The following is a 57,671-nucleotide window of genomic DNA, read 5'->3' as shown; positions in this document are numbered from 1 at the left end:
TAGTGTGTTTTATTTATTAAATGACTGTTTTACAGTTTTTTGTTTATAAAAAGAGTTAGATGTGCCATAACATTTATGAGTATTGCGAGGCGGTGTTGAATTTTGGAAAGTAGTAAATAATAAGGTTGAGGAAAGTATAGGATGAAGAAACTATTGTATTAAGTATTTTCAGTACCGGACAAACTGTATAGTTATAAGTCGATAAGATCCAGTTAAATGCAGAAGGGGAAACCATTTTTGCCGAAAATACTCAACAAACTCGGATGCTTGATGATTATACCATTGACTTACTGTCATTCTAGCGAAGGATTTGCAGTAGCAAGAATGTGATCAGTTAATACAGCTCCTCTGTTATACCGGAATACTTAACGAAGGTTTTGAAAAAGGTTCGGCCAGACAACCCGTGAAATAATCGAAGAATCCGTTATTATAAATGCCAGGGATCTACTTCTCAATACAAATCTAAATATTGCAGAAATATCCGGTCAATTGAATTTCAGTTACAAGTATTTTAGGTAAACTCTTTAAAAATAAAATGAAAATTTATCGAAGAACTTTAGGGCTGATAACCTATAAATAAAAGTCCCTTCATTTGTCAGACTTTGATATCTCAAATGAAAGGACGTTTATAAATGGATAATAGACTGATTATATATTATTTATCATGTAAAATAATCTCTGCTGCTCTGGAAGCCATTGCCATCATCGGACCGTTTCCGTTGCCTGATACCATACTTGGAAGTATTGAGCAATCCATGATCCTGATTCCTTCAAAGCCTCTCAACCGAAGTTTTCCATCCACTGGATCGTGATCATTAGGCCCCATTTTACATGTAGAAATCGCATGGTATCCAGAGAAACCTTTGTCAACAACCAGATTGATAAGGTCCTCGGGAGAAACCATATCTACTCCTGGAAGAGTTTCATGATCAAGATATTCGGCAATCGGATTTGAAGCGAACAAGTTTCGAAGTCTCGAATAGAGATTGATAAGAATGTCTTTGTCATGCCCGGTTGCACAGTAGTTAGGATCAATATATAAATCAGAATGAACGTCTTTTCCTGTGATTTCCAGATATCCTTCTGAAGTGGGGCGCAAAGGATAACCTATTGATTGTACGCCTCCCCATTTTTCTATTGTTGGTGATTGACCTGGAGCATATTCGTTCACTGTAAAAGGCGACAATAGCATCTGCGCATCTACACGCCCCTTTTCCGGGGTTGATTTACAGAAACCCATTACCTGATAGGATGGCTTCGCCATAATACCCTGTCTTCCCGAGATGAAATATTTAAGTCCCGAAATGGCCTGGGCCAATGGATTATTGATATGCCTGTTCATTCCAATATTCTCCTTGAGCCTATATTTTAAAATAAGGTTTCTGTGTTCTACCAAATGTCGGCCGATATGCTGCTGATCGAGTCTTACCTCTACACCGGCTTTCTTCAATACCTCTGACGGACCTATGCCGGAGTTCATCAGTATTTTAGGCGATTTTATACCCCCTAATGAAAGTATAACCTCTTTTTCGGCAAATATTATTTCCGTTTTTCCTTTGCTAGTTACCTGTACACCAATCACCCTGCTGCCCTTGAAAATTAATTTTTCTGCCAGTGTTTCAGTAACAATAGTCAGATTTTCTCTATTTTGTATCGGTTCTAAAAAAGCATGGGCCGCGCTAACCCGTTGACCGTTTTTGATGTTGCAAATCGTATGCCCGATTCGCTCTTCATCAGATTCATTAACATCCACAAGCCTCTTTAGTCCAACTTTTGTTCCTGCCTCAATTACAGCTTCCATTAATGGGTCAGGATCCGAGAGCGGACCTACACCCAAAGGGCCACCTACTCCGCGGGTAGGGGACTCTCCGAGACGATTGTCTTCTATTTTCTTATAATGTTCAACTATATGTTTCCAGGCAAAGTCATCTGCACCTCCCGCTATGGCAAGTGCATCCCAGTCCGGCTGCGTTCCTCTGTTGTAAACCATTCCATTAATCGCGCTCGAACCGCCGAGCGTCTTACCTCGTGCCCATTCTTCATAAATGTTAGCTTTACCAAAAGTTTTTGTACGATAATGCCAGGCATATTTTTCACTACCTATAAGAACACCAAAACCCATGGGTATTTTAATGAACATCGAATTATCTTCGGGTCCCGCTTCAACCAGAAGTACCCTGTTGTTTTTATCCGCTGATAGTCGGTTTGCTAAGACACAGCCTGCAGAGCCAGCTCCCAAGACTATATAATCATATTTTTGATCCATATTATTAGATATATTAATAATCACCTTTTTATACAAAACTGGGAGTTATATATTAGATAGGAAAGGTCGTTTTGATGGCAAAATTGGTCTAAAACAGATGCGTTACCCACCAAAAACAGCTATTGATGTTCATAATGTAAATTGTAGCGCGGTTGACCTGAAGGAAAATGTTCCATCGTTTTGATAAAATATTTTTTAGAAATCATTCAAAAGACAAAATATAATTAAGTTTAGCGTAACCAACCATAAAGAAATAATTCTAAGTGTTGAAATTGAAGCTTGCTTGAATGCAGGACTTTTTCTTTTGATTGACTAACTTTATCCCATTTATTAATCGAATTCAGGTTATGAAGATTTTCGGTAAGAATCCATCCAAAGCGAGGCAGGCATTTTTTGCTGATAAAAGTTCTTATAAAATAGATAGGTTTCAAAACCAATTAGATGAACCCTTGATAAATGTTTCGACATTAGAAATCATAAAAGGGTATTTTAACAGGCCGAAAAATATCATTCCAAACGGCTTGGTGCCATCCCTAAAAACGAATCTTAAGACTATGACTTGCGATAAGCCCACGGTAGTCTGGTTTGGTCATTCATCTTATTTAATTAAACACAAGAATATAAGCGTTCTCGTAGATCCGGTATTTTGTGGCTATTCCTCTCCATTTTCATTCTATGCTAAAGCCTTCAAAGGTTCCAATAACTATCAGGTTAGAGATCTGCCTTTGATAGACTATCTTGTCATTTCACATGATCATTATGATCATCTTGATTATGAAACAATGGTGAAGCTGAAAGATTTGGTAAAACAGGTTATAACACCGTTGGGACTGGGTTCACATCTTGAATATTGGGGTTGGGAAACTTCCAAAATTATAGAATTGGACTGGGAGGAAAAATTTGTATCATCAGACAGTTCTGTAACTTTAATTGCTACTACCGCGATGCATTCATCCGGAAGGGGTTTGGCGACTTGTAAAACATTATGGACTTCATATGTTTTAGAGTTGGATGGAAACAAAATTTTTTTGGGAGGAGACAGTGGTTATGGCCCTCATTTTTCTGAAATTGGAGAAAAATATGGACCATTTGATTTGGCTATTCTGGAAAACGGGCAATATAATCTCATGTGGCATCATGTACACTTGCTTCCCCACGAATGCATAATGGCAGCTAAAGATTTAAAAGCCAGTATGTTGTTTCCAATTCACTGGGGGAAATTTTGTCTCGCCTATCATCCATGGAACGAGCCAATAAAAAAGATTTGGCAAGAAGCAAAAATCAATAAAATCCAATTGACATCACCGATGATTGGAGAACCATATACAATTGGAAGTGAGCCTAAAGATAAGATCTGGTGGGATTTTGATTAATATATGTTCATTACTAATGTTACCATTATGCAAAATTTAACTGACTAAGCCTCAGGAAAAAAACGTCATTAAGTTAACTTTTGAACGTTGAGGTATAATTGGATTAAAACTGTTCAAGTTGCGTATTGATTTGTTTTGGAACGCTTTTTAAATTAGCCAATTGATGAGGAGTTAACAGGATGCCACCTCTTCTAAGTGGGTTGTTTTACGAGGTGAGATAAATTTTTGGTTTTCCGCTTATTTGCTTATTATAGCACATAACTATTAGTGGCGTCACAAAGTTGAAATGGCAAAAGATAAATTTACCCCGGTCTATAAAATATCGGATTTTAACGCTGTTGACTTTCTCAACTTACCTGATGGCGCACTAGAGTTTGAGACCAAAATTGATCAAATCAATTATAGACATGATCTGTTTACCAAACATTATAAGTCAGATTTCTTTGTCGTATTTTTAGTTACAAAGGGAAAAGTTATTGTCGAAATTAATCTCAAGGAGTATTGTGTAGCAGAAAATAGCCTTGCCATATTTACCCCAAATGATTTGAGGCGAAACAACTTTTCTAATGATTCCGCACAATATTCAGCAGTGGTATTTACAACTAATTTCTTCGCGAAATCAGGTATGTTTGGCAGTGCCTCGGATTTAATTAACTACTTTTCGACGCAATTTTCTCCGATATGGGATCTAAAGCGCTCAGAAGCTAGGAGCATCCTCGGATTTATTAAACAACTTTCACGACGCAAAGAGACTTTAGAAGAACATCCTTTCGGTAAACAATTACTTTACAGCACTTTTCATACTTTCTTGTACGAATTAGCTGGACTGAGTAGAAAATATATGGCTCTTATCAATCCCGCTATCTCCAGAAAAGAGAATCTCGTCAGGGATTTCACTGAGCTGGTGCAGAAACATTTTGTCGATGACCGAAAGGTAAAAAATTATGCTAATAAGCTGAATATAACCCCAAAATATTTGAGTGAAACCGTAAGGGAGATTTCCGGAAAAACAGCTGGTGATATCATTGACCTCTATGTTATTCAAGAAGCGGTATTGCTGTTGAACAATAGTAAGCTCAGTATCTCTGAAATCTCTGACAGGCTGAATTTTAGCAACCAATCTTTTTTTGGGAAATTTTTTAAACGCCATACTGGCCTGTCCCCCAAAAAACAGCGGAACGCACATTGATCAATGATAAAAAAGATGCTCCTGATGAAAATATCATCAGGAACATCATCAATTAACCATTCAAGTTTTCGTTGAAGAAAAAGGTTAATTTATCAACAGCTGGCTCAACATAACAATCTATATCGTATAGGTCCAGGTGTGTTGAACCTTCTATGATAAACAATTCCTTGGGTTCATTAGCTGTTTGATATGCAAGCTCATTGGCTTTTCTGCTCGCCGCTTTACTTCCGGCTATAAAAAGGACCGGATTGGGAGAAATTAATTTAATGCTGTCTAGCGCAGAGAACGAGGCGAGCTTTTCGAATGACCACGCAAGGGTTTTGTTATCCCAATTAGGATTTGCGCCCCGTGCACTGTCAAAATAGTAATCCGGAGCCTGTTTTAATAATTCCATCACGTTAGGTGCGCCTGCTGGTGGAATCAATGGATAATATAAAGGCTCAGCCCCTTGTGAAAACGCCTGTCTTGCTTTTGACGAAGCTTCAAAAGCTGCTACCAGACCCTCAGTGCCGAACTGTTCTAAGATAGCTCCCTTGGGATCCGGCATTCCGCTGACTGTAGCGACCGCTTTTATTCTCCTGTCAGCTGCTGCGGCGGCAGGGCCATATCCACCACCCCCACATATTCCGATCAGTCCTATTGCATTTAAGTTAACTTCTAATCGATTAGTTAAGTAGCTAACTGCGTTCTTGATGTCTTCTATTTTATTATAAGGATCTTCATCAAACCGGGGAAAACCCTCACTTTCTCCGTATGAACGATGGTCGAAAGACATGGTTACGAAACCTTTTTTACAGAGTTCCATCGCATATCTACCAGAGGTCTGTTCTTTAACACCCCCTCCAGGAGCAACAACTAGTATGGCCGCTCTTTTCTCATTTGTCTTATAATTCCGGGGAATATACAAATGTCCGGCTAGCGTTAGATTACCACTCCTAAAATGAACATTTAAGGGAGTATGCGGAGAGTCTGGTGATATCTCATCTTGAGAGGCTTCTTTTGAAGTAATGCCATTTTCAGTAGTGAAGTGCTGAATATTTTCCATAATTGTAATTGTTTAATAAGCTGTAAAATTAAATCATGCCGAAGTTTTAAAAAGGTCTTTACTACCGTAAGATTGGTCTAAAACACTTATTTCAGATCAATTAGATTAGCATACTGAACTTAAAGGGGTATAGACTATAAGTATGTCATTGCCCTCGATAAATGGTATAATTTTAACATTTCAACTCAAATCAACAATACGCTCGGGGAGTAAAAACGGTTGGGCTAAATAAAATTCCCAGAAAGAGAGAAAAGAAGGATTTACAATTTTGCTATGAATTATCTCCATTGGGCAGGAACCTATTTAGATAATGGGCGTTTCAAATGAATACATGGATAGAGTTGTTAAAGTATGGATTATCAACAATAATGACCTCTTCAATCGAAAAAAATATCGCTACATTTAGCTTCAATAATTTAAAGCATTCAGAAAATTTAGCCTTAAAAAAAAGTAATTTTCGAAAAAATATATCCCCGGAATAAAAATGGAAAACACTCGTCAAGACTATTTGTCTGCATTCAAGGAAAACTTTTATGTACTGACCGAAGATGATGTTGAAAAGCTTCCAATTCAAAAAGCATTCCGTTCCAACCATTTTGCATTGATTGTATGTACTAAAGGTGAATTCGTTTTTCAGCACAACTTAATACCTTTAAGCGTAAAAAAGGGTCAGGCTTGCATTATCCTACACAACTCGCTTAATCTGATTGAGCATATTTCCGAAGATTTCTCCTTTCATTGCCTGGCCTTTACATTGCCTTTTTTGGAGCAACTGGCGATTTCATTAAGCACAGATGATATTTTCAAGTTATTCAATTCTACGACCCAATTACACTATGAATTAACCGAAAATGAAGCAGCTGATCTTCATGCTGAAATGTCGTTGCTAAGGAAAAAGACAATATCCCTGGGAGATCGTTCTGATCCATGGGATCCGATCAAATACCTTATTTTAACTATATTTTCTGATTTTGGAATTATTTTCGGCAAATACAATCAGATAAGTCAAAATACTAATTTTACACGACGGGAAGTAATTGTCTCTGATTTTTTAAAACTACTGATGACCCATTTCACCAGGCAGAGGAGTGTTACCTTTTATGCCAACCTGTTGTTTATTACCCCAAGATATTTATCACAGGTGACTAAAGAGGTTACCAATAAAACTGCAGGGGAAATCATAGATGAGTACGTTATACGTGAAGCCAAAATTCTGTTAGAATCTCCGCAACAAAACGTTTCGATGGTAACATTCAGTTTGGGCTTTAGTGACCAATCTTTCTTCGGTAAATTTTTCAAGCGACATACCGGGCTTTCCCCATCTTCCTATCGATCGAAGTCCAAAATACCTCATAGTCAACCATTTTAGATCTATTTTTTGATAGGTAAGAGATTTTTATAATTTTATAATCAATACATCTTAATAAGCGGATATCGAAAATAAGAGTTTTTGACCAATTTCCCTAACATTCAAACCTGTTAGGTTTTAAGTATCGATAGCATATTTGCAGACAAATTTAAAGCGATGCAAATAACAGCTAAAAATACAATGTTTAGGAACAACCTTTACCAATTGGCACTCGCAATTGTTACAACTGTAACATTTGCCGCTTGCGGAAATAAAAAAACAGATAAATCACAGGAAGAAGTCCCTGTTCCCGTTGAAGTTAAAATGATTTCAAACGCGGCGGAAACCAAAAAACTCTCCTATTCGGGAACGATAGACCCAGACAATACCGCACAAATAGCTTTTGCGGTACCAGGTGTGGTGAGCAATATAACCGTTCAGGAAGGGCAACATGTTAACAAAGGCCAGTTACTGGCAACCATCGACGCTACTGAATATACCAATTCGGTAGCCATCGCAAACGCTGCGCTGGAACAGGCTCAGGACATGTTTAACCGGTTGGAAGGATTATACAAAAAAGGGAGTTTGCCGGAAAAGGATTTTATAGACATAAAGACCAAACTGGCCCAGGCTAAAGCCAGCAAAAATATCAATTCCAAAAGAGTATCGGATAGCAGGTTGTATGCGCCAATTTCGGGTATAGTCAGTTCCAGGTCGGTAGAAAGGGGAAGTACCGCGGCACCAGGTATTGTCGCTTTTACCATTATTAAGACAGACCAGGTTTATGCGCGTATATCGGTTCCGGAAAGTGAAGTCGGGGAAATGAAAAAATCGCTTAAGGTCACTGTACAAGTTCCTACACTATCAAAGAGTTTTAATGGTGTAATCTCTATCGTTAATCCCCAGGCAGACGCTGTTTCTAAAACCTATATCGTTAAAATCAGGTTAGATAATCCCAGTGGTATTTTATTACCGGGAATGATTACTAATGTGAACATCAACACCGGGGAAAAAATAAATGCGGTTATTGTACCCACTTCGGCCATCGTCCGTGATGCCGATGACATCACCTATGTATTTATTGCTTCAGAAAACAAAAAGGCCGTAAGAAAGAGGGTAACTACCGGAAACCTTAGCGGAAGTAATGAAGTGATCATTACCGATGGACTTAAATCAGGTAATAATCTGATTGTTGCCGGGCAATCTAACTTAAAAGAAGGTGCCTCAGTATCTTTTTAGTCCACGCTTATTGTCTGGTAAATACACACAATACTATCAATCTTATTCTTAATGAAAAAACGAAATATAAATTTCATAGAAGCTGCTATGAAATATAAACAGGTGACTTTTGTTATCACTGGAATGTTGCTGCTGCTCGGACTCTATTCACTGCTGAATATGCCACGTTCCGAGGACCCTAAAATCGACCCGCCGGTAGCCATGGTTTATGCGTTTTACCCCGGGGCCAACGAGATGCAGATGGAGAAGCAGGTTACCGATAAACTCGAACAATATCTTTTTTCTTTCGAGGAAGTAGATAAGGCAAAAACAAAATCGCAAACCAAAGACGGGAGTGTTTTTGTAACCGTACAGCTGAATGCCAATGTAAAAGACCGTAAAAAATTCTGGGCAACCCTGCAGCATGGACTAAATACCGTTCTGCATGCCAATATTCCCTCTTCTGTAATGGGACCCGTTGTAAACAGCAACTTCGGAGATGTGACTGCGCAAATCATTGCCATCTCCTCCGAATCAAGAAGTTATGCCGAACTGGAAGCTTACGTAGACCAGATGGAGGATGTATTGAAAACGATTCCCGAAGTTTCCAAAATCAACCGCTCAGGCGGACAGAAGCAGCAGATTTATGTTACGGTAGATGACAAAAAACTGAATCAGTATGGGTTCGATCTGTCAACAATTGTAAGAACGCTCCAAAGTCAGAACGTAACCGGCTATTCAGGAGAAATGACTATAAATGCTAATACGATTCCCATTTTCACCAACAGCCAATATAAAACTGAAGCGGATATCGCAAATCAGATTATTTATACAACGCCGCAGGGAACTGTTGTAAGGCTTAAAGATATCGCCGAAATAAAACGTCGGTATGAAGAGGAATCATCCTTTATCAGAATAGGGAACAATAAAGTAATGCTCATTACAACGGAAATGCAGCCGGGCAATAACATTGTCGCGTTTGGAAAAAAGGTAGACGAAAAATTAGCTCAGTTTAAAAGGACACTGCCGGGCGATGTTAAATTTGAAACAATAGTTAATCAGCCCAAAGTTGTTGATGAAAGTATTAGTCATTTTATGGTCGAGTTTGGCCTGGCTATCCTTTCGGTAATCATCGTTGTCATGTTACTTTTGCCAATCAGGGTCGCGGCGGTTTCCTCTATTGCCGCTCCAATTGCTATCCTGATCACCTTTGGGATCATGTACATCGTGGGCATTGAACTTCATCAGGTATCTCTCGCCGCATTGATCATCGTTTTGGGGATGGTTGTGGATAATGCCATAGTAGTGGTAGACAACTATGTAGAAAAACTGGATGAAGGCATTACCCCCTGGACCGCCGCATGGCAAGCCGCAAAACAATTAAGCGTACCCATTTTTACGGCTACGCTGGCCATTATTTTCGCTTTCGCGCCTTTGGCCATTTTCATGAATGGCACTAGCAAAGACTTCATGGCCTCTTTACCCATTACCGTAGCGATAGCGCTCATCACGTCTATGCTGGTGGCGTTACTGCTTACGCCCTATATGTCGTATGTTTTTATCAAGAAAGGACTTAAACACCAGGTAAGCGACAGGCCTCCCAAAATATCACTATTGGATAGATTGCAGAACATATTTAATGCCGGCGCAGAGTTCTGCTTTCGCTGGCCGAAATCTACAATGGCGGCAGCGGTGGTTGCGGTGTTACTTTCCTTTGTAACCGCGGGACAGGTAAGCCAGGAGTTTTTTCCTACCAGCGAACGCAACCAGTTCAACATCGAAGTTTGGATGCCAAATGGTACCGCTCTCAGGGAAACAGAAAAAACCGTTCGCGGGATAGAAGCCATCCTCACCAAGGATAAGCGCGTTGTGAGTACGGCGAGTTTTGTGGGTACAAGTTCTCCACGCTTCCAGAGTTCCTATGCCCCTGAAATTCCACGCAGAAATTTTGCGCAGATTTTTATCACTACCGAAAGCGCGAAGGCTACAGATGAAATCGTGCATGAATACCGCAAAAAATTTGAAGGATTTGTTAAGGATGGTTATATCCGCTTCAGACAGCTCAGTTTTCAGGAGGGATCACCAATTGCGATTCGTGTAATTGGCACCGATCTGAACGATCAGAAACGCATCGCAACGCAGATAGAAAATATTCTTAAGCAGGCAAAAGGAACCAACTGGGTACATCGCGATTATGAAGATGACTACCTGGCAGCAAATCTGGAAATAAAAGAAGATGTCGCCGCACGATTGGGTATTCAGAACCAGGCCATTACACAAACACTTGGTGCTGGCCTTAAAGGCTTTGCCGTTTCACAGCTTTGGGAAGGCAATAAACCTGTTGATATATTCCTCAGGCTTGACAGTAATAACCGCAAAGATTTCAACGTGTTAGGAAATATCCATCTGAGTACGATTTATGGAACAAAAGTACCATTAAAAGAGGTTGCGGAGCTGAAACCTTCCTGGCACACCGGTGTAATCGCGCATCGCAATGGTATACGGACTTTAACCGTACTTTCAGAAGCGCAGAATGGCATCAGGGCTTCCGAGATCCTAAAAAGCGTAAGGCCCGCAATTGAAAAGCTTAAGCTACCAGAAGGCATAACCTTACAATATGGCGGAGATGCGGAATCAAGTAGCGAGAACCAACCTGGAATGATGACCGCGCTTGGCGTGAGTTTGGTACTCATATTTATCACCCTGCTGTTTCAGTTCAAAAGCTTTGGAAAAAGTCTTATTATCCTGGCAACATTCCCTTTGAGTTTACTTGGTGCTTTCCTCGGTTTATACGTAACGGGCAACCCGATGGGAATGACAGCCTTTATGGGAATCATCAGTTTGATCGGTATCGTGGTAAGAAACGGGATTATCCTGGTTGATTATGCCGACGAACTGGTAACAGACCACGGATATACCATAAAAGCCGCCGCACTGGCGTCCGCAAAACGACGCATGCGTCCAATATTCCTGACATCGGCGGCTGCAGCTGTTGGTGTGGTTCCTATGATTGCAGGAAAATCGCCACTTTGGGCACCTCTGGGCAGCGTGTTGGCCTTTGGTCTGATTGTGTCGATGATACTTACACTTTTTGTTGTTCCCGTGCTTTACTACCGCTTTATCAAACCAGGGCTGCCCGTTAATGACCAGTCAGATTCGGAAGCTGATATCCAATATAAGCCATCACATACACACCCATAAAACAAACCTGATTTTGCCTTATTGGAAAGTTTTAACGACCAGTAGCTTAATCAGGGTTACTTAAAATTATACGTATGAATCTTAGAATCGCAGTTACCGCAATTATGCTATTTGCAGTACAGCAAACATACAGTCAGGATAAAAAGTATTCACTTTTGGAATGCAGAAAGCTTGCTATTGAACAGAATAAAAGAATGAAAGCCGCTCAATTCGACATCGACGCCGCAAAAGCGCGGTCACAGTCCGTTATTGCCGGCGCAAAACCCGCAATTGACGCTTCTGCTATGGGCGTTCATCTGGGCAAACCCATTGGAGGCGCATTGAATGGGGCGATACCTGATTTTTTTGGGAGTACTACCTTAACAGGAACCATTCCCATTTATACCGGGGGAAAACTTCAGAACGGTAAGGCAGCAGCTGCCAAGGGTGTGGAAATCAGTGAAACACAGAAGATACTCCTCGCATCAGAGGTTGAACTAAACGTCGATAAAGCGTATTGGCAGGTCGTTCAGGTAAAGGAAAAGATTAAAGTAGCCAATGAATACCGGAATATGCTACTAGCGCTGGAGAAAGACCTAAAAAATGCTTTTGACGCAGGCCTTATCTATAAAAACGATCTGCTTCGGGTTCAGGTAAACCTAAATGAGGCGAACCTCAATATCCAAAAGACAGAGGACGGCCTGCTTTTGGCCAGGTTAAGTCTCGCACAGGTTATCGGGCTCTCCCGACAATCTGATTTTATTATTGCGGACTCATTAACTGGAAATTTTGAGGAGCTTAAAAATCCGGCTGTATTGTCATCAGTGGCTGGCAGACCTGAGCTGATCATCATGAAAAAGGCGATTGAAGCTGAAGAATTCCAGAAAAAAATTCTTCAGGGCGACAGGCGGCCAACGTTCGGGTTATCTGTTAGTGGTATTACCTCTGTCGGTAAGGGCGTCAACATCAAAGATGGGTCTAATTTTATGGGATCATATTATGCTTTAGCCAATATTAGTATCCCAGTTTTTGATTGGGGTAGAAAGAGCAATAAGGTTAAGGAGCAAGCCTTTAAGATTTCCTCACAGCAACAACAGTACGAAGAAGCGCAGGAAATGGTAAACCTGGAAATACAGTCAGCCTACCTCCAGTTAAACCAATCTTCAAAAAAAATAAAGCTATCTGACTTATCCCTAAACCAGGCTTCAGAAAACCTGCGGATTACTCAGGATAGGTTTAAGGCAGGAACAGTAGTTGGAAAGGATGTGTCTGAGGCACAGGCGATTTGGCAACAGTCCTATAATGAAACCATCGATGCCAGGATAGAATACAGAATCAATGAAGCCATACTTAAAAAAGCAATTGGTGAATCAGCACGGTAAGAAAAGACTTTTGATAGGTCTATGGGTAGTAGGATAAGTATATTTATAACATCACCCATGCCCCATGGCTAAACCAGGTTATAAAAATGGCTGTGTCAAATGGATTGAAGTGGACCGTAATCTTCCAAGAAATCCAATTCTAATTACGACAGTTCATCTTTACAATATCTTAATCAACTAAATGATGCGAACCCCTGCGTTTACTTTTCATACGAATCCAACAATAGACCGATTGATTCTGAGCGATTTTTCATTCAGGCCACTCGAAAACTATTTAAAAAAAATAAACAGCACTTCTCCGGTCAGAACGAGGATGATCGATGAACTGATTAAAACGCTGCAAGAATATTTACCTGGTAACAGGGATAGTTTATCCTTGCTGCCAGGCCCTGATGACCAATCCTTATTTGATTTAATTTATCTGGCATTGAGCCCATTATTCGCCTGTGAACGTAATTGTTTTTTTGCGATAGCCTCGCCATTGCCGGGGAAAATACATTATTGCACGTCCGCATTTAATGGTCTTTTCAAAAATGGTATGGCAAAGGCAAAAATCATTGGCGGTATAGATCCGGAATTAAATTTGTTAAATGAATATAAGAGTTATATCTACCGCCTGATTTTAAGCCAATGTTATCACTTTTCCTTTCAGATACTCGAACCAGGACATTATACCTATACTAACCCTGAAACCGGGCTGGAAGAATATTACAAGGTAAATATTGATACTCGATTTATAGAGGTTGCGGTTACAGGTGAGTTGCCTGATGTCACGATGGATAGTATCATCAATGCCGGCCCCGCCCGTATAGACCCATTAACAATACTGGAAAAGATTTTACCATTGCACTTTTTTAAGCTATCCGGCTTTGCCGTAATTACGCTGGAAAATATTACTGATGCCTTCGCGATTGATCAAATCAGAAATGAACTTGTAAACCATGAAAACGAGGAGCACATTTACCAGCGGGTGATTAAAAGTTTAACTGTTCTCTCCGGCAACAATGCAGTTCATTTTAGCTTAAAACCTTTGGCCAGATTAAACAATGAGACAATTGTGGATATCAATCCGAAGATATACAGTTTCATGATGGATTTAGCCGAACAATTTGAAGACGAAATAATGCTCCAGTCACTCTTCAGCAGCTACCAGGAAAATCCGCTTACGTATTACTTTTCTTCAGCCAATAATGCCGGAAACAATTTTGAAATTCCCATACATGATCTTTTGGAATCAAAAAAAGTCAAAGTTTATGCTTGTCTACCATTACTTTTCAAACAAAAGGTCGTCGGCATCTTGGAAATATATGCTTTCAAAGAGGTACTATTCTTTGAAAACATCCTGGCGAAAATAGCGGTAGCATTACCTCTACTCAGCCAGTTAACGAAAAACAGTGCCGATCACTTTTCAGATAAGATTAATGATGTCGTGCGGCGACACTTCACTGTTCTGCAACCGTCCGTCCTGTGGAAATTTCATCTTGCGGCCTGGAATTACCTGCAAAAAGAGCAGGAAATTAAAGCCGGTGCCGCCATTGAATCTATCGCATTTGATGGCGTTTTTGCTATTTATGGCGCAATTGACATCAAAGATTCTACACTGAAACGCAATGATGCGCTATTGAAGGATATTCATAACATGCTGGACGAGTCCATAAGAATATCAGACAAGTTGATTAGTGCCGGGTATCCTGTTGAAATGGTCAGAACAATATGTGTTAAATTCAAATCCAAATGCCAGCATGCGGTTACATTAAAGGATGAAATAGCTATTTTAAACTTTCTGCGCCTTTATTTGAAACCGCTCTTCATGCCCCTGACGGTGGAAGAGCCGGATTATCTGGCTTATGCTAATGCTTATCTGGAACAGGTTGGTAATGGGAATGGCGCAAGCCACGCTAACCGGTGCGTTTTAGAGCAAAAAATCGCGCAGTTAAATGTGGATATAATGGGATTTATGGAAAAGATGATCGATGATTTGCAGCAGCTACATCCGAGCTACGTTAAGACGTTTAGAACTGACGGAATTGAAAGTGATATTTACATCGGTCAATCCATTACACCAAGGTTAAAATTAGATGACGGTAAAATCCGGGCGTATCGGGCTTTGCAGCTTCGGTATATGGCATTGATTGCAAAGTATACCACTCAAATGTCATTGTTATCCACATCTGCGCTAACCACTACACAACTTATCTTTGCTCCCGGCACGCCCATTACCATTACTTTCCGTAATGATGAAAAGCGGTTTGATGTGGAAGGAGCAGATAACATCAATTATGAAATAATTAAAAAGCGAATCGATAAGATATGCATTAAAGGAAAAACCGAAAGGTTGAATCAACCCGGTAAAATAGCTATTGTATATCAGGACACCGATATGAAAACGGAGTATTTGCGTCTTATAAGCATATTGCAAGATGAAGGCATCCTGCGTGAAAATGTGGAGGTTTTGCAACTGGAAGACTTGAAAGATGTTTTTGGTTTAATGGCTATCCGGGTGGGGATTTAAAAGAATCGACTATCCTAAGTTGATATTATCCCAATCAAGAAACTTTAAAACTCCTCCACTACTTTGCAAGAGGAGGAGTTTTTTGTGACACCAATTGCGCTCAGCAAAGAACTTTAATTAACCATCTTTCCTGATTTTATCACCATTTCGATATTCGCTAACTCCATAATGTCCTTAAGTGGGTTTCCTTTCAACACCAGTAGATCAGCATCCATATTTTTTTCTATCTTACCGAGATTCTTTTCGCGGCCTATGACTCTGGCGCCAACCACTGTTGCAGCACGTAATGCCTCTGCGGTTGTAAAACCGCATTTGGTGACAAAGAAATTTAGTTCATCAAGTAATACAGGGTAAGGCCGGGTAATTCCTACAACTTTATCTGTACCTGCAGCAATTTCCACGCCTTCCTGATGTATTCTCTTCAATAGTGAAAATACCCATGGATCACGTTCTTCTGAAACGACCAGGGTTGCATCCAAAATGGCCTTGTTCTTTTTCATCATCTTACAGAAAGTACTGATGTCGAGGTTGGCAATCACACTGTCTTTATACGAGGCCGGGGTTTGGTTCTTAAAGAATAAAGTATCCGTAGTCAGGTTTTCTAACATAGAAACATGCGAAAGCACTTCTACACCTGCTCCAACCACATCGATGGGTGTCGCGGGATACATCATCGAATGTCCCCATACTTTTAAACCATGCCTTTTAGCTGCAGCAACCACTTTTGGTAAAAACGCACGATCAAAAGAGTGATATAATTTTACACCGGTAGCACCAAAATTCTTAGCTACTGCCATTGCGCTGTCGAGATTGGTACCTGGAACGATCAGTTGCTCCCAAGGGTGATATGGTTTAGTCCTGAGGTGTATATTTCTGTTAAAGTACCAGTCTCCCGCCATAAAAGAGGCAAAGTAAATAGTTGCACCAATTCTTTTCCCTTCCCGAATGTTGGTCTGAGCCTCGAGTTGTGCTAAGCCGTCTCCTCCGGGATCCCTTATTGAAGTGACCCCGTGTTTTAGATAATATTCAAGATGACTGTAGGTGTTTTCTATATTGTTCATAAAAGGTGCAGTAACATGATAATGTACATCAATCAGGCCTGGAACGATAAACTTATCTTTAAAATCGATTACCCTGGCACCTTTCCATTTTTTACCTCTTCGAGCCAATGCGATAATTCGCCCTCCAGAAATTACAATGTCTTTTCCACTGATGAAGCGACCAAGGTTCACATCCATTACATTTGCGTTTGTTAAGATTAGTAGCGAATCCGCAGTCTTTACAGCCTTTGCTTTAGCGAAAGACAATCCTGTAATCAACCACAATAAGAAAAGTACGCTTAAAATAGTGTAATTCTTCATCTCTATTTTTTTAATTTCTACTACCTTCTTTTTCTGTAAATCAGCATCAAGGATACCGAAGCCGCGATCACTCCAGGTAATAAGCCTAAAAGGCCCCAGCGAATCCATTTCAGCTGACTATTATTGATTATCAATTTATTGTCTTTCGGGATTTCACGAGTGGTATCAATGGGAAACTGGTCATTGCTAAACCATCTGAAGAGTTCTGTCACAAAAGAAAAATTTAATGATTTTGGTGTCTGTCTGCTCACCTCTCCATTACTCATAAAGTCTGCGTCTCCGACTACGAAAATACGCTGCTCTTTTTTTTCGGCTTTTTTTCGCAGAGCAAAACCAATCGGGTAACTATTTTTGTCTCCATCTTTGCGAGGATCTGGTAATGTCTGTGTTTTATCAGCAGGAAGTCCTGGAATAAGCCAGGTGTCTGAAGGCCGACTTACAAGCACGGGAAAAAGTTCGAAGCCATCGTTAGAAACGGCCTCCAATGCTGCCACACTTGGAGTGGTAACCGAAGCACTGTCATTATTTTCAAATACACTGTTTTTCAAAAAGCTCGTCCAGTTTTTACTGATCACATTACTGAGAACGAAAGAAGGTTCAAAGTTTAAACTTTTTTGAACGAGTATTCCATCCTTTAATGATACACCCACTAAACCAAGCAAAGGATTGTTTATCTGCCCGCTTCCGGGTTCCGCGGCAATCAGCAGATTTCCACCTTGTTTTATATAAGCTTTGAGGTTGTCCAGTTCAGTTTTATTGTAGGCGGTTAAGGCATCAGCAAGCACAAGGATGTCAACACGCTTATCCATCATACTGTCCGTTAGGGAAACCTCTTTGACATCGAAACCTTGGTTAATAAGTGAATACCGGAAACTGACTTCTGTGGTGGAAGTTTTGTAATCTTTATCTCCAGAACGGCCGATGCTTCTTTCACCATGTCCGCTCACGAAACCTACCTTTGGTGGGCTTACGACCAGCCTTTTTAAAGCAGCGGTAATTTCTTTCTCCCCCGGTTGTCTGTACAAATCGTCATAGACGCGCAGGAACGTTGTTTTGCCCTGATAAGAAACCGTACGTACAGACCTATATCGCTCCGCTTTAAGGTCAATCACTTTGTTAATCTCTTCAGGCCGCAAAAAATCTTCGAAGTTCACTTGCATTGCCTTCGCTATTTTTCTTGCGATTTGCTCGTCATTCAAACCTGGATTTTCCTTGTATCGAAGTTCATTATCTGAATGTGCCCAATAGAAAACATATTTCATACGCATATCGGGCATAAATCGAGAATACATTTCAAAATTCTTCTTGTCGCTGTTTTGGAATTTCGGCAAGCCGAAAAAGTAATTTTCATCAAGTAAATTCAGGTAGGTAGTGATTTCAATTGGGCCTTTAAACTTTTTGATGACTTGCTGGCTCTCGGCAGTCAGCGTACGACTTTCTGTCGCACTCATGTCTTTATAGAAAATAAACCGTGGCATTGTGCTCAGGTATCCCAACAGCAACATAAAAAGTGTAAAACTCAGGTACCTAACTATCTTCGCAGGCATAGAGATCGTTCTTCGTTCAAACTCCAGCTTGAATAGTGTCAGTCCGATAAACAACACAATTACGATCAGAAAATAAAAAATGTCGTTGCTCCCTAATAATCCACCTATGGATTCCTGCGCCCTGCCTGCCATGGAAAGGAAATAAGTGATGTCACGAACGAAATTTATATCCTGCCACAATCCACCGATAAAATTCAATGCGGCAAGCAGAACCAGGGTACTGATGGCGGCGACAACCTGGTAACTGGTCAAACTGGACATGAATAGTCCAATCGCTGAATATGCGCAGATCAGCATATATAGGCCGATAATACCAGAGATAATAAACCAAAAATCGACATGGTCAATTGTAAATACTGAAGTCATACCTATACCCAACAACACAGCCATAAGGATTAGGCAATAAGTGATCATAGCCAGGTATTTGCCCACCACGATGTCGAGTACCCGTATTGGTGAAGAATAAAGCAGCTTAATGGATCCACTATAGGTTTCCCTGCTGATGAGTCCCATCGTAAGCAATGGGATATACAAGTAAAGGTACTCCTGCATATTGGGGAAAAGGCATGAAAATCCGGAAAACAGCCATCTAGTTAGGTTAACCGCTGGCTGTCCCATCTGTTGGGCCCGCTCCATCTGTTCTAATGTTGCAGTGTATTGCCATCCGGACTGAAAAATAAACACGATCAATACAATCCATGCCACAGGCGAATAGAACAACTGACTGAGTTCAATGCGTGCGATCCTTAATATATTTTTCATTTCCGGGAAGCTTGTTTATTTGATAATTGTGCAAAAATTTGATCCAGAGAGCTTTTTTCAAGCGTAATTTCTCGCATACGCCATCCCTGATCGGCGCTGGTTTGAATGAGCCGTTCGCTAATCTCCTGTCCAGCATCAAACCGGATTCTGAATTTTCCTGGCCTCAGCATTTCTACTGAATTAACGCCACTCAGATTTTCAAGAATGACCAATTCCGGAGGGTTCAATAAGGTCATAATGAGACTATTTGGCTCTATATAGTTGTCAAAAGCTTCCATGGTATCTGAAAAGACCATGGTTCCGCTTTCAATCATTTTAACCTGATTACAAGTGGCCTGGATTTCTGACAGGATATGAGAGGAGAAAATAACGGCCTTTTCTTCTCCGACTTCCTTAATCAACTTGCGTACCTCGTAGATCTGATTGGGGTCCAGGCCATTTGTTGGCTCATCGAGTACGACCAATTTAGGTTCATGGATGATCGCCTGTGCAATTCCGACCCTCTGTTTGTAGCCACCAGACAGGTTGGAAATCAGACGATTCTTAAAATGAGATACACCGCATTTAGCCATTGCTTTATCCACTGCTGCATTTACCATTTTTTTATCAACCAAACGCAAGAAGGCACATTGTGTTAGGTATTCCTTAACGGTGAGATCCATATAAAGGGGCGCATTTTGCGGAAGAAAGCCAATTAGTTTTTTTGCGGAGATCGGGTCTTTATGCATCATGTAACTGCCTACCTCTACAGTTCCTTCTGTTTGATTGAGCACTCCACACATGATGTTCATGGTGGTTGATTTTCCCGCTCCATTCGAACCGAGCAAACCGAGAACACCCAATTCATTGATCTCGAAGTTGATGTCACGAATTGCCCATGCAGTTCCATAGCGATGAGAAAGGTTTGTGATTTTTACAATCTTATTATCCATTCAATTGAAATTATATAGTACTTAAAATATGACCTAAGCAGCACCGTCAAAATGATTGGTGCTACTTAGGTTATTTATATTTTTGTTTATCTGTAATCAGGGTTCTGTTTCAGATTAGGATTCGCGTTAATGGCTACGGTGGGCAAGGGCAATAATTTTGCAGCGGGGCGGTATGCAGACTTCAAAGTCGGTAGTACCAAGTCTGCCTGTCCTGTACGTTTTAAATTATACCAACGGTATCCTTGCTCACAAAAAAACTCCTTACGGTTCTCCATAAGGATTTCGTCGATCAAGTCCGATCTAACGGATGTTGTACTTTCTGTCGCTTTAGCCCGGGAACGGATCATGTTCATGTCATCACGGGCACCAGAAAGGTTAACACCTATACGGGCCCTTGCTTCAGCCCTGATCAGGTATTGTTCCGCAAGACGCAAAACGGTCTGAGATTCAGCAACACCTGCTGCAACGGCCGTTGCGTTTGAAGTATATTTATATTTATAAGGCAGTACTTTGAGAGAAGTACCCGATCCATAACTTACCATCCATTTCTGTCCACGAAGATCAGCTGAAATAAAAAGGTCTCTGAATGTTTTCCTGATATCAAACTGTGGCTCTGTGCCGGAAAAAGGTAAAAATGCGCCAGCCTCATCCGTGTACTGATTCGTAGGCGCGATTGGAGAAGACATTTGCCAGATGCTTTCCAGATTATCTTTTACCCATACACCAGTCGCCATATTTGCCGATGGGATCAACGAATAAAGATTGGTTGCCGCAATCACCTCAGAAGCATTCTTTTCAGCAGCGTCATAATCGCCTGTAAACAGGTAAGTTCTGGCCAGCAAAGCTGTGGCTACGTAATGATTTACGCCTAACCTTTTATTTGAAGCGTTTCCTGTATTTGATGAAGCTGAATAATCCATCAAGAGGTCTGATTTGGCAGCCGTTAAATCGATAATGATCTGCTTATAGATGTTGTCAACCGTTTCTTTGGGTTGCAGTGAGGATATACTTACCTCTGTAGTCAGTACTAACGGCACCTCACCAAAAGTGTTCACGAGGTTGAAATAACAGTACGCCCTGAAAAATTTGGCTTCAGCAGTTAATTGCTTTTTAACAAGGTCGGAAGTTCCCTTATATTTTTGCAGCCCCTCAATGATGGAGTTCGCCTTGTAGATCGTTGAATACCAGTCAGAAAAAATGTTGTTTTGCAACAGGCTAATCGTGTTGTAGCTATTATTGTAGGCCTCATTACTAGATTCATTGAGTCCATTGTAAATTAAGTCGTCGGCAAAAAGAGAATTGTACAGCGATAGATTAATAGTTTGGGTTGAAGATTGAGCAAGACCAGTGTACATACCTGACAACGTATTGGCTGCCAGTTTATCAGAGGAAAATGCAACTTCACTTTTGATTTCATTAATAGGCGGATCAACTTCCACCATCTTTTCACAGGCCGATAAAGCCACGGTTACGAATGCGGCAGTTCCTAAAAATATTTTTTTTATTATTGTTGACATAACTGAAATTTTAAAATGTAAACTGTAAACCTGCAACTATTGTACGCAATGGCGGCGTCCCGATACCTTTGGATTCGGGATCTAAACCTTTATAGTTTGTGATTGTAAATAAATTTTGGGCTTGGGTAAATACCCTGATCTGCTGTGCATGCACTTTAGAAATCCATTTTGAAGGCAGCGAATAAGATAAATTCACATTTTTCATTCGAATAAATGAGGCATCAACGATATTGGCATCAGATGCAGACCATGAACGGTAGGCATTATATGCCGCCCTACCGTTTACACTGAAAGTGCCTGCTGTAACCAGGTAATCGGGAGAGCCAAGAGCCAGATATTGCTCCACTAAATTCTTAGTAGAATTTAACCCATATCCCGGAGGGTTGTTAAACTGAGCTGCTGTTGTTGCGCCTTTTTGCTTAACAAACTGAAAAGTAAAATCAAAGGTTAAGCCTTTGTAAGTAAACGTGTTCGTTAAACCACCGAAAAAGCTGGGATAAGAAGTGCCTGCAAAATACTGGTCTCCACGTCCGGTAACTGCAAATCCTAATGTAGGATTGGCTGTCCCACCTATGCCGTCAAAATCGGTAAAAGCAGGTAAATTGGTCACAGGATTTATGCCAGTAAACTGGTAAACATAGTATCCGTTGAGTGGTTTACCGACAAGATAAGTAGTGTAATAAGAGGTTTTCTCAATATTTGGAAACGACAATAACTTGTTGTTGTTTTTACTGATGTTGAAGGCCGAGGTCCAGGAAAAGTTTTTGATCTTAACGTTTGTACTGTTTATGCTTAGCTCTAATCCTGAGTTCTGAACGGTCGCAGGCAAGTTACTCTGATAACTTGGAAAGCCTGCTTGCGTACTCAAAGGATAGTCGATTAGCTGATTCCCCGAGCGGTTGTTGTAATAAGAAGCGCTTAAAGACAACCGGTCATGAAAGAAGCCAAGTTCCACTCCTAAATCGAATTTTTTAGTGCTTTCCCATTGAAAATCATTATTAGCGATCCTGGTAGGAACCAAACTTGTGTTGCCATTATAGAGAAACGGATAGGAAGAAAAACTTTCGTAATACTGATAGTCTCCAATCTCGTCACTTCCAATAATCCCATAGCTCCCGCGTAGCTTACCAAAGCTAAACCAGCTTATTTTATCTTTAATGAAATCCTCTTCAGAAAAAATCCAGGCCGCACCAGCGGAACCAAAATTTCCGAATCTTTTATTTGGGCCAAAACGGGAGGAACCATCTCTTCTAAAATTAAGGTTAACAATGTATTTATCTTCTATATTGTAATTTAACCGCCCAAACAACGAAGCATATTTATAATCCTTAGACGAATTACTTGTGGAAATGGAAGTCGCTTGGTTTACATTTCTCATGAAATTATCATCACTAAATCCGGAAGCGAGTGTATAGAAAGGCTGCTTAGACTGTTTAAATTGGTAAGTGCCGCCAACAAGCGCATTTAATGTACCCTTCCATACTTTATGATTATAAGTGATCTGAGGTTCTACGATATAGTTATTTGAATAGGTGTAGGAATAAGCTGCTGTTCCTGATGCAGGTGCAAAATATTCAGTACTTAAAGATTTTAGTGGTCTCAAAGTAACCTGGTTCATATCTGTTTTGCTGTAACCAAAAGCAGATTTGATATCCAGCCCCTCCAGTATCGTGTATCTGAGGTTCAGATTTCCCAGCAAATTGCTTGAACGGTTATCATTAGTTTGAAGCAGATAACCGTATGGATTTGAACCTCCTACCCAGTTTAGTGTGCCATTGGCCTTGTAAACCGAAAAATTTGGAGGCAGAGAATAAGAATACTTTGACAGATCTAAGGTAGAAATGTTATTTTTATCGGTTGAGTACAGGGCAGAAAATCCCAGGTTAAATTTCTTGTTCGAAGAGCTGTGGTTTAAATTCACATTTACGCCTCCGCGTTTATACCCCTGGTCTCCCGGATAAACATTACCTTCCTGATGATAAGCGCCACTAAGGTAGAAATTGGTGTTTGCGTCTCCTCCTGATACATTAGCTGAAACATCATGTGTCCGGGCGGTACCGCCAATCAATTCCTTTTGCCAGTTTTTACTCAGATTCTGGTCATATACCGTTAGGTCCGGCGCATTGGTAGTAGTAGGTGTGTTGGAACTGGTTGTCAGGTTGGCGAAACCCTTTTTACGCAAGGCCAGGTATTCTTCGGTACCTAACAAATCGACAAAATTAGCAACAACGGATGCCCCGCTAGACGCATTGACACTAAACTTTGTTCTTCCGGCTGAGCCTTTTTTAGTAGTAATCAGCACAACCCCGTTGGCTCCACGAGAACCGTAAATCGCAGTTGCATCGGCATCTTTAAGTACTTCAATGCTTTCTATATCTGAAGGGTTAATGATATTTAATGGGCTAGTGTTTCCTTCCGCGGAGGGTAATACAGAAGTTATCGAAGATGCGTTGTTAATCGGTTCGGAAAGAAATGGTACACCATCTATAATATAGAAAGGGCGGTTATTTTTTCCAATAGAATTGACACCTCTAATCTGAACGCTGATTCCCGCTCCAGGCAAGCCATTGGTTTGGATCACCTGTACGCCTGGCAATGTTGCCTGCATTGCTTGCAAAGCGTTGGTGACAGGCTGCTTTTCAATGTCTTTTGCCGTAATTCCAACCTGAGCACCAGTGCTTAATCTCCTGGTAGTGGTACCATAGCCGATCACCAAAACTTCATCAAGTTTCGCCGGATCCAGTGTCATATTGACATCAAGCTGAGCTTTTGCCTTTAATTCGGTCGTTTTATACCCCAAATAACTAAAAATCAAAATTTGGTCGTCATCTGTATGGAGGTAATACCGACCACTTTCGCCAGTGACCGCCAATTTATTTGTGCCCTTGACTTTGATGACCACACCAGGCATGGGCAGTCCATTTTCGTTCAGCACTACACCAATTACATCAATTTCTCCAAAATAATGCTTCAAATCATCGAAGATTGTCTTTTCTTTCTCTCTGATTACAATATCTTTATTACTAATTATATAGGTAAGTGGCAACCCACGAAGGCAGCGATCCATGACAACCTTAAGACTGGCATTTTCAACTGAGATATCTAATGGAGAAGCAGCATCAAAAATCTCACTGTTGTAGATAATGTCGTATCCAGTCTGGACGGTTATTTTTTTCAATATTTTCTCAATACTTGTGTTACGCTCTTTGAGTGTGACACGTTGTCCACTGGCACCCAGTGAAACTTGCAAAAATCCAGCTATCAGGATAATCATAGTTAATTTCATAACTAGGAGTGATTTTTTGATGCAGCTAGGCGGCGTACATACAAATTGTTTAAAAATCATAAATTTCATTGTTTTTAAACAGCTCAAAAGGGAACGAGTAGCCCCTTAAAAATGCCTTTTACGAACATTTATTTCATTTATATTCGCTTGGTTCTCGGGCAGTTTTATTAAGTTTGAACTGTTTGGGTTTTACTTGTTTGTCTAATTCACATTGTTAACCAGGTTAACCTGAACATTGGCTGGTCCCGACGGCGAATTGGGATCAGCTTTATATAGCTATCGGTGCCTCTATTACATTGGAGACAACTACTACTAAATTGTTCTTGAAGGGATGAGGTTTAGGGAACTTTTCTGTAAAATTTCTTCATTTTTTAATTGATTAGGTTTGTTGATTTATGTTGATTTGGTAATGAGTTCTATGTTTTTTTGCTTGTGCCAATTCTACTTCGTAATGATTACTTTCCTACCCTCTGTTTTAAAGTGTGCTCTGCCTGTCGCCTCCAATACTTTTAAGAGTTCAGATAAATTTGCATACCGGGATACGCTTCCGGTAATTTGTTTGTTTTGTATATCGTCCTCAAATATTACCTCGACATTATACCACCTGGCTACCTTACGCATGATCGTGCCCATGTCTTCTCTGTCAAAAATAAACTTACCATCCCTCCATGCTACAGCCTCGTTCACATCAACCTCTTTGACGGCTATGCGGTTATCAGGCAATAGAATTGACTGTTGACCTGGTTTCAAGATTTTTTCATTTCTTTCTCCTTTTTGAAACACAACCTTTACACTACCCTCAAGAAGGGTCGTTCTGACAATCTTATCATCACCGTAACTGTTGATATTGAAATGGGTACCCAAAACTTCCACCTCCTGACCTTTACTCTCAACAATAAAAGGATGGGCTTTGTCCTTCGCGATCTGAAAATAGGCCTCGCCATCAAGTTTCACTCTTCGCTGCTTATGTTCATTTAGACTGGTGGAATAAGTTAAACTCGAGGCTGCATTCATCCAAACCCTCGATTTATCGGGCAAGGTTAAAACATAGGTTTCGCCTTTGGAAGTGGTCAACGTATTGATGTTATTTTCAACAGAAGTAGTTTCCTTGATTTCATAAACTATCTGGCCGTCTGCAGTCTTGGTTACACTAATGCCAGCCTCTTTTGCGATCTCCCCATTTGCCGCATCACTTAGACTAATCTTTTTGCCGTTGGAGAGTGTAAGTGTAGCCGCGATTTTTCCGGGAGTGATATCAGTTGCGTTCGTTGTGATGTTTGTATTTTGCTGTTTATGATACACAAACAAACTTGCTCCAAATACAATTACAGCAACAGTCGCAGCGACAGATGCGATACGAGGCCACATTCTCCAAACTTTCGAGGGCTGATGGATTCGTGCGAACAGGCCGTTCTCTAAACGCTGTTCCAGGAAGAACAATTGTTTGTCGCTTAATAAACTAGTCTGGTCAGGTTCATCGCGAAATAGCAGGTAATAATCATCCAGCGCATTTTTTTCTTCAGTACTGGCCTCACCATCCAGATATTTCTGTACGAGTTTCTGAAATTCTTTTTGATTTTTGCCGGACATAATTACCACTGTTTCTAAATACAGTGTCTTATTTTTCAGAAACTCCCAACCAAAGTGATTTTTTTTATTTCAGACTATGTATAAGCAAAGGTAGTAATGCGAGAAACTTGTTGATGTCCGTCTTTAAGGCTACTTCGGTATTGCGCAGTATATTTTGTACCGTTTTTTGAGGGACGCCCATTTCCTGACTGATCTTTTCTGTTGACTCTTCCTCCATGTAACGCCTTATGAAAATTTCCCTGCGTTTTTCTGGCTGTGCCGCCAGCCACTGCGCTACGAACAGATTTAATTCTTTCAGAAACAATGCGGAATCGGCACCATTATTTTCGTAAAGGAGATGTTCCAATGGCTCCTCAAAAAAGGGCATTATCTTTTTTTTGCGGTATTGCCGGTAAACGGCATATTTGACGGCGGTATTTAAATATGCCTCCAGGTTGATAATTTCACGGTCCGCCCTGCTCTCCCACAAGTCAGCTAATATATCCTGTACCAGCTCTTCACTTTGCTGCGGATCATTCAGGCGGCGGCAACACTCATTGTAAAGGACTTTCCAGTATTTGTAATAGATCAAACGTAGCGCACGCTCGTCGCCACCCTTTAATAAGGGTAATAACTGATCATCCGTTAGTTCACTTAACCTATTCATACTTCAACTCCCAACTTGGCACATTAACAGATTTTATTGTAGCCAATTCACTAAATTCTTTTCACAATATTAATTAAAATGCCGGAATATAAGCAGTTTAAGAGCTACGAAATACATAAAAAGTAACATCCCTAAAGCGATAAATCCTTCTACATTGCCAGTTTATGGAAACTTAATGGCTATTCACCGGAAGTATCCGTGATCCAAAAGCGCTACACAGCTATAAAAATACCCCGATCATCTGGTATCTGATCGTGTTCATAGCTATTTGGAGAGGACGCCAAAATATTTTTGCCTAATTGATTTTTCCGGGGTAATGAACCTCGTATTTTGTTTTTGCTTTTCTTCTTCGGCACCATACCAGCCCCATATCGCTCTTTATTCTGATTTATTTTCCTGGACATCTTCCGGTGTTAATTGCTCAATAAGTAGAGGTGGCCTGTACCTCTCTTCTAATCGCATCAATATCATTTTGAATTTCCGCGTGTAACATCTTTTGCTTAATCTTTACATCGGAACTATCAGCCACAATTCCCACAAATTCGAATGAGGAGAGCATAGCGATCTTCGAGGCGGGAATCACTGATTCCGTTTGCGTGGATTTAGAAATAGAATTAAAAGAATTCATATAGCAATTATGCAAAACATTTAAGATCAAATTTCTCAAGCGCAGACAACCAATATACATCCAGAACAACAAGGGCCTGATCCCGTTAACATTCATTATCTCAGTAGCAACCTAACCCCGTGCGGGTCAATATATATTTCAGCAAACTATCAGCCTGGTGAAAAAACTAGGCGGTCAGTGTGATTGCTCCGCGAGGATTAATACTAAAGGGCCGGAACTCATTTTAGCCAAGAGCGCTTAAATCGAAAAGAGAAATAAATTTTATAATCGTTATTATGACGTTTATTATTTACATTTGAATCTACCAAATATACTCAACGTGATTAATGTGATAAAAATGAAATTTGAGGTTCGGACTGAACAACTTTTAGTTTTTAAACAATACAATTAATCAACAGATTTAAATAAAATATTCGTCAATAACACTATTAATCAATTAATTATGAGTAAGAATTCTTTTTTCTTCGCATTTATATTGTTTGTTCTTAATTCATACACAAGTGTCGGCCAGCAAAAAAGACTATCGGATTTTGATGGTTATCTTTTTGCGTATTTTGAAGGGTCCGGGGAAAAAAATATTCAGGAGCAGCTACGTTTTGCTGTAAGTTCAGATGCAGTTAACTGGTTCGCCCTGAATGGCAACAAACCAATTATCGCTTCCGAAAAAATATCAGCTACCGGCGGTATTCGCGATCCGCACATATTGCGTGGAGAAGAGCCAAATGCATATTATATCACGGCAACAGATATGTACACTTTTAAAGATGGATGGGGAAGCAATCCGGGAATAGTTATGCTGCATTCCAAAGACTTAATCAACTGGAAACATAGCGTAGTCGACCTGGCCAAAAGCTATCCAGCGAAGTTTGGTGGTGTTAAATGGGTTTGGGCCCCTCAAACCATCTATGACCCTCAAGTTAAAAAATACCTGGTCTATTTTACTGTTCGGTTTAACAATGATAACAGATTAGATTTTTATGGTGCCTATGCCAACAAGGATTTTTCAGGTTTCGAAAAAGAACCAAAATTAATGTTTAGCTCAAAATATGGTGCTATAGACGGAGATATCGTCTATAAAGATGGTACCTATAACATGTTCTTTAAAGGTAATACAAAAGATAGTTCGGGAAAGGAGATCAGCAATGGAATACAGAAAGCGACCAGCAAGTCACTTTGGGGGCCTTGGAAAGAAGATTTTAAATACCTGGATGCCTATTCTGAACAAAAGATTGTCGTTGAGGGATCTAGTGTATTCAAACTGAATAATTCTAAAGAATATGTTCTTATGTATGACCTTTATGCTGATCTTCGTTACGAATTTCAGCGCAGCACCGATCTTATTCATTTCAGCTCAAAGCCTGAGAAATTTACCAAGAACTTCAATCCCCGGCATGGCAGTGTGATTAGTATTACCCGCAATGAAGCACGTGCCTTACAGTCGGTTTGGGGAGGGGTTCCTGAAAACCTGTTGCGCCCGGTTAAGCCCGGCGATCGCTATAATTTTACCTCTTCGGGCAATCCCGTTATCAAACATGAATTCACGGCCGATCCCTCGGCTTTAGTTATGGGTGATACACTATGGCTTTTTGCGGGACATGATTATGCCGGCGGACAAACGGGATACAAAATGAAAGATTGGCTGGTGTATTCCTCTACAGATTTGAAGAACTGGACTGAATACCCCGTGCCCTTAAAAATCACGGATTTTAGCTGGGCAAAAAGCGGCGATGCTTACGCTGGTCAGGTGATAGAAAAAGCTGGCAAATATTATTGGTACATCAGTACGAACTGGTCGGGTATAGGCGTTGCGGTCGCTGACAGACCTGAAGGTCCATATAAGGATGCGTTGGGAAAACCATTATTGGTAAATAAAGATTGTTTTTCATCCACTCATGCATGGGCCTGCATCGATCCTACGGTTATTACGGACAATGATGGACATTCCTGGATTTTCTGGGGAAATAGCGAATGCTATTATGCTAAATTGAAAGAAAATATGATTGAAATAGACGGTGAGGTGAAGCAACTAAACACGAAGGGCTTTGAATATACGGAAGCTCCGTGGATTCATGTAAACAATGGTAAATATTACCTGTCCTACGCAAAGGGTTTTCCCGAGAAGATAGCTTATGCGACAAGCGATTCGATCGATGGACAATATAGCTACAAAGGGATAATCAATGAAATAGCGGGAAACAGTAATACCAATCACCAGTCTATAGTTAAATTTAAGGATCAATGGTATTTTATTTATCATAACGGAGCGATTCAAACCAATGGAGGAAGCTTTAGCCGCTCTATTTGCATCGATCGCTTAAGATATAATCCTGACGGAACTATTAAGAGAATTTCGATGACTTCTGAAGGAACCAATTGACGCGTTTTAATAAAATGAGACTTGTATACATTTAGCCTCTTAATAGATCGGTTAGGCTAGAAGACTCATAATCGTTGAGCTAAAAATTGAAAATAAGCTCTTTATATCGGGCAACTTTGAAAATGTTTGGGGTTCTCCAAAGACAAAAAAAGATGTAAAAAGCATGAAAAATTTGTCTCAAACAGATAGCGGAAAAATTCGTAATTGCATACATCAGTTATTTATGGTAGACTCAGAATCTCTTTGGTCGCTGGCTTGAGCCAGGCTCGCCCACTATAAAAACCGTCAAACGAAGAAATTTGGTGACGGTTTTGTTTTTCTAATGCTGGTTACCGTCAGCAATCTTGCTTTATAGCCCTCTTTAAAGTAGGGTTTTACATTGTTTTTTTAAAACTCAACGCAAAACCGTAACGGGAATTTTGCGGGCTAAAAAGAAAACTATGGAAACCGTAAGCGCAAAGGTTTATGAACAGTAATTCGATTGGTTAATTTTATTTTTCCTTTAGATAGTAATTACAGTTACTCTTTTCCAGTCTAGGCCATTAGCTAGTATCAACTTACGTAATCTTGCTTTTCTTCAATTACATTTGATATCACTGCGTTCCTTTATAATAATCATAAGTAACTTTAGTTATCTCAGCAATTATTTTTTCATTAGTTTCATTACTTTCTTTGGATCTACTAACAAAAGCACTGATAATAAAATATTTTCCGTTGGGTAAGAATACGATTCCAATATCATTAACTGCTTCTGTTATACCTTCTTTGTTTGTGCCAGATGAACCCGTTTTGTGAGCAACTATAGCGTTTTTAGGAAGCTGCCCCCTTATTCTTTCTTCTCCTGTTTGAGTTTCTTTCATTATCTTCCAAATAAAACCATAACTTTTTTCAGAAAGCAGCTTATTTTTATTATTATAAAATTTCTTCAATACCTCACTCGCAGCCTTAGGTGTTGTCCAGTTTTCGAACATCAGAACCCACTTTTTTTGTATATCCTCTTCATTTAATTTTATGGCTATATCTTTAATATTGTTATTTTTGATGTATTCTTCTACCACTTTGGGCCCACCAATTAATCTTAATAAAGCATCACATGCAACATTATCGCTTTGAGAAACAGCATATTGTATTAATGTTGAAATTTGAAACATGCCTCCATTTGGATTTTCATCTCTTAACGGGCTCCAAAGATTAGGTAATAACTCGTTTTTTGTGATACGAACTTTTTGACTCAAGGAAAATTGCCTTTTATCTATCTTCGATAGCGTAGCTAAAGCAATATGAAATTTGAATACACTCTGTAAGGGAAAGTGCCTGTCTCCGTTTAAAGAGAGCGTGTCTTTACCATCATTTCCGATAATAGATATGCCAACAACAGCTTTTTTAGATGCCAGAATTTTATTGATACTATGCTTCAAAGTATCTAAGTTTTGGGCAGAAGCTTGATAAGTTAAGAGAATTAAAAAGCATAGCAATATTATTCGGAACTTAGATTGGCCTTCGATTATTTTATTTAACATATAAAATTTAATATGAACAATTATAAGGCAAATTCTTTAATGATGATCTAAACTGTTTGATGGTTTTGTAGCTGAATTTAAAAAATACCGAAAAACTAGTATATGGGAAACCTTAAAAATAGGTAATTGTTATGGAATGGCTTTGGAATTGATACGAACGACGCTTAGGGTATCTCCTTGTTCGATATTTATAATACTAGAGCCGACCGCTTCAATGATAGTCAAGCAGAATAGGAGATGGACATTTGATAATGTAACTCGGTCTGAATGGTCATACTGAATCCCAATCATTCATACAAAACTTTAGCTCGCCGGTTTACTTTGAAAAACTGTAACTCGATTTGTTTGCTCCTATTTAGAAAACTGCAATTGATTAACCAATAGATCCATATGGTCAAAGAGTCTAAGAATCAATTGTATACTATTCTAAAATAAGTTGACCGATAGCTTTGGAATATCCACCATTGACCCGCAGTTCTGTCAGGAATGTGAGTACTTGAGTTATTTACAATATTCAATATCAGCTTAAATTACAATTTAGGGCAATAAAATGAACCTATCATTAAAAACGGGTCGGAATTGAAAATTAGGATACGGTACGCTAAATATTATTTGATAATTTAGGCCTGTTGAATTAGCTCAAATAATATAATGAACAGAAAATATACACTTGTTCTTTTTGTTTTGCTGTCATGTGCGATGTGGTCTAAGGCGCAGGTGCCGCTGGATCAGAAATCCTATGCTGACAGCCTGAATAACAGTCTGAAATTAAACACATCTGACAGCATAAAGGCCAGGACATATTTTCTTTTGTCCTACTATTACATTACTATTAATCAGGTTAAAAAATCAAAACTATGCCTAAACAAGGGCAGCGCACTTGGAAAAAGGTATCCCTACCTGCGGGCGGTCTCCTATTTCTATGAATCCATTGTATACCTTGAACTGGATATGGAAAGAAGCCGGCTCGCTGCACTAACTTGTGACAAACTGCTTTCCGTCTATTCTGATAAGGAAGCGTATCTCTTCCGGGCACGTGCCTTGCATAATACCGCTATCATTGAACAAAGAAAGGATAATATAAAGGGGATGGTGGATATCACGCTCAACAAGACCATTCCCCTGACAGAAAAAAGCGGCGATAAACTTAAACTTGCAAATTTTTATTCACAGCTGGCCATGGTTTTTACGAATATCCGAGAACGCAATAAAGCGGAAACCTATTATAATCTGGCTATTAAAATCGCAAAAGATAAATCCGCTAATTCACCGGTGTTACTTAATGCATATGTTTCTGCGGCTTTGAATTATAACTATTTGAGGAAATTTCCTCAGTCAAAGGCGATGCTGGATAAGGCAAAAGCTATTTTAATCCATTATCCCAAATCAAATTTACTAGCCGATTATTATTTCTCTGAAGGAAACTACTACCACGGCCAGCGTCAATTCAAGGCTGCATTGAATAGTTACGATATGGGGATTGCCGCGGCAAGGGCACTCAAACAAACTTATATGGTAAATTCGCTGTTGCTTCAAAAATATGCTTCATTAACCTATCTTAAAGATTATAAAGCTGCCCAGTTTATATTGGATAGTGTAATGAAAGACAGCGATTTTATGTCTTCCGCTAATAACCGTAAGGCTATTTTTAAGGAGCAGGCCAGGAACAATCTAAGTTTAGGTAATGTAAAAACTGCCTATCAATGGCTGGATCGCCAGTTAAAGATAACTGACAGCCTCTACCAAAGTAAGCGCAATGAAGAAATCAACGCACTTGAAGCAAAATTCAGGAGTGCAGAAAACAGAAAGCGGATTTCTGACCTTACTGCCGCCAATGAAAAAGTGAACCTTGAAGCTAAAAACAGGCTTTTAATGAACTGGCTGCTGGGCACGGTAAGTTTGTTTCTCACAATTATACTGGTTGCCGGTTATTTCTTTTTTCAAAAGAACAGGAAACTAAAAGAATTGAATTATCAGCAGGAGCTGAAGTACATAGATCAGCAGCATCAGGTTAAACTTACACGGGCTATGATCCATGGTCAGGATGAAGAACGTAAAAGGGTGGCACGCGACTTACACGACGGATTGGGCGGCATGCTTTCCGCTGTTAAAATAAACCTTTCCGGATATGCAGCGAAATCGCATTCGGAAGATGACCAGGAGCTCGGTTTAATTACCAGCAGGCTTGATAGCGCCATTACTGAATTGAGAGCTATAGCCGGCAATATGATGCCGGCATCCTTACTCCAGTTAGGCCTTAAAGTTTCTTTGAAAGATTTATGTGAATCTTTTATCTCAGATAATTTAAATATTGATTTCCAATGCATCGGCCTGACGGACAATATCCCTGTGGACAAGCAGGTGACTATTTACCGCATCGTACAGGAATTATTAAATAATGTGGTCAGGCATGCCAGGGCGAAAAATGTGTTATTGCAATGCAGCCGGTATGATGATAGTTTTATGATCACCATTGAGGATGATGGTGTGGGCTTTGATCCCGAATGCCTGAATGAAAAAACAGGAATGGGCATGACCAATATCAAAGCAAGGGTAGCCTATTTAAACGGCAAATTTGAGATCATGTCCTCTGATGGAAAGGGAACCAGCATTAATATAGAAGTGAATATCTGTACATAAGTCCATGGATAAGTGGGTACTGATAAAATATCATTCAAACCTTGACAAAGCTAAATTTTGGCTTTTTACAATAGTTCATAAATCGCTTGTGTATGTCAGAGAAGCATAAGATGCCTCATTACAGGGCGGTTAGTGCTTTGAAACTATCCCTAATCATCACGTTAGATTAAGGTAGACAGTGAATTGGGTAAGGGTTCGGCTTTCAACTTTCACCTTCCTGATTCTATTGGCTAAGCATTAATGCCATGACATTTGCGAAAAAAAAGGAACCATGTGCAACATAATAAAATGATTGTGTGTCTTATGCACAAACTCAAAAAATCACATGAACAATACGTTGTTAAAACATTCATTTCTCTTAGTTATTCTTCTTCTTTTTTATGCTACAGCGATATCCGCGCAGCAAACTAAAGAGGTTCCATCACCAGAATCATTCTTTCCAAAAGATCGGTCAAAGGTGCTGTTTGTCGGGTCTTTCCATTTCCATTATCCGGGATTAGATGCTCATGTGATAACAGAAAACGATAAAATAGATGTGCTTTCTGCTTCCAGACAAAAAGAACTTACAGATCTGGTAAATTATATCAAAAAATTTAATCCTACAAAAATTGCGATTGAAGCGGGGCCTGATTGGCAGGCGACAAAAAAGTTTAGAGAATATAAAGCAGGGGCACATCGCTTAGAACGGGATGAAAGGTACCAGCTTGGGATGCGTATTGCTGCTGAAATGAAACTAGATACAATTTATTCAATCGATGATGATTCTATGGTTTCGGAATTAAGGCAGGTAAACCCGGATTATGTTAAAGCATTATTTAAAGATTATGATTATAAAAGTGACGATAAGTACACTAAAATGTACGGGCGCTTTTACGCAAGTGAGGATAAATTACGCATTAAAATGAGCCTTTTAGCATTCTTTAAGCATATCAATTCAAGAATTTATCATCAGGTTGGATACGGGTCTTATCTGGTAGGGGATTTCAGGCTAGACGATAAAAGAGGGGCAGATGCACTCGCCATTAATTGGTACAGCAGGAATTTACGCATATTCAGAAATCTTCAGAATATTACTGAAAGCGCTCAGGACAGAATCCTGGTGATATTCGGAAACGGACATGCCTCGATTCTCAGGCAATTGCTGGAAAGTTCACCAGAATATCAATGGATTGAGTTTAATAAGCTAAAATGAATATGCTTAACAGACTGTTTTTCTTATATCCTTTCAAAATCTTAACCCTTTAAAGTTTCTTTTTAACTTTAAATGTTTTGGACAGTTGAACAATAAAAATGACTTCTGAAGTATTGGTGAGACCTCAGCGGTCGAAGGTGTAATGCCGGAAATGTGTGCCAGGAATAGTTTAGCGGCCTTTATTTAGTTGAAATCCAATTCCAATCATTAAAGAATGGGAATTGAACTTATAACTTCCCAGTTCAGAACTTACTTTATAAGGCATTAGACTTTGCTGGTATGTGGCTTCGATGTTAAACCGTCTTATCTGAACACCAATACCTGCTGAAATTCCTAAGTTAAATCCGGTTTTAAGAACCGTTTGAGCCAATGCTGCCTGGATGGCTTTAGTATGCTGCATGGTATCTAACGGAACCGGGGCGTAGCCCACCTTGCTGAAGATTGCTGTTTGCTTAAATGGAATGCTCAATACCGGGCCAACTTTAATACTAAAAGTTTTTGACAGCCTGTATCCTATATTAAAAGGAACATCCACTACATAAATTTTCCGAGAGTCAATTATGCCAAATGGAGGCAAGGAATCGGGGCGGAAGTAACTGGGATGGAAATAACTGCCCGATACCGTCCTCGCAGCGTTAATCGTAAATCCGGGGCTTAAGTACCAGCGGTTGTTAATAATGTCAAATGAGGCATATGCTCCAAAATAAATATTGCTGGCGAGGTTGTTGACATTATATCCTGCTTTTACGCCGTAATTGAAGCCAGTTCCGTAATCAAGCTTTAACCCATTTGAGTTCTTACTATCAAAGGGTGATCTACCATTAAAAAGCGCATTAAAAATCGAATTGCCTTTTGCTTTCACCGGCTTATCTTGTTTAACGCTCTTGATATAAACTTCTGTATTCTTTTTAACCTGTTTGTTCAGGTCTTTTTCAGGTGAAGGTATATCTTGGCTAATTGTGGTATGGTCAGCATTTGATAAATCAGTCGTCTTTTTACCGTTTCCTGAAGCATAATTCTTTTCTTTACTGGTTAAGGTTTGCTCTGATAAACCCTTGTCTCTGACATAAACTTCGTTTGCCCTCTGTTCAGTTGTTGTTGAAACCTTTCTTTTTGAGCCTCTGTAATTATCGTTCGGCATCGCTTTATCAACAGGGGACTGCTTAATGGTAGAATTTGCAATATTCAAACCCAGCTTATTACTCATGCCTGCGTTTTTTTGTGTCTTATAAGTACGAGGCGATGAACTATAGTTTAAGGCTACATTATTCGCCCTGTCTGCTTTTGAAAGCTGGGTTAATAAGATTTGGAAAAACCGCTTCTCTTACGAACCTGTGGGTAATTTTGTATATAAAGTATCTGAAAGAGAATTCGAAAAGTTCGCGGCGGGGTTAAATCTCCCGTTAGTGGCATTTAAAAAGATCAATCCTAACTTCTATTTTCAAGGCGCTGCTGATGTAAAAACCGATAATATAAACAGCAGGTTTTTATTAATAAAAATCAAGAAGAAGCTATTGGATATTTTGGTCGGCTTAAAAATATTTCCCGGTCAGGTGCTTTCGGCAATCGTTTTTAAGCAGGTTCCTGATAATGCAAAACTTGAAGAGCTAAAGATAAATGGCTACCATTTAGTATATATCCCTAAAAATCCCTATTTGTAGTTAAAATTAATGTAATTGCATCCAACAAATGCTTTTGGCCAGGTTAAGGAAATCACAGCCTTCTTAGCTGGAACTTAATCTCTGGTCAGGAGCAGAATGACAGAGATCACGATCGTTGAGTTGACCGGCACATAATCTTTAATATTGGATCTGAGGTATTTCAGCGCACTTGTAATTTGATTTTCTACACTTCTTTTTGAAATGCTAAGCATAGATGCGATTTCACTGTTGCTTAAATGTTCTTTCCGGCTTAACAAGAATATTTCACGGCATCTTTTCGGCAATAACTGAATATAACTGTTGATTTGTTTTTTCAGCTCTGAAACATTAAAACTTTCCTCCGCTTCATTTGCCTGATGAGCCTGAGTATTCTCTAAACTTTCATCTGTATAAAAAACACGATTTTTTGCATTTTTGGTTTGTAGCTCCTTATAAACCTGATAGCGCATGGAAGCCGTAAAATAACTTTTAAAATCTTTAATGTCTAAACTCTCTCTCCTGAGCCAGATGTTTAGGAAAATATCCTGAACCAGATTTTCGCAGGTAGCCTCATCCTTAACATAGCGCCGTGCAGTAGCCAAAAGTACGGGCAAATAGCGATCAAAAACGACTTTAAATGCTGATTCACTCCCATTTTTTATGGCGTTCCAGAGTACTTCTTCGTTGGCATCGGGGATGACTAGTTTCATTTTTGCAAATTTCACTTACCGAAGTAAAGGCTTTGTTAACTCATTGTTAATTTATTAATAATCAGAAGAATGGCAATAAAAAATTTTTGAAACAATGTGTGTACGGTATGTTTTTTTCCTCTATACAATAAAACAACCAAGCATGACCAAAACTGAATACCTCTCGCTTTATGAAAAATACCTGAAAGGAAATTGCACTCCAGAAGAAATAGAGGCACTCCAGGATTATTCTGATGATTTTAGTTTGGCAGCGCCTGAGGAAATATCGCCAGAAAAGGTTGAGCTGCTCTACTCAAGATTGAAATTAGCGATTCAAGATAAAGAGCGGACCAAAACACGACCACTGTATTGGCGGATTTCGGTTGCAGCATCAATAGTCCTGCTTTTATTTGCCGGCTTAATGTATTCCCTTCACTCTATACAACAAGCTCCAGCTTTATCCTTAGCCAAGGAGGTTAAACCCATTTATCCAGGCTCGAACAAGGCAGTTTTAACACTCGGTGATGGAAGAACCATTATCCTAAACAATGCCGGGAACGGAGAAATTGCTTCAGAAAATGGCACCCAGGTTAGAAAAGATAGCGACGGGCTACTATCTTACCAGGTAGGCGAAACCATTAGCGAGGAGCTGGTTTACAACACCGTTTCCACTCCACGCGGCGGGCAGTATAGCCTGATATTGCCAGATGGGTCAAAAGTATGGCTAAATGCAGAAACCAAACTTAAATTCCCGAACAGGTTTGTGGGCGATAAAAGAGAAGTAGATCTGGATGGAGAAGGATATTTTGAAATCGCCAAGAATAAGCAAAAACCGTTTTTCGTAAAAGCAAATGGGGTTAGCGTAAAAGTGCTCGGCACCCATTTTAACGTTATGGCCTATAAGGATGAGCCCGTTGTTCGCACCACACTGGTAGAGGGCAGGGTAATCATGTCTGCAGCAGGGCAGTCTGTTTACCTAATTCTTGGTCAACAAGGGCTGTTCAGCAAAGATGGTTTGATGGTTTCAAATGCCGATGTAGAGGGAGACCTGGCTTGGAAAAATGGATATTTTGTTTTCAATGATGAAAGCTTGGGCACTATAATGCACAAAATTTCCAGATGGTACAATGTAGATATAGACATGCAAACCACCAATAAACTTTCTTATACAGGTTCGGTATCCAGATTTAAAAATATTGATGAGGTACTGAAAGTACTGAGTTTAACCGGAACAGTGAAATTTAAGATTGAAGGAAGGAGGGTAATCGTAAGCAACTAACCAATCTTTCTTTGACCAAAGGGATTAACCACCCGTAAACAAACTAAAAAATGAAATTTTTCAATCTTAATAAACATAGCCGCTCAACAAAGCTCCAGGCCGGTAAGGCGATAAAGTTGACCGCTTTACTTTTGTTCCTTTTTTGCGTACAGGTAAAAGCTTCGCTTTTTGCTCAAAATATTACGCTCGATTTAAAAAATGCCCAACTTAAACAGGTATTTATAGAAATCAAAAAACAAAGTGGTTACGATTTCCTGTTTAACAACGAAATGCTCAACCAAATTGGTCCATTAAGCATTTCAGTGAAAAATGTAACGGTAGAACAAGCCTTAGATAAGAGCCTGCAATACCTCCCTTTAAGCTATTCAATCGAAAAAAACACCATTGTAATTAAAAGAAAAGCTTTGCAGAAAGCAGAGATTTCTGGAATGGTGAACGACGAAACCGGAAGAGCTATCCCTGGTGCAAGTGTAATCAACGAAACGACCAAAAGAACAGTTGCTACCGATGATGCTGGCCGCTTTAGCATAACCGCCACTCCCGGCGATGTAATTAAGATTAGGGTAGTAGGTTATGAAGAATATACCTTCAAGGTGGATGCAAGAATCAACTACCCACTTTCGCTAAAACCAAGTTCAGTAGGACTAAATGATGTTGTAGTAGTTGGTTACGGCACGCAAAAGAAGGCGAATGTAACAGGTGCAATCTCTCAGGTAGATGCTAAAGTGCTTGACAATCGTCCAATTACAGCCGTTTCAACAGGGCTACAAGGTACGGTTACCGGTTTAACAATTATTGGTGGAAGCGGTCAGCCTGGTGCATCAAATTCTGCACTCAGGATAAGAGGTACGGGAACAACCAACAACCCTAATCCTTTTATTTTGATAGATGGAGTACCTGGTGATGTGAACTGGATTAACCCGGATGATATTGAAAGTGTAACTGTATTAAAAGATGCAGCATCTTCTTCTATTTATGGATCAAGAGCAGCCAATGGCGTAATTTTGGTAACGACCAAAAAGGGTAAATTTAACCAGAAACCCATCATTTCATACAATGGCTACTATGGTTTCCAAAAGCCTACCCGTTTGCCAAAAATGTTAGGCTCGGTAGAGTATATGACGCTTTTAGGCGAAGCACAAGTGAATGCCGGTCTTCCAAAATCATACACCGATGCTCAAATTGAAGTGGCCAGAAACGGTTCAGATCCCGACTATTTTGCCAACACCAACTGGACGGATGCACTCATCAAAGACTACGCTCCACAGCAGAATCATGCCATCAGTGTAAATGGCGGAAGCAATGATTTCAATTATTACTTTTCTTACGCCAGAGAAAATCAAGATGGGTTAATTGCCGGAGATCAATACCGCTTTGCAAAGAACAATGCCCGTGTTAAATTATCGGCCATTAAGCTATTAGATATTCTGGATGTAGATGTTAACCTCGGCTACCTCGATCGGAATCAAAACCAACCTGCCTCCGATACAGATGGAGGTGGCGGCGCTATATATACTGCTTTTACCAGTTCTCCACTTACACCCGTTCGTTTTACAACGGGTACCTGGGGTTACGGCGGTGGATCAAGCAACCCTTTGGCTATCGCAACCGATGGAGGATTTAACAATTTTTTTTCAAAGGAATTTACATCAAACATTACCGGGACCTTGCATTTGCTAAAGGGACTTGATTTAAAGAGCCAATATGGATTAATTGCAAGTTCTCAAAAACGTAGAACTTTTAACCGTAGAATAGATTACTACAATCCGGTAAGCAACGCCATCATCTACACCACCACACCAAACAACTCTCTAAGGGATATTGGAACAACCACTACCCTGCAAAATTTATCCATGCAGGCAGATTATACCCTTAATTTAAACAACCACCATTTTAAATTCCTCGCTGGATACCAACAAGAAACCTATCTTTTCGACGCTTTTTCAGCATCAAAAACAAATCTGGTCAGTGATGATGTTCCCGTATTAAACATCGGGTCGCTCAATCCTACCGCAACAGGTGATGCCTATCAGTATGCACTTCAGTCGTTGTTTTCTAGAATAAACTATGACTTTAATGGGAAATACCTTTTTGAATTCAACTTGAGGTATGATGGTTCTTCCAGATACGCACCCGGACACAAATGGGGCTTATTCCCGTCTGTTTCAGCAGGATGGAGGTTTAGCGAAGAATCTTTTTTCAAATCTTCAGAGCAAAAATGGTTTACTGATGGTAAAATCAGAGCATCATATGGTAGTTTAGGTAATCAGTATGGTGCAGATGGGCCTGCCTATTCTGAATGGTATCCTTATGTTAAAGTACTTAACAGTGTAGGCACTATGCCAATTGGCAATATCCTCACCACCGGATTTGCCCAAACCATTCTTTCCAATCCATTATTACAATGGGAAAAAGCCACGATGCTTAATATTGGCTTAGATCTCGGTTTTTTCAACAACAGGCTAACCTTTACCGGCGATTGGTTCAATAAGAAAACAGTTGATATACAACTTAAAGTGCCGCAGCCTGATGTAATTGGTCTTACCGTTTCCGATCAAAACGCAGGAGCAATCTCCAATAAAGGCTATGAGATTAGCCTGGGCTGGAACGACAATATCGGAGGGCTAAAATATGGTATTACTGGGCAGTTTTTCGACATCAAAAACAAGGTTACCGATTTAGGTGGTGTTCCACCCACCTTTGGCGACCGAATTAGGCAGGTTGGAGATCCCTTAGACGCCTATTATGGATACCGCACAGATGGACTTGCACAAGAAGCTGATTTTACAAAAGATGCAAATGGAAAGTACGCGCCGAAGTTTCCGATATTTTCAGCTGATGCAGGAAAGGTTGCCCCAGGCGATCTGAAATACCGTGATTTAAACGGAGATGGTGTAATTAGTGCAGACTTAGACCGGGAAGTTATCGGAGATGCCTATCCAAGATATAATTATTCCTTTAGGTTGGATGCAGCCTATCATAATTTCGACATCAGCGTATTTTTGCAAGGCGTTGGAGAAGCAAATGGCTACATCACAGGGTCAGGTATTCATGCCTATAATGCAGATGCCGCTTTCCCACAAGAAGTACATTTGGATAGATGGACACCTCAAAATACAGGCGGTTCTTATCCCAGGTTTGTATATAAAGACACTAGAAATACCGCCAGACTGGCTGATTACTGGTTGCAGGATGCTGCTTATTTAAGGGTTAAAAATCTACAGCTGGGTTATACAATCCCTGGAAATTTTTTGAAAAAAATCCATGTAGAGAGGCTTCGAATATATGCCTCTGCAGATAATATTTTTACCAATACCAATTTCTTTTACGCTTATGATCCGGAAACACAAGCATCTAGCGGTGGATTATACCCGCAAGTCAAAACTTTTATTTTCGGTCTTTCCCTCAAGTTAAAATAAAATAGCCATGAAAAATCAAAACCAATATATGAACAGCCGCAGATCTTTCTTACGATCTACGGGCATGCTGGGTGCGTCGGCAATGATCCCTTCATTCTTCTTGTCGGCCTGTAAAAAAGATTTTCTCGATCGCCAGCCACTAGATTCAGTAACTGACATCAGTTTCTGGAAAACTGAAGAACAGTTAAAACTCGCTGTGAACGCTTGTTATAACAACCTTCGCGGAAACAATACGATAGGGATGGAAAACATGGGTGATAATACCATTTATCCACCAAATTCTGAATATCAGGCCATATCTGCAGGTAACTACGATTTTACAATAGGAACGATAAATTCTGAATGGGTAAATTTATATGCAGCCATTAGAAGATGTAACCACTTTATGGAAAACTATACCAAAGCCAGCGGTATAGTGCCTGCTGTTTTAGCCGGATATGCCGGACAGGTACAATTCCTTAGAGCTTTTATGTATTCTTACCTCATTTTTCTCTTTGGAGATGTGCCTTTAATCATCAAAACACTTGATATTGGAGATGAAGAGGTTTATGGCCCAAGAAACAAACGAGCCGAAGTGCTCGACTATGTATTTGCAGATTTGGATGCAGCGGCAATAGCTTTGCCAACAACTTACCCATCAGCGACAGATTTGGGCCGCATTACCAAGGGAGCCGCTTTAGCATGGAAAGCTCGGGTTGCGCTCTTCTTCGAGAAATGGGATATTGCCGAAACGGCCTCAAAAGCCGTTATGGACCTTAATGTTTATTCACTTTATTCCGCGGGAGGTACTGCAAAGGCCTATAATGATTTATTTACCTACAAAGGAAAACTATCAGCTGGTGCAAACAAAGAAACCATCTTGGCCCGACCATACGTGGCTGGGGTAAGCGTACATAATACCAGTAGAGAAATACAGGTGCCGGATCAAACCAGTAGATATTCGCCAACCAAATCATTGGTGGATAGCTATTTGTGTATAGATGGCTTACCGATAGACAAATCACCGCTTTATAGTGAGAGTACCTATGCAAACATCTTCAAGAACCGCGATCCAAGAATGACTCAAACCATTTTAAGTCCAGGATCTGCTTGGGGTGGCCAGGATGACGGAGATGCGGATGCAACCTCTAATGCGATTTTCAACACACCAAAGTGGAACGCCGATAAAAAAGGCTCCATCACCGGAACAGGATACTACTTTACCAAATACGTGGAGATTCCTGCAGTTGGCGTAGTGAGCCAGGATTCAAACGATATTCATCATATTCGATATGCGGAAGTATTGCTTATTAACGCAGAGGCGAAACTGGAAAAAGGAACATTGGCACAGGCAGATTTAGACCGGACAATCAATTTGCTTCGCGATAGGGTTGGCATGAAAAGAATGGTCATTACAGAACTTGCAGCAGCAGGGCTCGATTTGAGAACAGAAATTCGAAGAGAACGCAGAGTTGAACTCGCGCTTGAAGGCCAGCGATATTACGACATCTTGCGTTGGAAAGCAGGTGAGCTACTTGCTCAAGATGTTAGAGGAATGAAAAAGAGCCTCGTAGAGAGTTTTAACCAACAATATGTTGCAACCATTGCGACCGATGCAAGCGGCTACTTTGTAGTGAATACGGGCAGAAGGTTTGTTGCGCCTAAAAACTACTTATGGCCTATCCCGATTACCCAACTCCAGAAAAATCCTGCTCTGGGACAGAATCCCGGCTGGTAAAATGTACTTCAGTGTTTCCTGTTTTCAGGAAACACTGATTTTTTAAAACAACGATATGAAAAAAATACACCTAATCTTATGGCTTCCCGCACTAATCTTTTTTAGTTGCTCACCAAAAATCAATCCATCCGCTAGCAACGCCCCAGAAGGTAGCCTGCGAGTAATGGCTTACAATATTCATCATGGCAACCCACCATCAAAAGAAAAAGAAGGTACTATTGATATTGATGCCATTGCAGCTGCAATTAAGCTTCAATCTCCAGATTTGGTTGCCCTTCAGGAGGTGGATGTAAACACCAATAGATCTGGAGGCATAAATGAGGCTGTGCTTTTAGCGCAGAAACTTAAAATGAATTTTTATTTCGCTAAGGCTATAGCGCATGATGGTGGCGATTATGGAGTGGCTATCCTTTCCCGTTTCCCAATCTCTGAAGGCAAAACATTTATGCTTCCTAAAAATAGCGATCCACGGTCGGAGCAACGCGTACTTGCTACAGCGAAGATAGAGATTGCTAAAAACATATTTATCCGTTTTGCCTCTACGCACCTGGATGCACAGAAAACAACGGAGAATCGCATTTTGCAGGCAAAGGAAATTAACCAATTGCTAAAAGATGAAGCGCTTCCTGTGGTGTTAGGAGGAGATTTGAATGCCACACCAGATGCTGAATCGATCAAAATTTTTGACGCGCTCTTTACCCGTACTTGCCAAACTTGCGACTTTAGCATTCCAGTTATTAATCCAACAAAAACCATCGATCACATTGGCTATAAGCCTGCAGGTGCCTTCAAAGTGCTTTCACATCAGGCCATTCCAGAACGCTATGCATCTGATCATCTGCCGATATTATCTGTTTTGCAATACAAACCATAACTAAAACAAAATAATGCGATTGATAAGAACCATTTATATTCTGCTTTTTTGTTTGCCGCTATCTACCAAGGCCATCTCTATCGATTCTGCTCAGGTAGGCTTAAATAAATCTGCAGCAAAGGGATTAATCAAAAGAATGCTTCCTGAATTTTACAGCCATTTTGAAGTAGAAGAAATCCCAGCAGAAGCAGGAAAGGATGTTTTCGAGATTTTTGCAAAAGGGGACAAAATTGTGTTGAAAGGAAATAATGGGGTATCGGTGGCGAGCGCATTTAATTACTATCTAAAGCACATTGCCCACTGTCAAATCAGCTGGAATGGTTCGAACAAAAAACTTTCATTACCCTTGCCAAAACCTGCTGGCACCATTCGCAGATTAAGTCCGCATAATTACAGGTACTACCTCAATTATTGCACCTTTAATTACTCAATGAGCTGGTGGGATTGGAACCGCTGGCAGTGGGAGATCGATTGGATGGCCATGAATGGCATCAATACGCCGCTCGCCTTGACAGGTCAAAACATTATTCATTCAAGGGTTTACAAGAGTTTAGGCTTTACCTCTAAAGATCTTGAAGGTTTTTTCAGTGGCCCGGCCTACTTCAGTTGGTTTTGGATGGGAAATCTGGATGGATGGGGTGGCCCCCTTCCTCAAAGTTGGATGCTGAGCCATGAGAAGCTTCAGAAGAAGATACTCACCAGAGAACGCGAACTGGGTATGAAACCCATTCTACCCGCCTTTACAGGTCATGTTCCGCCTGCTTTTAAAACACGGTTTCCCAACGCTAAGCTAAATAAAACCAGCTGGAACAATAAATTTCCAGAGGTATATCTCTTAAACCCAGACGATCCGATGTTCACCAAAATTGGGCGTATGTTTATCAACGAGCAAAAAAAGGCTTATGGAACAGATCACCTGTATTCCTCAGATACCTTCAATGAAAATAAACCGCCATCAAATGATTCAGTTTTCCTAGCCGATATTTCCAAAAATGTGTATGCCTCTATGGCCTCCGCAGATCCAATGGCAGTATGGATTATGCAGGGATGGCTGTTTCACTTTTCCGCAAGTTTTTGGCAAGAACCTCAAATGAAAGCCATGCTCAATGCGGTACCTAACGATAAAATGATTATTTTGGATTTGTGGTCAGAACGGCACCCCTTATGGAAAAAAACAAATGCCTATTATGGAAAACCATGGATTTGGAACATGCTAAGCAATTTTGGTGGTAACATCTCTATGCAGGGCATCATGAAAACCGTAGCAGAAGAACCAGCTCGGGTGCGCTCAGATCCTCAATCGGGTAAAATGGTTGGCATTGGCCTGACGCCCGAAGGTATTGAGCAAAACCCCGTGATGTATGAATTGATGATGGAAAACGCTTGGGAAGAACGGCCCATTCAGCTCGATAGCTGGTTAAAAGGTTATGCCCAACGAAGGTATGGGCAGCAAAATAACAATGCTGAGCAAGCTTGGGATTACCTTAGAAAATCAGTTTATAGCGACACCGTTACCAATGGTGGGCCAGAATCGATAATTTGTGCAAGGCCAACATTTGCCCGCTCTACCCGTGGCGTAACCACACGGTTTTCCTATGATAATCAGGATTTAGTACAAGCTTGGAAACTGCTCATCCAGGCGGCCCCAGAACTGGGTAATGCAGAGGGTTTTCAATATGACCTCGTTGATGTAAGTCGGCAGGTATTGGCCAATTACGCCAGTTATTTGCAACAAGAAACAGCAAAAGCATACCAAGAAAATAATTTGATTGTATTTAGAAAAAACAGCGCGGAATTTATCCAACTCACTGATGACATGGATGTACTCCTAAAGACCAGAAAAGATTTTCTGCTTGGGCAATGGCTCAATACCGCAAAAGCATGGGGAACCAATCAGGCAGAAAAAAACCTCTACGAGCGCAACGCAAGAAACTTAATCACCCTTTGGGGCGATGAAAACAGTACTTTACGGGAATATGCCTGTAAGCAGTGGTCAGGATTATTGAGCGGTTTCTATAAACCAAGATGGGAAAGCTTTTTCAAAACGGTAGAAGACTGCATGAACAAAAAAGTAAAGTTTGACGAAAAGCTTTTCGATGAAACCATGAAAAAGTGGGAATGGAACTGGGTAAACCAGCATGAGCACTATTCAGATCGCCCCAGCGGAGATCCAGTTTCACAATCACGCCATGTATATGAAAAGTACTATGCTCAGTTTGAGCGCAACATGCCAAAGATAAAATCAGTAAGATAGCTAAAATCAACTAACCAACTCAACCATGAACCGCAGAAACCTTTTAAAAACCATTAGCCTGACCATTGGCGCAGGGGTAATTAATACCGACATCTTTGCCAAAATTGGTGATGACGCCTACTTGTTCGATATTCCCGCAAACCCTAAGCATACCCCGATAGATAAACCCATTACCGCCATTACCCTTGGTGCAGGAAACCGCGGCACTGTATATGGAAATTTCGCAGCAACTTTTCCAGAGCTAATGAAGATTGTAGGTGTAGCTGAGCCCATTGCTTTTAGAAATGATAAATACGCCAAAAAACATAACATCATTGATGCAAATCGTTTCAATACTTGGGAAGACGTGCTCAGTAAACCCAAAATGGCCGATGCAATTATCATTTCCATGCCAGATAACCTGCATTACGCACCATGCATGGCGGCGTTGGCCAAAGGCTATGACATACTTTTAGAGAAACCCATTGCTCCAACTGAAAAGGAGTGTAGGAACATCTTAGCTCTAGCAAAAAAAACAGGCAGAATCGTAGCGGTATGTCATGTACTGCGGTATGCTCCATATTTTATTAAAATGAAAGAGCTCATCGAAAAAGGAGCAATCGGAGAGGTAATCAGCATCCAACACTTTGAACCTATTGAGCATACGCATATGGCGCACTCATATGTTCGAGGAAATTGGCATAACTCCAGGCAAACCACGCCCATAATTTTAGCCAAATCTTGCCATGATTTGGATATCATGAAATGGGTTATCAATAAAAAGGCCGAGAGAATTGTTGCTATGGGGGATTTAAAGTGGTTTAAATCTGCAAATGCACCTGAAGGAAGTACAGATAGATGCACATCAGGTTGTAAAGTTGAGCGCAGCTGTCCCTATTCGGCCATAAAGGAATATGCAGAACGAGGAAACCGCATTTCTGTGCTCGATATTCCGGAAGATTTATCGAATAAAAAAGAAGCAATTATCGAAAAGCTCAAAACCAGCGATTATGGAAGGTGTGTGTATCGGATGGATAATGATCAGCCAGACCACTACATCACGAGCATACAGTTTAGCGATCAGGTAACTGCGAATTTTTCGATGGAAGCTTTTACCGCTTACCACGATCGCAGAACCAGAATTATGGGCTCTATGGGTGATATGGTTGGAGATATGACGGAGCTTGTGCTACACGATTTTAAGACCAGAAGGGAAACCAAATTCATTCCTAAATCTGAAGACGTTGAAGGGTACAAAAATAGTGGACATGGTGGGGGAGATTGGATGCTTGTGCGCGATTTTGTTCAAGCCGTTGCAAAACAAGATGCTTCATTACTCACATCTACAATAGATGAATCTATCGAAAGCCACCTGATGGGTTTTATGGCGGAGAAAAGTCGTAAGACCGGAAAGATTATGGACATAAAGGTTTAACTGGAGATTTCGGGCACTGAACAAGCGATTCCGTAGCGAATTGAACAGTTCAGGATATTGCGGGTGCGCTACTTGAATATCTTAGCAATTAATAGGTTCTGGTGGTCAATTTTGAGGGTCTTAGTCACATTTGATGGAAATTTTTAGGGTGACTACCGATATGTTAAGTGGGCAAAGATCAAATCGCCATAGAGAATAATATCCGTGTTAAGAAAATAATTATTTTATTATGGCTTCACCGAAAGGAACGATAAACCAATTTTGAACGACAATTATTCGTTATTTGAGAAAAGTTTTACAGTATGGAATCCTTTGGCCTATTACAAATAGACCGTTTTATTAATCTTTATTCGCAAAGTACGTGAACTTAAGATATCCTCAACCGATTTGCTTATCCTTTGATAAAGTTAAAAAAAGGGATTTATTGTCAACTGCATAAAATCATTCCACTGGTAAATCGTTAAAGCTAAACTTAATCTGTAACTATGAACCAGACTGAATTTACTACTACGCTTAGCAAACATTCCGAGTTCCTGCTCTCCCATACGTATAAGTTCACGAATGACCAAGACGATGCGAAAGACCTGGTACAGGAAACTTTGATTAAAGGGATGAGGTTCGCTGAAAAATTTGATGAGGGTACAAACCTCAAAGGTTGGCTCTATATTATAATGAAAAATATATTTATCAATGAGTTCAGGAAAAACTCCAAAAAGAAAGAGCTCATAACAACGGATGATGAGATCAGTAGTTCCCAATTAACCAAAAGTGCAGCTACAATTACCTCAACGACAACATTTGCAATGGAAGATATATCAAAGGCAATGGCTTCGATAAAGCCGGAGCACGGCATACCATTTCAATTATATTTCGAGGGCTTTAAATATGAAGATATAGCCGCACAGTCGGATATTCCTGTTGGGACTGTAAAAACACATATACACCAGGCTAGAAAGTAGGTTTGAAAAAATATCTTGCGATGTATAGGCCTTAGTATTACAAACCAACCCGTGCTCATTCTTTTGTTTAGCTTCTTTTGTTTAGCGGGTTTGAATTATTTGTAAAACTAAATAACGTTAAAATATCTTCTTTTTTTGAGATATGATTTATTTGCTTTTGGCAAAACGTGGTTACAACTAAAGGAAAAATAGGGAAGGCAGTAACTCACCTTTTTCATGAGAAAGTTTTACCATTCTTTTATAACCATATATCATTTAAAATCATTTTTGCGGCTATAACGGAATTTACTATTATCTTCAAAATAATGTTCGAAATAGCCCGTTTTGAATTGATTATCAAAGTAATTATTTTTTTTGCATTCATCCCATATTCCGGCCTTGCATTGAGCAATTATCTGGCACACATTCATATATAAACCTAGGGTCAATTAAGAAACAGAGATATGGGTACGAAACCAAAAATAAAAATTAAAGATTGTACGCAAATAAGGCGTGAAATAGATAATGAATATGAAAACACCAATCAAGTCGCTTTAGCAAAATGGGCTATTGTTTGTGCTAAGCATATTTCTCAATTTTTGGATGAAGAAAACCTTGACTTCAAAGAAATCGAAGAAGGATTTAAGGTTAACGAGTTGTGGCAATATGGAAAAGCGGCCGTACACGAGGTTGGAAGGTTGGCTTTGTTATACATGGGATCGCTAGACAATGTAACTGAATTAGCGAAAAATGCTGTTCGTGCAGCCGGACAAGCAGTGGCCGTGGGGCATATGCGAGAACATGCAATGGTATGCTCGGACTACGTAATAAAAACTATTGGACTTGCGTTTTCTGATGATCTCAATAGAATCAGAGAAGAAAGGATGTGGCAGTTAAATGAAATAAGGAAATTAAAAAACAGAGCATAACAACACTTTAACTTCAACGTCAAGCCGACTTCTTCAACAGAGGTTTGGTTATTCTCCGGACTTGCATTTTAGTGCAAGTTATTCAGTGTAATCTTCGTTTTTTTAGACATTTTTCTTGTTATCGTAATTGGTGTAGGTAATTTTCTGCTCCTTAAGCAGAACTTAGCACCTTTGAAAAAATGGAAGGCCAAAAGCTGAATGCTATTGACAGTGCATACAGAATCCCAGAGATGTAAAGAATTGTGTGATCTTCTTTTTATAAATCTATCTTTTATCATAACAAGGTATATTTTCATAAATTGTGTAATCTCGGACTTGTTTTTAAGCGGATTTTGTTTAAATAATCATTAAGCTTATTTCTAGCATTCGGAAACATTACAGAATTATATTTAGATAATTTTTTTTATTATTAGAATATTTTTAAATATGCTTAAAGCACTTCCGTTATTATTGTTTCCACTAATGTTCATATTATTGTTCTACAACACACGTTGGAGGAAAATTTCAATTTATACTTGCCTCTTCTTCTTCATTTCAGGCACAATTCTTTACTTTAAAGGCTCGCAACGAATAAATAGTTATCAGTTTAGGGGTATCATTACTGGTTTGACTTATGGTCGGAATAAAGTTTCATCGGTCACAGTTGATGGAAAAATTTATAAATATGTACTTGTCGAGTTTTTTAAAGATAAAATTGCGATCGGCGATTCCCTGATTAAAAATAAGAATTCAAATGGGATGACATTGATCAAGAAATATACAAACGAAAAGATAGCGCTTAAATTTGAGGATGCAACAGGTTATGTGGAGTATGATTAGTAAAATTGGAATTCTTCTACGGGATTGTTTAGGAATACGCCGGGTACTTTTGGAGAAGCACTAAGAACAAAACCTGGATCTGATACCAGTCCGGGACCGGGGATTTTAGGTAAAGGAGAATGTAATTAATTTTGTTATGAAGAAGATAATTATTTTATCAATTGTATTGGTCACTTTAAGCCTATTTTCAGGTATTTCAATCAACAGTAATTGGTTTTTCATTTACCAATTTGAATTTATTGACTACCCCAAAATTATTGTGGCAGATAATGCTAAGATTGTAAAAATACTGCTGTGGGCCGTTGTTGTATTGGCTCATCTTGGAATTATATCACTTCCTTTTATAACAAAAACCACTTACTATAATAAAATTCTCTTTTGGGCACCTTTGATTTACCTTTTAGGATATGTTTTCTTAAGGGCAGAATTCATAGTTCTATTAATACCTTTCATAATTATTTGGTTAATCATTATGAGAGTAACTCAGCGTTCAGCAATTTCACTTAAACATTCTGTATAAGTGAATGGGATTTGATAGTGTATTAAGTAAAAGAAATTGTGTTTGTACAAGTGAATATCTTTAAGATACGAAATCTTTATATAGGTGCTAAAAGAAAAGAATGCTTAATGCAATCTTTTCTTTTATTAAGCTTTGTGTGTTGATTTTGCTTAGTACTATGATTTAGAGGTACCATATTTTTTATAAACAATTTTGTTTATTAAAATATGTTTATATTTGCATTATGGAAGCGACATTCGAAAAGTATAGAGGAATACATCCTGGAATGATTCTGGAGCGAGAGCTTAAAAAAAGAAACATCAAAAAAGGCCCTTTTGCACTTTCGCTCCACGAATATCCTCAAACACTAAATGAGGTGACTAAGGGGAAGCGTGGAATGACTCCTGCATTATCTTTAAAGATTGACAAAGCACTGGGGTTGGAAGAAGGTACAATGCTGATTCTGCAGGCCTATTTCGAAATCAAAAAGGAAAAACAGAAAGAAGGATCCAAACAGCATCCAGATTTATCCATTATCCGAAAAATACTCTTTTGGGATACAGATATCGATAAAATAGACTGGGAGAAACACTATAAATATGTTATTCAGCGCATATTCGAACGTGGGAATGACCAGGAGAAAAAAGAAATACTAAATTTTTATGGAAAAGATAAAATAAAGGCAATTACAGGTAGAGCCAACATTAATGGCAATAGTATTCCGGTAATGCTGCATAAAAAACTAAAATAGTATGTTGTATTGGAATACTGTAAATGACCTGTTGAAAAACAGCCTGATTATATTGATGCAGTCTCAGGAATTCGTTGAGTTCAGGCTCGTAGGTGGCACCGCTTTAAGCCTGCATTTAGGACATAGAATGTCGGTGGATATCGATTTGTTTACCGATGCCCCTTATCAATCCATTGATTTTGATCGTATTGAAGATTTCCTTAAAGCATCCTTTGGATATGTAGAAGGAAATTTTGGTGGCAACCCTGGTGTGGGAAAATCCTATCTGATTGGAACAGATAAGAATAACGCTGTGAAACTTGATGTATACTATTCGATGGATCCTTTTTTTCAGCCGTCCGTAACAGAAGATGGTGTACGATTGGCTACCGTAGAAGAAATCATCGCAATGAAAGTAGATGTAGTTCAAAGAGGCGGAAGAAAGAAAGATTTCTGGGACTTGCACGAAATCCTAATCCAATACAACATTAATTCCATGAAAGATCTGCATCGGCAACGTTTCGAGTGGACACATGACGAGGATTTAATCCACCAAAACTTTACCGAATTTGAAGCAGCTGATGCCGACCCAGACCCTATTTGTTTGAGAAATAAAGAATGGATCTTTATTAAAGAAGATATTGAACACGCTATGCTTAATAGTAAATTAGACTAGCTCCCTACCTTGTTCAGAATAATAGTGATGATAGACTATTGTTTATCATTATTTCACGGTTTTTTGCGAAGTAAGGTTTGCGAATCAAGGCTTTAGCATGAATGTGTCCAAATTTCTAATTCATTGCTGTGTTTGTTTACCTTGAAAAGTTTAGAGTAGGAACCATGCAACCATAATCTAATTGCTCTTGTCTTAAGTGAAAGCTTTATGTTTTAAGATAGCTGTTTAAATCAACATTCTATTTGCCCTTAATATCCATATCTGATGAAAAAACGCATTAATACCATCTCATCTATAATTTGTTCCCTATTTATCATTGGCTGTTACCAAGAAGGCAAAGCAAAGAAACAACACTCATTTGATACAATTTCAGAGAACGTCTATTTTAAAAATGCTAAGGATAATATCACTCTTGCAGGAGCGCTGTCACTCCCCAGTAAACGTGGGAGATTTCCTGCCGTTATTTTAATAAGCGGAAATGGCAAAAATAACAGGGATGAAGAATTTGGCCGCCATAAACCGTTTTTAGATGTCTCAAATTACCTAACCAGAAATGGCTTTGCAGTATTTAGGTTTGATAAAAGAGGAGTAGGGGAGTCTGAAGGTGATTTTGATTCTGCAAATTCTTTTGACTTTGCAGAAGATGTACGTGCGGCTTTAAATTATCTTTTAACTAGAAATGAGATACAAAAAAATAATATAGGTTTAATAGGGCATAGCGAAGGTGGTTTAATAGCTTCCATCATAGCATCAAATTCACCGAACATTGCATTCATTGTATCGTTAGCCGGTCCAAGCATCGCAGGGGATAAAATCTTGTTACATCAACAAAAGGCCCTAGCCAAAATGAGAGGACTTGATGACGCTAGTATAGAAATTTCTCAAAAAGCAAACCAAGGAGCATTTGAAATTGTAAAGAAATATACAAATGACCTGGTTTTAAAAAGTAAAATGGTGGAATATATCCAGGGTATTTCTGGAAATGACCCAGATAAACCAAAAAATATGACCTTTGATGAATATGTAAATGCACAAGTAACAAATATTTTAAAGCCCTGGATGGTCAATTTTTTAAGGTTCAAGCCCGGGGAATACATAAAACATATAAAGTGTCCCGTTTTAGCCCTTAATGGCTCTAAAGACCTTCAGGTCTTAGCGAAAGAAAATTTACCTGAATGGGAAAGAATCTTGAAAGAATCTGGTAATAAAAATGTAACCATCAAAGAACTTCCTAACTTAAACCACCTATTTCAAACATCTGACACTGGTTTGCCTAAGGAATACAAAGAAATAAATGAATCATTTTCGCCAATAGCTATGAAGGAAATGACGACCTGGATGAAATACACATTAAATAGATAGCTACATTATTTACCGACTTTGTTCTCTCGCTATCTTGATAGCTAAATTTAGAGACTCATCTTGCCCATTCCTAATACCATCAATTGTAGGAGTCAAAATGATATCTGGTATAATTCCCTTCAAGTGATGTTTGCTTCCATCAGCATTTTTTGTAATCATTCCCGTATAAGCAATTGTATATTTCCCAGGCAGATAAATGACGTTGATATTCCCGTTGGTACCTGAACTTGGTGTTCCTATAATCGTCACATTTGGAAGTCCTTTAACTTGTGCTAATAATGTTTCAGACGCGCTTTGAGCACTGGCATCAGTCAGAAAGTAAATTTTACCCTTTATACGAGGTGATTCCGCATTTGTCCCTGACTCATTCCGTTTATAGCCGACCTTTTTAAAATCCGGATATACAATCTGAGGAATAAAGAAAAATTGTCTCTTTTTCAACGGCTTTTTTATTAAATGGGGGAGGATATTGAAAACTTCATCGTTTACCGGATATCCGCGAAGATCTAATATGATGGCCTTTGCACTGCAAAATTGTTCCTTAATTAACTTCTTAGTCACTGAGTCACGGGAAAGATTTACGTAATATATGTGCGGTTTGAGCCAACCTTGTTTTGTATAAGGCTCATTTTCATAGCCGTTTTTATAAGTTTGACCTTTAACATTTCTTTCTAAAAGAAAAGTCCTCTTACCATTTTTCCCAGTAAAAGAGATAAGTACACTAGTATTTTTGGGGCCGTTTAATGCCATAACTAACGATTTTGATCTTTTCCACTGCGGCGATCCTGAGAAATATTTTTCCCTGGATAATAGGTATTCCATCACGTCCTGATGTTCAATGGAATCCACTATGTCCCCTAATTCGATACCAGTAAGTTTTTTGTCATTAATCTTTTTGACGATAATCTTTCCCTCTGTTTCTGTGAGCGTTAAAGCTGCCGTAGCTTCATTGTTTTCGTCTTTTGAATCTGAGAAATCAACGAACATATGTCCATCATTAATACCCGCGCACATCAGTTGTAAGGTTTTGAAAAAGTCTTCGGGGTTTTTATCCGACATCGCTTTTTTTATAGAATTGCTGAGAATGGTTTCTGCTGGTAAGGATGCGTCATTCCAATAGGGATATGAATGCTTTAAAATATTCCAGGCGATGATAACATCCGCTAATCTGACCTCAGGAAAGCTCCCGGTAATTGACGGTTTCCCTGATGAATCTTTTGGTAGTGCATTTCCCATTTCCCGCATCAGGTCTTGTGTCGAAATTTGGGCGGCGGGATAGGTATTACCTTGTTTGACGTACAATGCATATGGAACAATACATGATATTCCTTTTGCGATATCAGTCCTCAAATAGGAACCAATCTTTGTTCTTGTTGTAAAAAGCTGTTCCGGGAATTTTTTATCCTTGGTTCCGTAAGGGATATTTAGCCTGACGCTTTTATAGATACTGGTATACAAAGGAAGGCCGAATCCCAGGTGTTGCCATGATACAATGCTATAGCCTTCGATATTCGCAGGGGTAATTTTTTTAATATCAAATCGCTGTGGCGTGGATGAGGAAAAGATTTGAACGGATGGTGCTACTCTATTAAAAATACCGTTGAGCTCAGTGATAAGCTCGGTATCATTGCCTATTGAAAGCATTTTCTTGCTGCCATATACTGCAAGTAAAGCCCAGTCTTTAGGCGCTTCACTGGAAGGGTGAAAATATTGGACATAACCGTATAGCTTCGCAAATGCTTCAAGGTTTCTTTGCTGTCTTTCTGCCAATTGTGGAAAAGCTGACAGACTATAAAAAAGTGTAATGAGAATTACCAGGATACGTGTCATTTCTTTTCAATTTCTAATTTCCGTAATTTGCCGTCCTTAGACCTTATCGTTATAGTAGACCTTTCTTTCCCATCAAGGATGGGCTTTTTATTGAGCAGATCACATAGAACTACGGTTTCAAAAGATGTTCCGTCAACTTCGACAATCTGTTCACCCAAAGAAACACTACTACCTGTTTCATCCCAGACTAGGCCCACAATCATTTTATTGTTGTTAAAGGTTGGTCGAAACGGCCACTGCTTTTCAGCCAGGTCTATCTCTTTAGCATTTCCTTCAAAATACAACTTCTGGTGTATGAAGTCAATTGTAACAACCCCATAATCAAGCATTTTAGAACCCAATCTTGCTCCTGACCCTTTACTTGTTACAGTCATCACATTTTTTAGATGTACGTCAGCAATGTTGAAAGTTAGAAATTTCAATAAGAACTTTTGATTATCTTTTTCCAAGCCAAATGCTCCTATCTGATTGGCCCCATAACCCTTAAAGACTGTTTCGTAAACTTTCGCTTTTTTAAGTTGGTCCATCGAAGTTTCAGAAAGTGAGAGCAGGCCATTGTCACCTGTATCAAAATTTACCGGCATTGTTGAATTGCCCGAGAGCTGCACTCTAAATACAGGATAGCTCTGAATGGTATCTAAGAAGAGACTAATTCCCTTCTTGTCCGCTAGCTGAAGTTTTTCAGCCAGATCGGTAATGACTATGGTCTTTTTCTGGTTGTTTATTTGGATGATCGAATTCCTTAGTAAATTGCTTCCTAAAATACCGTCGACATTCCAGCATTTAAAAAAGTCGGGAACTCCGACAATCGCTGGTATACCATTGAAGTTAAGGTTACCGAAGCAAATATCCTTAAGGATGACCGTCTGGCTAGATATATTTTTACCATTTACATCTTTTACTTGATCATTCTGAAGTTTCTCCGCATTTACTGCCGTTAAGATTTTTGAACTTAGGCACATCGGAGCCCCTGTATCAAACAGAAAGTTATAATCGATCCCATTGATTTTGACTTTGACTATCATTTTGCCATTTATATCCTGATAGGGTATTTCCTCAAAATAATTAGTTGATTTTGTTCCGCCTCTATT

At 39.6% G+C, this 57,671-nt stretch carries 39 protein-coding genes (1 of these 39 only partly in view); 24 read left to right on the top strand and 15 right to left on the bottom strand.

Translation table 11 applies throughout. From position 1 onward, the window contains the following. Window positions 1–655: 655 nt before the first annotated feature. A complete protein-coding gene (locus tag OQ267_RS11525) occupies window positions 656–2,266 on the bottom strand; it encodes a GMC family oxidoreductase (RefSeq protein ID WP_265836041.1) in 1,611 nt (536 codons plus the stop codon). 347 nt (window positions 2,267–2,613) lie between these two features. Between OQ267_RS11525 and OQ267_RS11520 the strand changes: the two genes are divergently transcribed. Further along, window positions 2,614–3,639, top strand: a complete 1,026-nt coding sequence (locus OQ267_RS11520) for an MBL fold metallo-hydrolase (protein ID WP_265836040.1) — start codon at window positions 2,614–2,616, stop codon at window positions 3,637–3,639. Between the two features lie 286 nt (window positions 3,640–3,925). Then, on the top strand, window positions 3,926–4,828 hold the full coding sequence (locus OQ267_RS11515; protein WP_265836039.1) for an AraC family transcriptional regulator: 903 nt from the start codon (window positions 3,926–3,928) through the stop codon (window positions 4,826–4,828). 52 nt (window positions 4,829–4,880) lie between these two features. Here OQ267_RS11515 and OQ267_RS11510 read toward each other — a convergent pair whose 3' ends face one another. Beyond that, on the bottom strand, window positions 4,881–5,873 hold the full coding sequence (locus OQ267_RS11510; protein ID WP_132396701.1) for an alpha/beta hydrolase: 993 nt from the start codon (window positions 5,871–5,873) through the stop codon (window positions 4,881–4,883). A 484-nt stretch (window positions 5,874–6,357) separates the two neighbouring features. Between OQ267_RS11510 and OQ267_RS11505 the strand changes: the two genes are divergently transcribed. The 5 genes from OQ267_RS11505 (at window position 6,358) to OQ267_RS11485 (ending at window position 15,513) form a co-directional block, all read left to right on the top strand. After that, window positions 6,358–7,242, top strand: a complete 885-nt coding sequence (locus OQ267_RS11505; RefSeq protein ID WP_265836038.1) for a helix-turn-helix domain-containing protein — start codon at window positions 6,358–6,360, stop codon at window positions 7,240–7,242. 180 nt (window positions 7,243–7,422) lie between these two features. Further along, window positions 7,423–8,460 (top strand): efflux RND transporter periplasmic adaptor subunit, encoded by a 1,038-nt coding sequence (locus OQ267_RS11500; protein ID WP_265836037.1) that lies wholly within the window; start codon window positions 7,423–7,425, stop codon window positions 8,458–8,460. Window positions 8,461–8,547: 87 nt separating this feature from the next. Next, window positions 8,548–11,640, top strand: a complete 3,093-nt coding sequence (locus OQ267_RS11495; protein WP_265836036.1) for an efflux RND transporter permease subunit — start codon at window positions 8,548–8,550, stop codon at window positions 11,638–11,640. Window positions 11,641–11,714: 74 nt separating this feature from the next. Beyond that, the gene (locus OQ267_RS11490; RefSeq protein WP_265836035.1) at window positions 11,715–13,001 is read left to right on the top strand and encodes a TolC family protein; all 1,287 of its coding nucleotides are present in this window, start codon (window positions 11,715–11,717) and stop codon (window positions 12,999–13,001) included. 181 nt (window positions 13,002–13,182) lie between these two features. Beyond that, complete coding sequence (locus tag OQ267_RS11485; protein WP_265836034.1) at window positions 13,183–15,513, top strand: hypothetical protein; 2,331 nt, start codon at window positions 13,183–13,185, stop codon at window positions 15,511–15,513. A 113-nt stretch (window positions 15,514–15,626) separates the two neighbouring features. Here OQ267_RS11485 and OQ267_RS11480 read toward each other — a convergent pair whose 3' ends face one another. The 8 genes from OQ267_RS11480 to OQ267_RS11445 form a co-directional block, all read right to left on the bottom strand. Then, entirely contained in the window at window positions 15,627–16,874 is a 1,248-nt protein-coding gene (locus tag OQ267_RS11480) for an amidohydrolase family protein (protein WP_265836033.1), read from the bottom strand. Between the two features lie 20 nt (window positions 16,875–16,894). Next, window positions 16,895–19,183 (bottom strand): Gldg family protein, encoded by a 2,289-nt coding sequence (locus OQ267_RS11475; protein WP_265836032.1) that lies wholly within the window; start codon window positions 19,181–19,183, stop codon window positions 16,895–16,897. Then, window positions 19,180–20,115, bottom strand: a complete 936-nt coding sequence (locus OQ267_RS11470) for an ABC transporter ATP-binding protein (protein WP_265836031.1) — start codon at window positions 20,113–20,115, stop codon at window positions 19,180–19,182. Before OQ267_RS11470 ends, OQ267_RS11475 begins: the two co-directional genes overlap by 4 nt. Before the next feature lie 86 nt (window positions 20,116–20,201). Then, window positions 20,202–21,632: a RagB/SusD family nutrient uptake outer membrane protein gene (locus OQ267_RS11465; RefSeq protein ID WP_265836030.1), complete on the bottom strand. Its 1,431-nt coding sequence runs from the start codon at window positions 21,630–21,632 to the stop codon at window positions 20,202–20,204. A gap of 10 nt (window positions 21,633–21,642) precedes the next feature. Next, window positions 21,643–24,918, bottom strand: coding sequence for a SusC/RagA family TonB-linked outer membrane protein (locus OQ267_RS11460; RefSeq protein WP_265836029.1), 3,276 nt, complete (start codon window positions 24,916–24,918; stop codon window positions 21,643–21,645). 441 nt (window positions 24,919–25,359) lie between these two features. Next, window positions 25,360–26,508, bottom strand: coding sequence for a FecR domain-containing protein (locus OQ267_RS11455; protein ID WP_265836028.1), 1,149 nt, complete (start codon window positions 26,506–26,508; stop codon window positions 25,360–25,362). A 64-nt stretch (window positions 26,509–26,572) separates the two neighbouring features. After that, window positions 26,573–27,154 carry an RNA polymerase sigma factor gene (locus OQ267_RS11450; RefSeq protein WP_265836027.1) on the bottom strand — a complete coding sequence of 194 codons (582 nt, stop codon included), beginning with the start codon at window positions 27,152–27,154 and terminating at the stop codon, window positions 26,573–26,575. Window positions 27,155–27,575: 421 nt separating this feature from the next. After that, the gene (locus OQ267_RS11445; RefSeq protein ID WP_265836026.1) at window positions 27,576–27,782 is read right to left on the bottom strand and encodes a hypothetical protein; all 207 of its coding nucleotides are present in this window, start codon (window positions 27,780–27,782) and stop codon (window positions 27,576–27,578) included. 442 nt (window positions 27,783–28,224) lie between these two features. Here OQ267_RS11445 and OQ267_RS11440 point away from each other — a divergent pair, with 442 nt between their 5' ends. After that, entirely contained in the window at window positions 28,225–30,159 is a 1,935-nt protein-coding gene (locus OQ267_RS11440) for a family 43 glycosylhydrolase (protein ID WP_265836025.1), read from the top strand. 593 nt (window positions 30,160–30,752) lie between these two features. Here OQ267_RS11440 and bla read toward each other — a convergent pair. Further along, window positions 30,753–31,679 (bottom strand): class A beta-lactamase, subclass A2, encoded by a 927-nt coding sequence (gene bla / locus OQ267_RS11435; RefSeq protein ID WP_265836024.1) that lies wholly within the window; start codon window positions 31,677–31,679, stop codon window positions 30,753–30,755. A gap of 651 nt (window positions 31,680–32,330) precedes the next feature. On the opposite strand from bla, the gene OQ267_RS11430 reads away from it, so the two are divergent. Next, window positions 32,331–34,319 (top strand): sensor histidine kinase, encoded by a 1,989-nt coding sequence (locus tag OQ267_RS11430; RefSeq protein WP_265836023.1) that lies wholly within the window; start codon window positions 32,331–32,333, stop codon window positions 34,317–34,319. Between the two features lie 325 nt (window positions 34,320–34,644). Further along, on the top strand, window positions 34,645–35,511 hold the full coding sequence (locus tag OQ267_RS11425; RefSeq protein WP_265836022.1) for a DUF5694 domain-containing protein: 867 nt from the start codon (window positions 34,645–34,647) through the stop codon (window positions 35,509–35,511). Between the two features lie 169 nt (window positions 35,512–35,680). Here OQ267_RS11425 and OQ267_RS11420 read toward each other — a convergent pair whose 3' ends face one another. Beyond that, window positions 35,681–36,718, bottom strand: coding sequence for a hypothetical protein (locus OQ267_RS11420; protein ID WP_265836021.1), 1,038 nt, complete (start codon window positions 36,716–36,718; stop codon window positions 35,681–35,683). A gap of 199 nt (window positions 36,719–36,917) precedes the next feature. Here OQ267_RS11420 and OQ267_RS11415 point away from each other — a divergent pair, with 199 nt between their 5' ends. Beyond that, window positions 36,918–37,172, top strand: a complete 255-nt coding sequence (locus tag OQ267_RS11415) for a hypothetical protein (protein ID WP_265836020.1) — start codon at window positions 36,918–36,920, stop codon at window positions 37,170–37,172. 74 nt (window positions 37,173–37,246) lie between these two features. Here the strand turns inward: OQ267_RS11415 and OQ267_RS11410 are convergent, their stop codons facing one another. After that, window positions 37,247–37,861 carry an RNA polymerase sigma-70 factor gene (locus OQ267_RS11410; protein WP_265836019.1) on the bottom strand — a complete coding sequence of 205 codons (615 nt, stop codon included), beginning with the start codon at window positions 37,859–37,861 and terminating at the stop codon, window positions 37,247–37,249. Between the two features lie 142 nt (window positions 37,862–38,003). Here OQ267_RS11410 and OQ267_RS11405 point away from each other — a divergent pair, with 142 nt between their 5' ends. From OQ267_RS11405 to OQ267_RS11345, 13 genes are all read left to right on the top strand, one after another. Continuing rightward, complete coding sequence (locus tag OQ267_RS11405; RefSeq protein WP_265836018.1) at window positions 38,004–39,119, top strand: FecR family protein; 1,116 nt, start codon at window positions 38,004–38,006, stop codon at window positions 39,117–39,119. 50 nt (window positions 39,120–39,169) lie between these two features. Beyond that, complete coding sequence (locus tag OQ267_RS11400; protein ID WP_265836017.1) at window positions 39,170–42,538, top strand: TonB-dependent receptor; 3,369 nt, start codon at window positions 39,170–39,172, stop codon at window positions 42,536–42,538. Window positions 42,539–42,545: 7 nt separating this feature from the next. Next, window positions 42,546–44,255, top strand: a complete 1,710-nt coding sequence (locus OQ267_RS11395) for a RagB/SusD family nutrient uptake outer membrane protein (protein ID WP_265836016.1) — start codon at window positions 42,546–42,548, stop codon at window positions 44,253–44,255. Between the two features lie 55 nt (window positions 44,256–44,310). Further along, window positions 44,311–45,129: an endonuclease/exonuclease/phosphatase family protein gene (locus tag OQ267_RS11390; RefSeq protein WP_265836015.1), complete on the top strand. Its 819-nt coding sequence runs from the start codon at window positions 44,311–44,313 to the stop codon at window positions 45,127–45,129. Window positions 45,130–45,142: 13 nt separating this feature from the next. Next, window positions 45,143–47,383: an alpha-N-acetylglucosaminidase gene (locus tag OQ267_RS11385; RefSeq protein ID WP_265836014.1), complete on the top strand. Its 2,241-nt coding sequence runs from the start codon at window positions 45,143–45,145 to the stop codon at window positions 47,381–47,383. Between the two features lie 25 nt (window positions 47,384–47,408). Next, entirely contained in the window at window positions 47,409–48,797 is a 1,389-nt protein-coding gene (locus OQ267_RS11380) for a Gfo/Idh/MocA family protein (protein ID WP_265836013.1), read from the top strand. A 485-nt stretch (window positions 48,798–49,282) separates the two neighbouring features. Next, on the top strand, window positions 49,283–49,756 hold the full coding sequence (locus tag OQ267_RS11375; RefSeq protein ID WP_265836012.1) for an RNA polymerase sigma factor: 474 nt from the start codon (window positions 49,283–49,285) through the stop codon (window positions 49,754–49,756). Between the two features lie 443 nt (window positions 49,757–50,199). Then, window positions 50,200–50,664, top strand: coding sequence for a putative immunity protein (locus tag OQ267_RS11370; RefSeq protein WP_265836011.1), 465 nt, complete (start codon window positions 50,200–50,202; stop codon window positions 50,662–50,664). A 426-nt stretch (window positions 50,665–51,090) separates the two neighbouring features. Beyond that, window positions 51,091–51,483 carry a hypothetical protein gene (locus OQ267_RS11365; protein WP_265836010.1) on the top strand — a complete coding sequence of 131 codons (393 nt, stop codon included), beginning with the start codon at window positions 51,091–51,093 and terminating at the stop codon, window positions 51,481–51,483. Window positions 51,484–51,619: 136 nt separating this feature from the next. Next, entirely contained in the window at window positions 51,620–52,003 is a 384-nt protein-coding gene (locus OQ267_RS11360; protein WP_265836009.1) for a hypothetical protein, read from the top strand. A gap of 223 nt (window positions 52,004–52,226) precedes the next feature. Continuing rightward, on the top strand, window positions 52,227–52,733 hold the full coding sequence (locus tag OQ267_RS11355; RefSeq protein WP_265836008.1) for a helix-turn-helix transcriptional regulator: 507 nt from the start codon (window positions 52,227–52,229) through the stop codon (window positions 52,731–52,733). 1 nt (window position 52,734) lies between these two features. After that, the gene (locus OQ267_RS11350) at window positions 52,735–53,388 is read left to right on the top strand and encodes a nucleotidyl transferase AbiEii/AbiGii toxin family protein (RefSeq protein WP_265836007.1); all 654 of its coding nucleotides are present in this window, start codon (window positions 52,735–52,737) and stop codon (window positions 53,386–53,388) included. A 264-nt stretch (window positions 53,389–53,652) separates the two neighbouring features. Further along, a complete protein-coding gene (locus OQ267_RS11345) occupies window positions 53,653–54,750 on the top strand; it encodes an alpha/beta hydrolase family protein (RefSeq protein ID WP_265836006.1) in 1,098 nt (365 codons plus the stop codon). A gap of 9 nt (window positions 54,751–54,759) precedes the next feature. Here the strand turns inward: OQ267_RS11345 and OQ267_RS11340 are convergent, their stop codons facing one another. Further along, window positions 54,760–56,580: a S41 family peptidase gene (locus tag OQ267_RS11340; RefSeq protein ID WP_265836005.1), complete on the bottom strand. Its 1,821-nt coding sequence runs from the start codon at window positions 56,578–56,580 to the stop codon at window positions 54,760–54,762. Continuing rightward, on the bottom strand, window positions 56,577–57,671 hold the 3' portion of the coding sequence (locus OQ267_RS11335) for a retropepsin-like aspartic protease (protein ID WP_265836004.1). 72 nt of this gene lie beyond the right edge of the window; the window shows 1,095 of its 1,167 coding nt (coding positions 73–1,167); its start codon lies beyond the right edge, outside the window; its stop codon occupies window positions 56,577–56,579. The genes OQ267_RS11340 and OQ267_RS11335 overlap by 4 nt, the downstream gene beginning before the upstream one ends.

The sequence above is a fragment of the Pedobacter sp. MR22-3 genome (assembly GCF_026240075.1).
GTDB lineage: Bacteria > Bacteroidota > Bacteroidia > Sphingobacteriales > Sphingobacteriaceae > Pedobacter.
Note: the sequence above shows the minus strand (reverse complement) of the source record. Positions and strands in the feature narration are given on the sequence as shown.

Coding starts and splice junctions, on each gene's coding strand:
- OQ267_RS11465 (WP_265836030.1), bottom strand. CDS start 21,632: ATGTCAACAATAATAAAAAAAATATTTTTAGGAACTGCCGCATTCGTA.
- OQ267_RS11380 (WP_265836013.1), top strand. CDS start 47,409: ATGAACCGCAGAAACCTTTTAAAAACCATTAGCCTGACCATTGGCGCA.
- OQ267_RS11485 (WP_265836034.1), top strand. CDS start 13,183: ATGATGCGAACCCCTGCGTTTACTTTTCATACGAATCCAACAATAGAC.
- OQ267_RS11340 (WP_265836005.1), bottom strand. CDS start 56,580: ATGACACGTATCCTGGTAATTCTCATTACACTTTTTTATAGTCTGTCA.
- OQ267_RS11450 (WP_265836027.1), bottom strand. CDS start 27,154: ATGAATAGGTTAAGTGAACTAACGGATGATCAGTTATTACCCTTATTA.
- OQ267_RS11455 (WP_265836028.1), bottom strand. CDS start 26,508: ATGTCCGGCAAAAATCAAAAAGAATTTCAGAAACTCGTACAGAAATAT.
- OQ267_RS11495 (WP_265836036.1), top strand. CDS start 8,548: ATGAAATATAAACAGGTGACTTTTGTTATCACTGGAATGTTGCTGCTG.
- OQ267_RS11410 (WP_265836019.1), bottom strand. CDS start 37,861: ATGAAACTAGTCATCCCCGATGCCAACGAAGAAGTACTCTGGAACGCC.
- OQ267_RS11395 (WP_265836016.1), top strand. CDS start 42,546: ATGAAAAATCAAAACCAATATATGAACAGCCGCAGATCTTTCTTACGA.
- OQ267_RS11490 (WP_265836035.1), top strand. CDS start 11,715: ATGAATCTTAGAATCGCAGTTACCGCAATTATGCTATTTGCAGTACAG.
- OQ267_RS11400 (WP_265836017.1), top strand. CDS start 39,170: ATGAAATTTTTCAATCTTAATAAACATAGCCGCTCAACAAAGCTCCAG.
- OQ267_RS11350 (WP_265836007.1), top strand. CDS start 52,735: ATGTTGTATTGGAATACTGTAAATGACCTGTTGAAAAACAGCCTGATT.
- OQ267_RS11515 (WP_265836039.1), top strand. CDS start 3,926: ATGGCAAAAGATAAATTTACCCCGGTCTATAAAATATCGGATTTTAAC.
- OQ267_RS11445 (WP_265836026.1), bottom strand. CDS start 27,782: ATGAATTCTTTTAATTCTATTTCTAAATCCACGCAAACGGAATCAGTG.
- OQ267_RS11375 (WP_265836012.1), top strand. CDS start 49,283: ATGAACCAGACTGAATTTACTACTACGCTTAGCAAACATTCCGAGTTC.
- OQ267_RS11500 (WP_265836037.1), top strand. CDS start 7,423: ATGTTTAGGAACAACCTTTACCAATTGGCACTCGCAATTGTTACAACT.
- OQ267_RS11360 (WP_265836009.1), top strand. CDS start 51,620: ATGAAGAAGATAATTATTTTATCAATTGTATTGGTCACTTTAAGCCTA.
- OQ267_RS11480 (WP_265836033.1), bottom strand. CDS start 16,874: ATGAAGAATTACACTATTTTAAGCGTACTTTTCTTATTGTGGTTGATT.
- OQ267_RS11475 (WP_265836032.1), bottom strand. CDS start 19,183: ATGAAAAATATATTAAGGATCGCACGCATTGAACTCAGTCAGTTGTTC.
- OQ267_RS11525 (WP_265836041.1), bottom strand. CDS start 2,266: ATGGATCAAAAATATGATTATATAGTCTTGGGAGCTGGCTCTGCAGGC.
- OQ267_RS11460 (WP_265836029.1), bottom strand. CDS start 24,918: ATGAAATTAACTATGATTATCCTGATAGCTGGATTTTTGCAAGTTTCA.
- OQ267_RS11365 (WP_265836010.1), top strand. CDS start 51,091: ATGCTTAAAGCACTTCCGTTATTATTGTTTCCACTAATGTTCATATTA.
- OQ267_RS11355 (WP_265836008.1), top strand. CDS start 52,227: ATGGAAGCGACATTCGAAAAGTATAGAGGAATACATCCTGGAATGATT.
- OQ267_RS11390 (WP_265836015.1), top strand. CDS start 44,311: ATGAAAAAAATACACCTAATCTTATGGCTTCCCGCACTAATCTTTTTT.
- OQ267_RS11430 (WP_265836023.1), top strand. CDS start 32,331: ATGAACAGAAAATATACACTTGTTCTTTTTGTTTTGCTGTCATGTGCG.
- OQ267_RS11405 (WP_265836018.1), top strand. CDS start 38,004: ATGACCAAAACTGAATACCTCTCGCTTTATGAAAAATACCTGAAAGGA.
- OQ267_RS11385 (WP_265836014.1), top strand. CDS start 45,143: ATGCGATTGATAAGAACCATTTATATTCTGCTTTTTTGTTTGCCGCTA.
- OQ267_RS11510 (WP_132396701.1), bottom strand. CDS start 5,873: ATGGAAAATATTCAGCACTTCACTACTGAAAATGGCATTACTTCAAAA.
- OQ267_RS11440 (WP_265836025.1), top strand. CDS start 28,225: ATGAGTAAGAATTCTTTTTTCTTCGCATTTATATTGTTTGTTCTTAAT.
- OQ267_RS11345 (WP_265836006.1), top strand. CDS start 53,653: ATGAAAAAACGCATTAATACCATCTCATCTATAATTTGTTCCCTATTT.
- OQ267_RS11420 (WP_265836021.1), bottom strand. CDS start 36,718: ATGAGTAATAAGCTGGGTTTGAATATTGCAAATTCTACCATTAAGCAG.
- OQ267_RS11470 (WP_265836031.1), bottom strand. CDS start 20,115: ATGGATAATAAGATTGTAAAAATCACAAACCTTTCTCATCGCTATGGA.
- OQ267_RS11425 (WP_265836022.1), top strand. CDS start 34,645: ATGAACAATACGTTGTTAAAACATTCATTTCTCTTAGTTATTCTTCTT.
- OQ267_RS11520 (WP_265836040.1), top strand. CDS start 2,614: ATGAAGATTTTCGGTAAGAATCCATCCAAAGCGAGGCAGGCATTTTTT.
- OQ267_RS11505 (WP_265836038.1), top strand. CDS start 6,358: ATGGAAAACACTCGTCAAGACTATTTGTCTGCATTCAAGGAAAACTTT.
- OQ267_RS11370 (WP_265836011.1), top strand. CDS start 50,200: ATGGGTACGAAACCAAAAATAAAAATTAAAGATTGTACGCAAATAAGG.
- bla (WP_265836024.1), bottom strand. CDS start 31,679: ATGTTAAATAAAATAATCGAAGGCCAATCTAAGTTCCGAATAATATTG.